49 protein-coding genes (1 of these 49 only partly in view) are annotated in these 57,191 nt (G+C 69.2%); 20 read left to right on the plus strand and 29 right to left on the minus strand.

Translation table 11 applies throughout. The features are described 5' to 3' along the window. Positions 1-360: 360 nt before the first annotated feature. Together ACIRRA_RS27215 and ACIRRA_RS27220 are read right to left on the minus strand one after the other, a co-directional pair. Positions 361-1,455, minus strand: coding sequence for an aromatic acid exporter family protein (locus ACIRRA_RS27215; protein WP_402773694.1), 1,095 nt, complete (start codon positions 1,453-1,455; stop codon positions 361-363). Positions 1,456-1,513: 58 nt separating this feature from the next. Next, the gene (locus ACIRRA_RS27220; protein WP_402773565.1) at positions 1,514-1,957 is read right to left on the minus strand and encodes a DUF3151 domain-containing protein; all 444 of its coding nucleotides are present in this window, start codon (positions 1,955-1,957) and stop codon (positions 1,514-1,516) included. A gap of 83 nt (positions 1,958-2,040) precedes the next feature. Between ACIRRA_RS27220 and ACIRRA_RS27225 the strand changes: the two genes are divergently transcribed. Then, positions 2,041-4,344, plus strand: a complete 2,304-nt coding sequence (locus ACIRRA_RS27225) for a hypothetical protein (RefSeq protein ID WP_402773568.1) — start codon at positions 2,041-2,043, stop codon at positions 4,342-4,344. 238 nt (positions 4,345-4,582) lie between these two features. Then, on the plus strand, positions 4,583-5,632 hold the full coding sequence (locus ACIRRA_RS27230; protein ID WP_402773571.1) for a fused (3R)-hydroxyacyl-ACP dehydratase subunits HadA/HadB: 1,050 nt from the start codon (positions 4,583-4,585) through the stop codon (positions 5,630-5,632). Between the two features lie 181 nt (positions 5,633-5,813). Here ACIRRA_RS27230 and ACIRRA_RS27235 read toward each other — a convergent pair whose 3' ends face one another. The 3 genes from ACIRRA_RS27235 to fbaA all read right to left on the minus strand — a co-directional run bounded on the left by ACIRRA_RS27235 (position 5,814) and on the right by fbaA (position 9,703). Further along, positions 5,814-7,280, minus strand: coding sequence for a DUF4185 domain-containing protein (locus ACIRRA_RS27235; protein ID WP_402773574.1), 1,467 nt, complete (start codon positions 7,278-7,280; stop codon positions 5,814-5,816). A 176-nt stretch (positions 7,281-7,456) separates the two neighbouring features. Further along, positions 7,457-8,575, minus strand: a complete 1,119-nt coding sequence (locus ACIRRA_RS27240) for a BTAD domain-containing putative transcriptional regulator (RefSeq protein WP_402773576.1) — start codon at positions 8,573-8,575, stop codon at positions 7,457-7,459. Between the two features lie 90 nt (positions 8,576-8,665). Then, positions 8,666-9,703 (minus strand): class II fructose-bisphosphate aldolase, encoded by a 1,038-nt coding sequence (gene fbaA, locus ACIRRA_RS27245; RefSeq protein WP_354843373.1) that lies wholly within the window; start codon positions 9,701-9,703, stop codon positions 8,666-8,668. A gap of 227 nt (positions 9,704-9,930) precedes the next feature. Between fbaA and ACIRRA_RS27250 the strand changes: the two genes are divergently transcribed. Together ACIRRA_RS27250 and ACIRRA_RS27255 are read left to right on the plus strand one after the other, a co-directional pair. After that, complete coding sequence (locus tag ACIRRA_RS27250; protein ID WP_402773696.1) at positions 9,931-10,584, plus strand: DedA family protein; 654 nt, start codon at positions 9,931-9,933, stop codon at positions 10,582-10,584. A 71-nt stretch (positions 10,585-10,655) separates the two neighbouring features. Then, on the plus strand, positions 10,656-11,300 hold the full coding sequence (locus tag ACIRRA_RS27255; RefSeq protein ID WP_402773579.1) for a DedA family protein: 645 nt from the start codon (positions 10,656-10,658) through the stop codon (positions 11,298-11,300). Positions 11,301-11,304: 4 nt separating this feature from the next. On the opposite strand, the gene ACIRRA_RS27260 is transcribed toward ACIRRA_RS27255, so the two are convergent. From ACIRRA_RS27260 to ACIRRA_RS27270, 3 genes are all read right to left on the minus strand, one after another. Next, a complete protein-coding gene (locus tag ACIRRA_RS27260) occupies positions 11,305-12,447 on the minus strand; it encodes a glycoside hydrolase family 76 protein (RefSeq protein ID WP_402773582.1) in 1,143 nt (380 codons plus the stop codon). 63 nt (positions 12,448-12,510) lie between these two features. Next, positions 12,511-13,194 (minus strand): TrmH family RNA methyltransferase, encoded by a 684-nt coding sequence (locus ACIRRA_RS27265; RefSeq protein ID WP_402773584.1) that lies wholly within the window; start codon positions 13,192-13,194, stop codon positions 12,511-12,513. A gap of 18 nt (positions 13,195-13,212) precedes the next feature. Further along, positions 13,213-13,620 carry a DUF4190 domain-containing protein gene (locus tag ACIRRA_RS27270; RefSeq protein ID WP_402773586.1) on the minus strand — a complete coding sequence of 136 codons (408 nt, stop codon included), beginning with the start codon at positions 13,618-13,620 and terminating at the stop codon, positions 13,213-13,215. A gap of 92 nt (positions 13,621-13,712) precedes the next feature. Here ACIRRA_RS27270 and ACIRRA_RS27275 point away from each other — a divergent pair, with 92 nt between their 5' ends. The 7 genes from ACIRRA_RS27275 (at position 13,713) to ACIRRA_RS27305 (ending at position 20,108) form a co-directional block, all read left to right on the plus strand. Further along, positions 13,713-15,050, plus strand: coding sequence for a sensor histidine kinase (locus ACIRRA_RS27275; protein ID WP_402773589.1), 1,338 nt, complete (start codon positions 13,713-13,715; stop codon positions 15,048-15,050). A 53-nt stretch (positions 15,051-15,103) separates the two neighbouring features. Further along, positions 15,104-15,745 (plus strand): LuxR C-terminal-related transcriptional regulator, encoded by a 642-nt coding sequence (locus tag ACIRRA_RS27280; protein WP_402773699.1) that lies wholly within the window; start codon positions 15,104-15,106, stop codon positions 15,743-15,745. 40 nt (positions 15,746-15,785) lie between these two features. Next, entirely contained in the window at positions 15,786-16,397 is a 612-nt protein-coding gene (locus tag ACIRRA_RS27285; RefSeq protein WP_402773592.1) for a Uma2 family endonuclease, read from the plus strand. A 92-nt stretch (positions 16,398-16,489) separates the two neighbouring features. Beyond that, positions 16,490-16,936 (plus strand): hypothetical protein, encoded by a 447-nt coding sequence (locus ACIRRA_RS27290; protein ID WP_402773594.1) that lies wholly within the window; start codon positions 16,490-16,492, stop codon positions 16,934-16,936. A 54-nt stretch (positions 16,937-16,990) separates the two neighbouring features. Then, positions 16,991-18,316 carry a purine-cytosine permease family protein gene (locus tag ACIRRA_RS27295; RefSeq protein ID WP_402773597.1) on the plus strand — a complete coding sequence of 442 codons (1,326 nt, stop codon included), beginning with the start codon at positions 16,991-16,993 and terminating at the stop codon, positions 18,314-18,316. Then, positions 18,313-19,425 carry a phosphotransferase enzyme family protein gene (locus tag ACIRRA_RS27300; RefSeq protein ID WP_402773598.1) on the plus strand — a complete coding sequence of 371 codons (1,113 nt, stop codon included), beginning with the start codon at positions 18,313-18,315 and terminating at the stop codon, positions 19,423-19,425. Before ACIRRA_RS27295 ends, ACIRRA_RS27300 begins: the two co-directional genes overlap by 4 nt. Before the next feature lie 161 nt (positions 19,426-19,586). Beyond that, a complete protein-coding gene (locus tag ACIRRA_RS27305; RefSeq protein ID WP_402773601.1) occupies positions 19,587-20,108 on the plus strand; it encodes a hypothetical protein in 522 nt (173 codons plus the stop codon). A gap of 127 nt (positions 20,109-20,235) precedes the next feature. Here the strand turns inward: ACIRRA_RS27305 and ACIRRA_RS27310 are convergent, their stop codons facing one another. The 7 genes from ACIRRA_RS27310 to clpB form a co-directional block, all read right to left on the minus strand. Next, positions 20,236-20,922: a lysoplasmalogenase gene (locus ACIRRA_RS27310; RefSeq protein WP_402773603.1), complete on the minus strand. Its 687-nt coding sequence runs from the start codon at positions 20,920-20,922 to the stop codon at positions 20,236-20,238. Continuing rightward, the gene (locus ACIRRA_RS27315) at positions 20,922-21,980 is read right to left on the minus strand and encodes a beta-ketoacyl-ACP synthase 3 (protein ID WP_402773606.1); all 1,059 of its coding nucleotides are present in this window, start codon (positions 21,978-21,980) and stop codon (positions 20,922-20,924) included. Before ACIRRA_RS27315 ends, ACIRRA_RS27310 begins: the two co-directional genes overlap by 1 nt. A 122-nt stretch (positions 21,981-22,102) precedes the next feature. Continuing rightward, positions 22,103-22,648, minus strand: coding sequence for an orotate phosphoribosyltransferase (pyrE, locus tag ACIRRA_RS27320; RefSeq protein ID WP_354843337.1), 546 nt, complete (start codon positions 22,646-22,648; stop codon positions 22,103-22,105). 8 nt (positions 22,649-22,656) lie between these two features. Then, on the minus strand, positions 22,657-23,484 hold the full coding sequence (locus ACIRRA_RS27325; RefSeq protein WP_402773608.1) for an SDR family NAD(P)-dependent oxidoreductase: 828 nt from the start codon (positions 23,482-23,484) through the stop codon (positions 22,657-22,659). Positions 23,485-23,632: 148 nt separating this feature from the next. Continuing rightward, positions 23,633-24,739: a hypothetical protein gene (locus tag ACIRRA_RS27330; RefSeq protein ID WP_402773611.1), complete on the minus strand. Its 1,107-nt coding sequence runs from the start codon at positions 24,737-24,739 to the stop codon at positions 23,633-23,635. Positions 24,740-24,899: 160 nt separating this feature from the next. Continuing rightward, entirely contained in the window at positions 24,900-25,775 is an 876-nt protein-coding gene (locus ACIRRA_RS27335; RefSeq protein WP_402773613.1) for a DUF5666 domain-containing protein, read from the minus strand. 240 nt (positions 25,776-26,015) lie between these two features. Then, positions 26,016-28,571 (minus strand): ATP-dependent chaperone ClpB, encoded by a 2,556-nt coding sequence (gene clpB / locus ACIRRA_RS27340; RefSeq protein WP_402773615.1) that lies wholly within the window; start codon positions 28,569-28,571, stop codon positions 26,016-26,018. 190 nt (positions 28,572-28,761) lie between these two features. Between clpB and ACIRRA_RS27345 the strand changes: the two genes are divergently transcribed. From ACIRRA_RS27345 to ACIRRA_RS27355, 3 genes are all read left to right on the plus strand, one after another. After that, entirely contained in the window at positions 28,762-29,739 is a 978-nt protein-coding gene (locus ACIRRA_RS27345; protein WP_402773618.1) for an NADP-dependent oxidoreductase, read from the plus strand. Positions 29,740-29,873: 134 nt separating this feature from the next. After that, positions 29,874-31,034: an FAD-binding oxidoreductase gene (locus ACIRRA_RS27350; RefSeq protein WP_402773621.1), complete on the plus strand. Its 1,161-nt coding sequence runs from the start codon at positions 29,874-29,876 to the stop codon at positions 31,032-31,034. Between the two features lie 31 nt (positions 31,035-31,065). Further along, entirely contained in the window at positions 31,066-31,851 is a 786-nt protein-coding gene (locus tag ACIRRA_RS27355; protein WP_402773623.1) for an FAD-binding oxidoreductase, read from the plus strand. A 152-nt stretch (positions 31,852-32,003) separates the two neighbouring features. On the opposite strand, the gene ACIRRA_RS27360 is transcribed toward ACIRRA_RS27355, so the two are convergent. The 7 genes from ACIRRA_RS27360 to ACIRRA_RS27390 all read right to left on the minus strand — a co-directional run bounded on the left by ACIRRA_RS27360 (position 32,004) and on the right by ACIRRA_RS27390 (position 39,956). Further along, the gene (locus ACIRRA_RS27360; RefSeq protein WP_402773625.1) at positions 32,004-33,173 is read right to left on the minus strand and encodes a globin domain-containing protein; all 1,170 of its coding nucleotides are present in this window, start codon (positions 33,171-33,173) and stop codon (positions 32,004-32,006) included. Positions 33,174-33,715: 542 nt separating this feature from the next. Next, the gene (locus ACIRRA_RS27365; protein WP_402773627.1) at positions 33,716-34,111 is read right to left on the minus strand and encodes a heat shock protein transcriptional repressor HspR; all 396 of its coding nucleotides are present in this window, start codon (positions 34,109-34,111) and stop codon (positions 33,716-33,718) included. Then, positions 34,111-35,289 carry a molecular chaperone DnaJ gene (gene dnaJ / locus ACIRRA_RS27370; RefSeq protein WP_402773629.1) on the minus strand — a complete coding sequence of 393 codons (1,179 nt, stop codon included), beginning with the start codon at positions 35,287-35,289 and terminating at the stop codon, positions 34,111-34,113. Before dnaJ ends, ACIRRA_RS27365 begins: the two co-directional genes overlap by 1 nt. A gap of 54 nt (positions 35,290-35,343) precedes the next feature. Continuing rightward, positions 35,344-35,976 carry a nucleotide exchange factor GrpE gene (gene grpE / locus ACIRRA_RS27375; protein ID WP_402773630.1) on the minus strand — a complete coding sequence of 211 codons (633 nt, stop codon included), beginning with the start codon at positions 35,974-35,976 and terminating at the stop codon, positions 35,344-35,346. Continuing rightward, entirely contained in the window at positions 35,973-37,811 is a 1,839-nt protein-coding gene (gene dnaK / locus ACIRRA_RS27380) for a molecular chaperone DnaK (protein WP_402773633.1), read from the minus strand. Before dnaK ends, grpE begins: the two co-directional genes overlap by 4 nt. Positions 37,812-38,105: 294 nt before the next feature. Beyond that, positions 38,106-38,876 (minus strand): DUF1707 domain-containing protein, encoded by a 771-nt coding sequence (locus ACIRRA_RS27385; protein ID WP_402773636.1) that lies wholly within the window; start codon positions 38,874-38,876, stop codon positions 38,106-38,108. A 9-nt stretch (positions 38,877-38,885) separates the two neighbouring features. Next, positions 38,886-39,956 (minus strand): DUF1707 domain-containing protein, encoded by a 1,071-nt coding sequence (locus ACIRRA_RS27390; protein ID WP_402773638.1) that lies wholly within the window; start codon positions 39,954-39,956, stop codon positions 38,886-38,888. 164 nt (positions 39,957-40,120) lie between these two features. Here ACIRRA_RS27390 and ACIRRA_RS27395 point away from each other — a divergent pair, with 164 nt between their 5' ends. Continuing rightward, the gene (locus ACIRRA_RS27395) at positions 40,121-41,014 is read left to right on the plus strand and encodes an LLM class flavin-dependent oxidoreductase (protein WP_402773640.1); all 894 of its coding nucleotides are present in this window, start codon (positions 40,121-40,123) and stop codon (positions 41,012-41,014) included. A gap of 23 nt (positions 41,015-41,037) precedes the next feature. Here the strand turns inward: ACIRRA_RS27395 and ACIRRA_RS27400 are convergent, their stop codons facing one another. After that, on the minus strand, positions 41,038-41,520 hold the full coding sequence (locus ACIRRA_RS27400) for an SRPBCC domain-containing protein (RefSeq protein WP_402773643.1): 483 nt from the start codon (positions 41,518-41,520) through the stop codon (positions 41,038-41,040). A 122-nt stretch (positions 41,521-41,642) separates the two neighbouring features. Here ACIRRA_RS27400 and ACIRRA_RS27405 point away from each other — a divergent pair, with 122 nt between their 5' ends. Then, positions 41,643-42,125: a winged helix-turn-helix transcriptional regulator gene (locus ACIRRA_RS27405; RefSeq protein WP_402773644.1), complete on the plus strand. Its 483-nt coding sequence runs from the start codon at positions 41,643-41,645 to the stop codon at positions 42,123-42,125. Here the strand turns inward: ACIRRA_RS27405 and ACIRRA_RS27410 are convergent. The 3 genes from ACIRRA_RS27410 to ACIRRA_RS27420 all read right to left on the minus strand — a co-directional run bounded on the left by ACIRRA_RS27410 (position 42,114) and on the right by ACIRRA_RS27420 (position 44,541). Further along, positions 42,114-42,959, minus strand: a complete 846-nt coding sequence (locus tag ACIRRA_RS27410; protein WP_402773647.1) for an RNA polymerase sigma factor — start codon at positions 42,957-42,959, stop codon at positions 42,114-42,116. The two genes, ACIRRA_RS27405 and ACIRRA_RS27410, sit on opposite strands and share 12 nt — an antisense overlap. A 109-nt stretch (positions 42,960-43,068) precedes the next feature. Continuing rightward, positions 43,069-43,956, minus strand: coding sequence for a haloalkane dehalogenase (locus ACIRRA_RS27415; protein WP_402773649.1), 888 nt, complete (start codon positions 43,954-43,956; stop codon positions 43,069-43,071). A gap of 69 nt (positions 43,957-44,025) precedes the next feature. Beyond that, on the minus strand, positions 44,026-44,541 hold the full coding sequence (locus tag ACIRRA_RS27420; protein ID WP_402773651.1) for a MarR family winged helix-turn-helix transcriptional regulator: 516 nt from the start codon (positions 44,539-44,541) through the stop codon (positions 44,026-44,028). 112 nt (positions 44,542-44,653) lie between these two features. On the opposite strand from ACIRRA_RS27420, the gene ACIRRA_RS27425 reads away from it, so the two are divergent. After that, positions 44,654-46,336: an MFS transporter gene (locus ACIRRA_RS27425; RefSeq protein WP_402773653.1), complete on the plus strand. Its 1,683-nt coding sequence runs from the start codon at positions 44,654-44,656 to the stop codon at positions 46,334-46,336. A gap of 123 nt (positions 46,337-46,459) precedes the next feature. Next, complete coding sequence (locus ACIRRA_RS27430) at positions 46,460-47,620, plus strand: zinc-binding dehydrogenase (RefSeq protein ID WP_402773656.1); 1,161 nt, start codon at positions 46,460-46,462, stop codon at positions 47,618-47,620. Positions 47,621-47,630: 10 nt separating this feature from the next. Here ACIRRA_RS27430 and ACIRRA_RS27435 read toward each other — a convergent pair whose 3' ends face one another. The 3 genes from ACIRRA_RS27435 to ACIRRA_RS27445 all read right to left on the minus strand — a co-directional run bounded on the left by ACIRRA_RS27435 (position 47,631) and on the right by ACIRRA_RS27445 (position 53,788). Further along, positions 47,631-49,232 carry a dynamin family protein gene (locus ACIRRA_RS27435; RefSeq protein WP_402773659.1) on the minus strand — a complete coding sequence of 534 codons (1,602 nt, stop codon included), beginning with the start codon at positions 49,230-49,232 and terminating at the stop codon, positions 47,631-47,633. 392 nt (positions 49,233-49,624) lie between these two features. Next, a complete protein-coding gene (locus ACIRRA_RS27440; RefSeq protein WP_402773702.1) occupies positions 49,625-51,481 on the minus strand; it encodes a dynamin family protein in 1,857 nt (618 codons plus the stop codon). A 96-nt stretch (positions 51,482-51,577) separates the two neighbouring features. Further along, positions 51,578-53,788 carry an IniB N-terminal domain-containing protein gene (locus tag ACIRRA_RS27445; protein ID WP_402773662.1) on the minus strand — a complete coding sequence of 737 codons (2,211 nt, stop codon included), beginning with the start codon at positions 53,786-53,788 and terminating at the stop codon, positions 51,578-51,580. A 412-nt stretch (positions 53,789-54,200) separates the two neighbouring features. On the opposite strand from ACIRRA_RS27445, the gene ACIRRA_RS27450 reads away from it, so the two are divergent. Together ACIRRA_RS27450 and ACIRRA_RS27455 are read left to right on the plus strand one after the other, a co-directional pair. Beyond that, a complete protein-coding gene (locus ACIRRA_RS27450) occupies positions 54,201-55,886 on the plus strand; it encodes an Hsp70 family protein (RefSeq protein ID WP_402773665.1) in 1,686 nt (561 codons plus the stop codon). 22 nt (positions 55,887-55,908) lie between these two features. Continuing rightward, positions 55,909-57,191 carry the 5' end (the start) of a LuxR C-terminal-related transcriptional regulator gene (locus ACIRRA_RS27455; RefSeq protein WP_402773668.1) on the plus strand. It continues 1,594 nt past the right edge of the window, so 1,283 of the gene's 2,877 nt are visible here — the first part of the coding sequence; the start codon lies at positions 55,909-55,911; its stop codon lies off the right edge, out of view.

Below are 57,191 nucleotides of genomic sequence, written 5' to 3' on the forward strand. Positions count from 1 at the left end.
CGGGCGCCGGGGTGGCGGGTGGCCGGGGGGCCCCGCACTCCCGCCATTCGGGCTCTGCCCCGCCGGGGTTCCCTGTTCGGCGCCGCCCGCGCGGCGGGGGGGGCGGGGGGGGCCGGGGGGGGCCCCCCCGCACGACCCGGTCACCGGGCGGCCCATCGCAACGACAGCGGTCCGGAGGAACCGTTGCCACCCGTCGTTGCGAGTCCGGAACCGGACTACCCCTCGTAAATCCGGCCTGATACGAACGGTAGAGGGGCACAAGCGGTTCGACGCGAGTAGCGGACTACTCGAAGATCAAGAGCGGGGACCCGCAATTCCGGTCTCGGACCTACCCGCGACTCGGGCGGGCGCACGCTCGGATCAGTCGATCGGCGTGACGTAGGGATGCGGGACGGTCGGCGGCAGCAACGCCATGGCGGACAGTCTTCGTAACCCGCACACCTGCATGAGATCCACGACGATGGAACGCAATTGAGCGAAGACCACGTGGGCGGACAGACCCGCCCCGGCCACCAGATCCTTGGTCGCGCCCTTGCCGACCGAGCGCAGCACGCGGGTCGCCTCGGCGGGATCGGGTTTCTCGTCCGGGTCGGCCAGCATCATGCGACGCACCACATCCACGGCCTGACCGAGCTTCTCGACCTCCGCGACGAGGCCCGGATTCAGCACCTCGTCGTCGCGCACCGAGGTGAGCGCGCGGCGGAGCAGCACGCGGGTATTGCGGACCGCGTTGTCGAGCGGGTCGGCGGCCTCCCGCAGGCGTTGCAGCCGGGAGCGAGAGTTCCAGTACAGCGGGGAGATTCGAATGATCTCCCTGCTGCCCTCGAGGGTGTTGCGCAGCGCGTCGATCGCGCCCTGGGTACCGCGCGCGGTCTCGAGCGCTGTCTTGATCTTGCCGGCATCTTGCTCGAGCAGGCCGTCCGCGCACTCGGTGAGGGCATTGCCCATCACCTCGAGAATCCCGGCGGCCTGCTCCCGGGCGCGGCGCACCGGATGCAACGGGATCGCCGCCACCACCACGACGCCGACCAGACCACCCACCAGTGCGTCGATCATGCGCAGGGACGCACCACCCTGGCCGGGCGGATAGAGCGTGGCCACCAGCACCGCGGAACTGGCCGCCTGCATGGTGATGACGGGGCCGCCGTCCAGGAAGACGGCGGTGCACATGGCGATCACCACCAGCAGCACGATCTGCCAGCCACCGGTGCCCACCCGGGTGACGAACAGGTCGCCGATGCCGATGCCGACTGCCACGCCGACGATCAGCTCGACCGACCGGCGCAGCCGCGCACCGAACGACACACCGATCGAGATCATCGCGGCCATGGGCGCGAAGAACGGGCGCTCGTGCCCGATCACATTGTGGGCGATGAACCAGGCCACGCCCGCGCCGATCGCGCACTGCACGATCGGCAGCAGCGACGACCGGACGCGGCCCGCAGCCTTGCGCATGCGGGTGACGCTGCTCTCCCGGGCAGCGTCGATGGTTTCGCCCAGGCCGCCGCTCAATTCAGTCGAGGCCGAGCTCGGCGGCCGCGCGCGGGTCGCAGTCCTCGAGCAGGTCCAGGCAGCGCGCGTACTCGTCGGTCTCTCCGATGGCGCGGGCGGCCTTCGCCAGCGCGCCGACGCTGCGCAGGAAGCCCTGATTGGGCTCGTGGCTCCACGGCACCGGGCCGAAGCCCTTCCAGCCGTTGCGACGCAACAGGTCCAGGCCGCGGTGGTAGCCGGTGCGCGCGAAGGCGTAGGCGGCGACGATGTCGTAGTTGATCTCGCCCTCGGCGGCTTCACCCCGCTCCAGCGCGGCCTCGGCCAGGCAGGCCCAGGCGATGGAGGCGGTCGGATGCGCCGCGGCGACCTGCGCCGGGTCCTGTTTCTGGTGCAGCGCGTCCTCCGCGTCGATGTTTTCCGGGAGGAGGACCGGCTGCGGTCCGAGCAGATCGCCGAAGGAGGTCATGCCGATCATTCTGCACCGCCGTCCGGAATGCTCAGTAGGCTGACCGTCGAATCACAGTTCCGCAGAAGCGAGGGGTGTAGCGCGTGTCCGACCCGAAAGACGACCAGCAGCCGCAGGGTCCTGCCAACCCGGCATCCGGCGCCGAGGACACCGCCGCCCCCAAAACTCCGACCGACCAGTCCCCATCCCGGCCCGGGGACCCCGCCCCGAGCAACCCCGCGAAGGGCCCCGGCGCACCGAGCGACGCCGCCGGAGACGACGCTCCCCCGACCGCGGCCACGGAAGTGATTCCCACCGCCGACTCCCGCACCGAGGAGATCCGCACCGGCGCAGCCAAACCCGCGCCGACCGCCTCGAACCCGGCCCTCGGCCAAGGCAAGCCGGCCAAGTCCGGCTCGGCCGGTTTCGCCACCATCCACTATGAAACCCCCAAGTCCACGGGACGCGTCCAGTCCCCCGCGCCGCAGCGCACCCCGGGCGGCCGGCCCCCGGCCGCCGCTCGCCAGGGCTCGGGCGAATTCGTCCCCCAGAACACCCCGAGCGGCCAGCCCGCAGCCCCCGGCGCGGCCGGTAAGCAGAACACGCCCGGCACCCCACCCGCTGCCGCCGGGCAGTCCACCCCCGGCGGACAGGCTCCCGCCGCGGGCGCCGTACCGCGACCGGGCACCCCACCGGCCACCGAACCTGCCGGAGGACAGACCACCCGCCAGGACTCGAACGCGCCGACGCCATCGAACACGGCCACTGAGAAGCCCACTGGCGCTGGGCAATCCGTACCTGGCGCAAAGCCTCAGGCCGCAGGCGATGTACAACGCCCGGACGCGGCCTCGGCCTCCGCAGCGAAGGAGAGGCAGACCGTCCCGGCCGACCCCAAGGGTTCGAACGCACCCGCGCGACAGAACGCCGGTGGACAGCCGACCGGCGCCGAGCAGTCCGGCCCGGGCCGGCAGGCGGCGACGGATGATGCTCCTACGCAGTTCATCCCGATTCAGCGGCCGGGCGGGGAGAAGCCTGCCTCGGGCGGGCAGGCCGCGAGCGAGGCCGCGGCGGACGCAACCACACAGTTGATTCGGATTCAGCGACCCGGGCAGGGTACGAAAGGCGGGGCCGCGAGGGCCGGTTCCGCGGCTGCCGGGAAGCCGGGCGGAGCCGCGAGCGATGCGGCGCGGGGGAAGCCCGCGCCGGAGAATGTTCCCACCGAGGGGATGCCGCAGGCGGATTCACGGCCGGAGGATGGCAAGGCCGCCGCGGACGGCGTTGGGGCGAAGGATGCCGGTAAGGCGAAGGACGGTGACGCGGCGGCCGAGAAGGCCGGCGGGGCACCCGATTCCGCGGCGAAGTCGGACCGCGATTCCGGTGACGCCGCAGGCGGGGACGCGAAAACCGTTGTGATCAGGAAGGTTCCGAATCCGGCGGAGGACGCCACGACGGCGTTGCCGATCGTGTCCGGCGGGCAGGGGACCGAGAAGATCCGGGTGTCGGGGCCGCAGGGGCGGGCGGTCAGCAAGCCGCCGCAGACGCCACGGGTGAACGCGGGGCCGCGGAATGTGGGGCCGAAGGGCAATGCGCCGGTGCCGGATGCGCCGGTCGAGGAGACCCGGCCGTCGCCGCCGCGGCCGTCGATGGGGCCGCGCCGGCCCGCGACCGCGCCGTCGCCGGCGGACATGCAGCCGACCACGCCGGGCCAGCCGATCGGCGGGCCACGCATCGCCGTGCCGCAGCGGGTCGGGGCGGGTGCGCCGCCGCAGGGTCCGCGCGGCCCGCAGGGACCGGGCCCCAATGCTCCACAGGGACCGAACGCACCGCAGGGTGTGCAGCAGGGTCCGGTGCCGGGTGGTCCGGGACTGGTTGGGCCGCAGGATGTTCAGGGAGATGGATCGCGAATTCTGGCGCAGCCGCAGCGGGTTCCGGCCGGGGCAGCCGACGGGGCCGCGGCGGCCTCGGGCGGTGTGTCGAAGAAGCTGTGGATCATCGTGGCGGCGGCCGTGATCGCGGTGATCGCCATCGCCGGTGTGGTGTTCGGGGTGGTGAAGCACAAGAACGACAACTCGCCGGAAGCCTTGGTGCAGAAGACGATCACCACGTACACCGACGCGCTGAAGTCCGGGAATCTGGACGCTTTGCGGGCGGTGACCTGCGGTGCGCAGCACGACTTCTACCAGAAGATCCCGGCCGACCAGTTCACGAGCGTGTACAAGACCTCGCAGGACCAGAAGAGCATTCCGCAGGTGAAGAGCATCGACGCCATTCAGATCAACGGCGACGCCGCGCTGGCGCAGGCGACCGTGTACACCGCGGCGGACCCGTCGAAGACGTCCGCACGCACCTTCGATCTGCGCAATGAGGGTGGTTCGTGGAAGGTGTGCGACCCGCAGAACGGGCACTGAGAGACTCCCGGAAAATTCACTGACGCATTTGTGGCCCCGGTCGCGATGAACATCACAAAGACCTGGTCAACAGTCCGGCACGTGGGTAGAGTGTGCCGGATTGTCTGGGTCAGCCGTTTCGGCATTCCGGCACTTCAGCGGTTGTACACCGTCCAGGACATTGCCTGTTTCGTATAGAGCAGTGTCCGACAGAAGTGGGCGGACCCACCGGGTTTCGAATTGCAGGGAGCTGAACACCATGCCGGAAACGGCAGAGGCTACTAAGGCCACCGCGGCCGAACTGGTCGGACGGCACTTCCGTGTCCGTGATCACTACGACGTCGGCCGCGAGAAGATCCGCGAGTTCGCGCGTGCCGTGCGCAATGAACACCCCGGTCACCATCGCGAGGACGCCGCCGCGGCGCTCGGCTACGGGGGCCTGCTCGCCTCGCCGACCTTCGCCTCGGTGATCGGCGCGGCCACCACCCGCTCGCTGATCGGGTCCGTGCTCACCGAGTACGACGTCTCGCAGATCCTGCAGACCGATCAGGTCTTCGAGTACTACCGCCCGATCCTGGCCGAGGACCGCCTCGGGGTGGACGTGGTCATCGAGAACATCCGCAGCTTCGGCGACAACGACTTCATCACCGTCAAGGTCACCCTCACCGACGCCGAGGCGCTGCCGGTGCTGGTCTCCACCACCACCATCGTGGCCCGCAAGGGCGTCGAGATCGATCCGGCCATGGTCGAGACGGTCTCGGGCGTGGTCATGCACGGCCACGTCGCCGAGCCCGGCGAATTCGACGCCGACCCGACCGGCCTGGTGCTGATGGCCCCCGAGGAGGTCGCCGAGCCGGCCGCGCCCGCCGCGCCGCAGCCGGTCCACACCATCCCGACCGCCGCCACCCTGACCGCCGGCACCGAGTTGCCCGCCACCAAGGTGCCGGTCACCCGCGGCGACCTGGTCAACTACGCGGGCGTCTCCGGCGACCCGAATCCCATCCACTTCAGCGACACCGCCGCCACCCTGGTCGGACTGCCCACCGTGGTGGCGCACGGCATGCTCACCATGGGTCTGACCGCCGGCTATCTGGTGGACTGGCTGGGCGATCCGTCGGCGCTGGGCAGATTCAGCGTCCGCTTCTCCGGCTTCGTGCCGGTCGAGCCGACCGCCCCGACCATCGTCGAGTTCACCGGCAAGGTGAAGTCGGTGGACGCCGCCAAGGGCGCGGCCACCGTCGTGCTGGGCGCGACCTCCGAGGGCAAGAAGCTGTTCGGCCGCGCGATCGCCGAGATCCGGCTGTCCTGAGCCGCCTCGCTGACCCGCCTCTCCGAGACTTCAGCGGGCGGCCGAGTGCCGTCGCCGGCCCTGCATCCGTGCCTGCGGATGGGTGCCGAACCGATTCTGGTCGTACCCCCGGAGTTACCCCAATCGCAGCGAAATCAGTTGTCGCGGTTGGGGAACGAACCGGGGGTTTTCGTTTCCGGCCTCAGTTCAACGTGGCATGCATCAAGTAGACGTTGTAGTCGCTCCAGGTCGACATGGTGAAGTACATGTCCGAACCGGTCGACCAGGGGTGGATGAAGCCGCCGTACAGCTCGGGGTACTGCTGCGCGCTCACCGTGACCGCGCTGTCGGACCATGCACCCTGCGGCGTATCCGATTCCCGCACAACGAGTGCCGCCTTGGCGGTGTCCAGGTAACTCATCTGCCACACGTTGCGGCTCTCGTCGTAGCGCACCGACAGCTCACCGGCGGGCGCGTCGACAATCGGTGTGGCCGTGACCGATCCGTTCGTCTCGGGTATCCAGGAGCCGCTGTTCCAGTACTGATAGGCGGTCGGGTTGAGCACCTGGTCCTTGGGCACCCGGGCCAGCCCCACCCCGCCGAGCCGCGAATTGGGGATACCGAACATGTAGACCCAGTCCCCCTGCGGCACCATGGCCGTCACCTGGAAGTTGGAGACGCCGAAGATGTTCTCCCACTTGGCGTACGGGTCCTTGGTCCAGTGCTCGCCGTGGTCGTCGGAGTAGGCGATGCCGCCGTAGTTGGTGTACCAGGTCCCCGGCACGCTGTTCCAGGTGCGGATCGACATGTAGCTCAGGTACTGCCGGTCCCCGATGGCGAAGCCCGAGGTCGGAATGGTGGTGATCTCGATATTGTCCAGCTTGCGGCTGCTCAGCAGTTCGGCGGCGTGGCAGCGGTCGTCGGTGACCATGCGGTCGAACACGACACCGTTCTCCAGGTCCCGGTTCTTGCTGAAGGCCAGCAGGTTCGAGCGCCAGTCCTCACCCATGCCGCCCGGCGGATGGAACTCGCGGCCCACGGTGTCGCCGAAGGCGATGGCGATCTCGTCCGGCGCGCTCTGCCACATGATGCCCAGGTCGGTGCCCTGTACCTGCCAGCGCTTGTCGGTGCGGTTGACCGAGTCGGCGCCGGTCAGCTTGGACACCTCGCGCACGTCGGAGATCCGCGGCGTCGGCCGGGCGGGCGCCTGGGCGGCGGCTTCGACCGGCGGGTGCGCCGGATCGGGACCGGGCGGCAGCGTCGGCGGATTCGGGTTGGGCAACGCGAAATTGAACGGCTGCGGTCGCACGATCAGCTTGGGGAGGCCGAGCTGTTCGGCGAGTCCCGGTGGCGGAGCAGGGGTGTCGGTGAGGTCCGGGCACGGGTTCACGCACGGATCCGGCGGCAGCTCCATCGCCACGCGCTTGATGTTCTCCGGCGGCGGCCCGGTGTCGACCGTGACCACCGGATAGGGCAGGGGTACCTCGACGGTCTTCGGGATCAGCGACACGTGTCCCGGCTTGGCGTCGGTGCTGCAGGGCCCGATACCCGGAACGGCCGGTGCCGCACCCGGATCCGGATCCGCCGCCGCGACCGGCTCGCCCATTCCGGCGAGTACACCCGCCCCGACGATCACCGCTCCCGCAGCTGCCACCAGCCGCTTGGCCATGCACTCAACCTTCCGACGAACGGGCCCTCCGGACATATCCGGGCAGACACCCTACCCCCGGAACCGTGCGAACCGCCGGTACTCGACCGATCTCGACCGAATCGAGACCCGCAGAGCCTACCGGCGCCGCACCGCGAACCGAAACCGACAGTGCAGCAACGTAATACAGCGACAGCTCAGCGCAAGGCCTGGAAGGTGAGCACGGTGGTGCCGATCCGGATGGCGTCCCCGTCGGCCAGCACCGCGGCCGATTCGATGGACTCCTCGTTGATGTAGATGCCGTTGGCGGAGTGCAGGTCCTTGATGAGCAGCCCGGCCCGGCTCGGGGTGATCTGCGCGTGGTACCGGCTGGCCTTGGGGTCGTCGAGCACCAGATCGTTGTCCGTCATGCGGCCGATCTTCATGCCGTTCGGACCGATCGGCACCACCCGGCCGTCGGACAGCCGCAACTGCCCGGCGCGCACCGCGCGCGGCATCTCGGTGACGGTCTCGGTCATGGCCTTGGCCATGCGCTCGACCTCGTGAATCTGCCCGGTGCTCAACGGTTCCTGACGAAGCACCTTCTGCTCCAGCGCGATGAGCGCGGGACCGGGATCGATGCCGAGCTCATCGGCCAGCACGGTGCGCACCCGGCGGCAGGCGTCCAGCGCGTCGGCCTGTCGGCCCGACAGATAGAGGGCGGTGATGAGCTGCGCCCACAGCGGCTCCCGGAGCGGATGCGCGCTGGTCATCGACACCAGCTCGCCGACCACGGAAGAGGCTCGGCCCAAAGTGATTTCGGAATCGACGCGGGCGGAGGCGACCAGCAGCCGCTCCTCGTCCATGGCGGTGGCGAAGCTCTCCGCGAAGCCGAGGCCGGACAGATCGTCCAGGGCGCGGCCGCTCCATTCCGCCAGCGCCTCACCGAAGAGCCGGGACGCGGCGGCGGGATCACCGATCGAGGCGGCCTCCGAACCCTCGCGGCGCAGCGTCTCGAAGCGCCCGAGATCGCACTCGTCGTCCTCGATCTCCAGCCGGTAGCCGGAGGATTCGGTGCGCAGCAGCGCCACCGGGTCGACCCCGGCGGTGCGCAGGGTCTTGCGAATGTTCGAGACGAACACCTGCAGACTCGCCTGATAGGAGTCCGGTGGATCGTCGTTCCAGACAATGTCGGCCAGCGCCTGCGAGGACACCGCGCGCCGCCGGTTGACGGTCAGAGCCGCCAGCAGCGCACGCGGCTTGGGGCCGCCGACCGGCACGGACCGACCGGCGACCAACAGCTGCACGGGGCCCAGGACCCGCACATCGACAGTCATGCCACCTGCCTCGATAGAGACCGCGGCGCGCCCGCCGCTCGAAAATTGCCCGGGATTCCGCTCGCCTCAGCGGAATCCCGACCATTGAGCTTACTTGGCGCTGATCGAGCGTCCCGCCGAGTTCAGGTCGTTGCAGGCCTCGACGACGCGCGCCGCCATCGAGGTCTCGGCCTTCTTGAGGTAGCTGCGCGGGTCGTAGACCTTCTTGTTGCCGACCTCGCCGTCGATCTTCAGGACGCCGTCGTAGTTGCCGAACATGTGGCCGGCGACCGGGCGGGTGAAGGCGTACTGGGTGTCGGTGTCGACGTTCATCTTCACCACGCCGAAGCGCAGCGAGTCCTCGATCTCCGACTTCAGCGAGCCCGAACCACCGTGGAAGACGAAGTCGAACGGCTGCGCGTCCGCGCCCAGGCCCAGCTTGGCGGCGGCCACCCGCTGGCCCTCGGCCAGCACCTCCGGCTTGAGCACCACGTTGCCTGGCTTGTACACGCCGTGCACATTGCCGAAGGTGGCGGCGAGCAGGTACTGGCCGTTCTCCCCGGAGCCCAGCGCGTCGATGGTCTTCTCGAAGTCCTCGGGCGAGGTGTAGAGCTTCTCGTTGATCTCGGCCTCGACGCCGTCCTCTTCACCGCCGACGACGCCGATCTCGACCTCGAGGATGATGTTCGCCGCGTGTGCCTGCTTCAGCAGTTCCTTGGCGATCTCCAGGTTCTCGTCGATCGGGATCGCGGAACCGTCCCACATGTGCGACTGGAACAGCGGGTTCAGGCCGTTCTTCACGCGCTCGGCCGAGATGGCCAGCAGCGGGCGCACGAAGGTGTCGAGCTTGTCCTTCGGGCAGTGGTCGGTGTGCAGCGCGATGGTCACGTCGTACTTCGCGGCGACCACGTTCGCGAACTCGGCCAGCGCGACCGCACCGGTCACCATGTCCTTCACGCCCAGGCCCGAGCCGAATTCCGCACCGCCGGTGGAGAACTGGATGATGCCGTCACTGCCGGCGTCCGCGAAACCCTTGATGGCCGCGTTGATGGTCTCCGACGAGGTGCAGTTGATGGCGGGAAACGCGAAGGAGTTCTGCTTGGCCCGAGCAATCATCTCGGCGTAGATCTCCGGAGTCGCGATAGGCACAGTGACCTCCGTGTTGTGTGTGGTGCGTACTACAAAATTCTGTCAGCTGACACGATAGGACAGCCTCTTTTCTCCGGGGCAATGGCCTCGCACACCCCACAAGTTTGTGAGGTTGCTTCGACGTTCGGTGTGATGTCCGGGCTACCGGTACTGTGGTGGCCGTGACCTTGCTGGCCGTATCCGATGCCGTGACGACCAATGCCGCGCTGCCCGCGATCTTGGATCCAATGCACCTCCTGACGGAGACGTGGCTGCAGCACGCGGTGCTCCCGGCGATCTTGGCCATCGTCTTCATCGAGACCGGTCTGCTGTTCCCGATCCTGCCCGGCGACTCGCTGCTGTTCACCGGCGGTCTGCTGGCGGCCTCTGCGCACCCGCCGGCCGGCATGAACATCTGGTGGCTGATCCCGGCCACCGCGTTCGTGGCCTGGCTCGGAGACCAGAGCGGCTACTGGATCGGCCGAAGCATCGGCCCGGCGCTGTTCAAGAAGGAAGACACGCGCTTCTTCAAGCAGCACTACATCACCGAGACCCACGCCTTCTTCGAGAAGCACGGCCCCAAGACCATCGTGCTGGCCCGCTTCGTGCCCATCGTGCGCACCTTCATGCCGGTGCTGGCCGGTGTCTCGAAGATGGACTACCGCAAGTTCGCCACCGTCGACATCATCGGCGCGGTGGCGTGGGGCGGCGGCGTGACCGTGCTCGGCTACTTCCTGGGCAATGTCGAATTCATCCGTAAGAACGTCGAGGCGATCTTCCTGCTGATCGTGTTCGTGTCCATCCTGCCGGGCATCATCACGGTCGCGAAGAACCTGCTGCACCGCGGCCAGGCCCCGGAACAGGCCGAGTACGCCACCTCGACGAACGAGCCGACCCACTGAGCCCTTCGGTGTCGACCACCCCGCTAACCCTCGCATCAGGCGGATTCGGCCCGCTCGAGACAGCCGGACCAGTGCTCGTCTGGACCGTCGTTCTCACCTTCGTCTTCCTGGAGTGCGCGCTCATCATCGGGCTGTTCCTGCCGGGTGACTCCATGCTCATCACCGCCGGTGTCGTGCTGGCCTCGCAGGTCGGCGAGGGGCAGGTCTGGGCGTTGTCGATCGGCACCATGATCGCGGCCATCGCCGGCAATCAGGTGGGGTACGTCTTCGGCCAGCGCGCCGGACACCATCTGGTGGCGCGCAAGAACGGTAAGTACATCAATACCCGCAATCTCGAGCGGGTTTCGGACATGCTGCACAAACACGGGTTCCTGGCGGTGCTGGTGGCCCGCTGGATTCCATGGGTGCGCACGCTGTGCCCGCTGGTCGCGGGCGCGGCCGGGATGGACCACCGCAAATACACCATCGCCTCGTCCGTCGGCGCGGTCATCTGGGCGCCGGTGATCCTGCTGGCCAGCTACTACGCGGGCAGCTTCCTGGAGAACATGTCCTGGCTCATGCCCGCGGTCATCGGAACCCTGGTGGTCGGGTTGGTGCTCGGCACGGTCCTGGGCGTGCGGCAGTACCGCGTCGAAATGGCACGTCCCGCCGAGGATTTCGACCTCGACGTGGCAGAGGCCGCGACGGTGCCGCTGCCGCGGCTGCCGCGCGCCTGAGCGATTACAGCCCGGCGGCCGTCACCGTGTGCGCGGCCTCCATCAGCTTCCAGCCCGAAAGCTGCACCGACAGATCGCGTTCCGGGCTGCGCGAGGCCGTCACCGAACCGCCCTCGAAGCCGCCCGCGCCCGCGATGCCCGGAAGTCGCGCGGGCTGCCGCCAATCCGCGCCGAACAGTGGCTCACCCTCCACATCCAGGCGGTGCTCCCAGGCCGCGTTCGCGGACGCGCGCACGATCGCGGCGGCCTTGCGGCGTGCGGTGACCCGGGCGGGTTCGTCGCCGGGCAGCATGAGGGCGGTCAGCGCCAGGTAGCGGATGAGAATGCCGTTGAACAGGCCGCCGTCACCGCCGCCGTCACCGACCACCACGCCGTCCACGGTCAGATGCTCCTCGACCGCATCCACCAGCCGGACCGCGCGCTCGGCGTGCCGGGGTTCGCCGGTGTGCACCGCGAGTTCGGTTTCCAGGCCGAGCGTCACGCCCTGGCAGTAGCTGTAGACCGGCTTCTCGACCTCGCCCGAGGGTAGGTGGATGCCGTCGAAGATCAGGCCGGTCTCCTTGTCGCGCAGGTTGGCGTCGAGGAAGTCGGCCAGTTCCTGCGCCAGGTGGTAGCGGCCCAGCCGCGCCATGGCGATGCCGGCCGGGCCATTGGCCGGGGCGTTGTAGAAGTCGGAGCCCTTCCGCCAGGGGACCGCTCCGAACTCCGGATCGAACCCGTTGACCAGCGCCTTCTCCAGAGCAAGCAGCGCGCCCCGCACCTCGGCGACGCCCTGGGTGCGTTCGGCCCGCTCCAAAGCGATTGTCAGCCAGGCCATGTCGTCGTAGTAGTTGTTGGTCCAGCCGGTGATATTGCGCAGGCGCGTGGCGTGGGCGATGGACCAGAGGCGGCGTTGCCGAGCGGGGGTCGGCGCGCGATTGGCGGCGTCGACCGCGCAGTCGATCAGGTGGGCCTGCCACCAGTAGTGCCAGAAGGCGAAAACCCGCTCACCTTTGGTGGCGGGCCAGCCCACCACACCGAGCTGGGTGCCGGGACAGCCCCACAACTTGCGTAGGTGACGCGAGAGGATCGCGGACTCCGCCAGGTCGGCTCGCTCCGACCAGAGGGCAGCGGTCGGCTCGATATTGCGTCCGGTCCGCGAAGTCATAGGACTTATCGTGCCAGTCGGGCACTGCGCTCGTGGCTGATTTGTTACCGAGAGTCGTGCAGCTCACCAGGCGGTGGTGAGGTCGGCGTGCTGGCGGATCCAGGCGTGCATGGCGATACCCGCGGCGACACCGGCATTGATGCTGCGGGTCGACCCGAACTGTGCGATCGAAACGGTCAGCAACGCGCCCGCTTTCGCCGCCTCGGTCACGCCCGGGCCCTCCTGGCCGAAGAGCAGCAGGCATTCACGCGGCAGCGCCGCGGTTTCCAACGGCACCGCGCCGGGGACGTTGTCCACCGCCACCACCGTCAGTCCCGCGTCGGCCGCGAAACGCAGCAGCTCATCGGTGTCGGCGTGATGGTGAATGTGCTGGTAGCGGTCCGTGACCATGGCGCCACGGCGATTCCACCGCCTGCGCCCGACAATGTGCACGGCCGCCGCCGCGAAGGCATTGGCCGTGCGCACCACCGTGCCGATATTGGCATCGTGCCCGAAGTTCTCGATGGCCACATGAAACGGGTGCCGGCGGCTGTCGATGTCGGCGACGATGGCCTCGCGCCGCCAATACCGGTAGGCATCCACCACATTGCGGCGGTCGCCGTGTTCGAGCAGGTCCGGGTCCAGGCGCGGATCGTCCGGCGGCTCGGCGCCGAACTCCTCGCGCCACGGTCCGACGCCGTGCGGATGCTCACCCCATTCGGTCGGTCCGGGGGTCGGCGGTTCGTGGGCGGTCGGGGCGGAACTCACCCCGGCGATGGTAGTTGCCTAGTGTGAGGAGCCGACCGCGCCCACGATGATGGCGACCACGATGAACAGGATGACCAGGATCATCAGCGCGGTGGAGACGATGCCGCAGATCCAGCCGGCCGTCACCATGCCGCTGCCGCCGATCATGCCGTTCGACTCATTGATCTCACGGCGGGCCTTGCCGCCCATGATCCAGGCCACCGGCCCGAGCAGCTGGCAGAACACCAGGCTCATGATTCCGAGGACCAATACGATCACGGCCTGCGGATGATCCGGTGCGGGCGCGCCGTAGTAGCCGGGCGGGTAGTAGCCGGGCGCCTGCGGCGGGTAGCCCGGGGGATAGCCGGGCTGCTGGTTGTAACCCGGCTGCTGCTGATAGCCCTGGGACTGCGGATCCCAGCCCGGCGGGGGCGCGTCGTAGGTCATGGGCTGAATGCTAGGCGGTCGTGCTGGCTACACCGAACATTTTCTGGGCTGCTCCCTCGCCACCGCACCCGGCCGCCCGCGACGATGAAGCCATGAGCGATACGGCCGGCCTACCCAGCACTGTGCTGCGGACCTTCCTGACGACGCCGTTCCGGGCGCGCACCTGGAAGGAATTCGCGTATCTGATCGTCGTTTTCGGACTGGACTGCGTCGCGGCGGTCTATCTGTTCGCGGGAATCGTTGGCGGCCTGTACCTTTCGCTGTTCGTGGTGGGTATTCCGGTGCTGGCGGCCATGATTCTGGGCGGCCGGGTGTGGGGCCGCATCCATCGGGTACTGGTCGCGGTGCTGCTGGACGCGGCTCTGCCCGAGCCGCCGGCGTTCACGTTCACGCCCGGGCCGATCGGCTGGCTGCGCAGCGCCTTCACCGACCGGACCTCGTATCGGGCCCTGCTGTTCCTGATCGTCGAGGGCCTGCTGGGTGTGGTGATCGGCTATGGCGTGCTGATGACCGTGGCCGTGACCGGGTGCGTTGCGCTGTCACCCATCCTGTGGGCGCTGCTGAATCCCACAAGTGTGGACGAAAACGGCGTGGAGCACCATTCGATGATCCAGTTCGGCGACGCCTTCTACGTCGACACCTGGCCGCGCGTACTGGGTTTCGCGGCGCTCGGGGTGCTCGGCTGCTTCCTGCTGCCGTGGCTGATCCGCGGCGTCTGCTTCCTGCACCGCGCGCTCGCGCTATGGCTGCTTACCCCGACCGCCCGCGATCTCGAGCTGGCCGGCCTGCGCGAGAGCCGCCGCGCCGCGGTCGACGACTCCGCCGCCACCCTGCGCCGGCTGGAACGCGACCTGCACGACGGCACCCAGGCGCGGCTGGTCAGCATCGCCATGATGCTGGGCCGCGCCGAGGAGCGGATCGCGGCGGGCGGCGACGTGGCCGAGCTGATCGCCCAGGCCCGCACCGGATCCAAGGAGGCGCTGACCGAACTGCGGGAACTGGTGCGCGGCATCCATCCGCCCGCCCTCGAACTCGGGCTGGAACCCGCGCTGGAGACCCTGGCCGCCCGCTGCGCGCTGCCGGTGGAGCTGCGGGTGCTGCTGCCGCTGCGGCCCAGCCCGGCCATCGAGGCCATCGCCTATTTCTCGGTCGCGGAACTGCTCACCAATGTGGTGAAACACGCTGCCGCGAACCGGATCTGGGTGGCGGTGCTGCCGGCGGGTACGGGTGCGCTGGCGGTGAGCGTGCGCGACAACGGTCAGGGCGGCGCGCTGCAACCGGTGAGCGGACCCGGCGAAGGTGTTGTGGTGGGCGGGCTTTCGGGGCTGGCGCAGCGGGCGCGCGCGGTGGATGGCACGCTCACGGTGGACAGCCCGATCGGCGGCCCGACCGTGGTCACGCTGGCGCTGCCGCTGGCGGGGCCGCAATGATCGAGGCTGTGAACAATCCGAACAGCGAGCACGCGGACACTGCGAACCGGCCGCTGCGGGTGGTCATCGCCGAGGACAATGCCATCCTGCGCGACGGCCTCACCGCGCTGCTGGCGGAACGCGGGTTCGCGGTGGTGGCCGCGGTGAGCGACGCGACCGGTCTGCACGCTGCAGTCGCCGACCAGCTGCCGGATGTCGCCGTGGTGGACGTCCGCATGCCGCCCAGCTTCACCGACGAGGGCCTGCTGGCCGCGCTCGCGCTGCGCCGCAGTTATCCCGGCACCGGGGTGCTGGTGTTCTCGCAGTGGATCGAAACCCGTTATGCCACCGAGTTACTGGCCGCCGGTGCGGGCGGCGTCGGTTACCTGCTCAAGGATCGGGTTGCCGACGTCGGCGATTTCACCGAGGCCCTGCGCCGCGTCGCCACCGGCGGCACCGCACTGGATCCGGAGGTGGTCGGCCAGCTCATGGGCGCCGCCCGGCAACAGGATTCGCTGGCCCGGCTCACCCCGCGGGAGCGTGAAGTGCTGGAATCCATGGCCCAGGGACTGTCGAACGCGGCCATCGCCCGGGCGCTGTCGGTGACCGAACGGGGGGTGGAGAAACACATCGGCAACATCTTCACCAAGCTGGAATTGCCGCCCTCGGATCTGCATCATCGACGGGTACTAGCCGTTCTGCGGTTGAAGGGTTGAAACATCGCTGCACGGTTGCCGGGCATGGAAGACTGGCCCCATGACTCGGTCGAGTTCCGCGGAATTGCTGAAATCGGTTGAATACTGGCCGAATCATCTCCTGACCATCGCGGAGTGGTCGCTGCTGCCAGAGAACAACCGGCACTGCCGCGAACTGGTCGACGGCGTGCTGGTGGTGGCGCCACAACCGCCGCGGCATCAGCTCGCGGTATGGCGCTTGGCCGCTCAGCTGGAACGGGCGCTGCCCCGGCGGGTGGCCGCCATGGCGTGCATCGAATTGATCATCGACGACGGCACGCCGCCGACCGTGCGGGTGCCGGATGTGCTGATCGTGTGCGGTGCTGCCGGGGCCGAGCACGCCACCCGGGTGCGGCCGGGGGATGTGCTGGCGGCCATCGAGATCGTGTCGCCGGGTTCGCGTCGGGTGGATCGGGTCATGAAGTTCGCCGAGTACGCGGCGGCGGGGATCGGGCACTACTGGCTGCTGGAGACCGAGGAGTCGCTGCGGCTGCTGACCCATCGGCTGCAGGACGGCCGATACGTACCGACCGGTGAGTACTCAGGACAGGTGACCCTGGAACTCGACGGCGTCAGCCTACCGCTCGATCTGGACGCTCTCACCGCGCTGCGCACAGCCGGTGTGCCCGTTTGACGCGCCAGCCCTCTGACCTCGCCTGATCGGCCCACGCGGAACAAACTTCGGGACTATCCTGGAACTCTGCAAGGCCGTGGTTGGAGGGTGTCATGGACCACGCGCGCATAGCCCGTACGGTGCTCGGAGTGACGGCGGCATATCTCGTCGCACTCGGGTTGTGGCTGGGGTGGCTGGTCCCACTCACCCCGCCGGGAACCGTGCCGGTCCAGATCGTCACACTGGTCGGTCTCTTCGGAATGTTCCTGGGCCTCGGCATGCTGTTCGCCCAGCGCCCCACCCGCTCCGACCGCAGACTACGCCGGCACGGGCTCGAGGGCTGGGCGAACATCGAAGCGGTACACCCCCTGCAGCGCACCGACCACTGCACCGAGATCACCGAACTCGATCTCGAACTCGTGGTGCCGGGCTCGGAGACCTACTACGGCAGCATCGTCTTCGACGTCGAGCCGGTGGTGAAGCCGAGAATCGCTGTGGGCGGCACGATTTCGATCCGCGTCGACCCGCACAACCGGGACCGGATCATCCTCTGCCTCTGATATATATCCAGCTCAGTGCCGGATTCGCACGATTCGGGCCGTAGGCTCCTGTCCATGACGATCGCCGAAAAACCCGACCGCAGGGAAGCGCCGCTGGTGCTCGACACCGAGCCGCCGCGCACGCTGGGGTTCACGGATCAGGCGGCGTTCTGGCTCAATCTCGGTGTCAGTCTCATCGGCTTCAGCGGCGCCGCGTACGTGCTCTTCCCTACCGGGAACCCCCCGCTCCCGCTGGCCGGGGCGCTGCTGGCGACCGTCCTGGGCACCGTGGTCGGCGCGGCCATGGTGGCCGGACCGGGCGCGGTCGGGGCCCGCACCGGCGCGCCGGCCATGGCGGTGCTGCGCGGCCTGTTCGGGACGCGGCTGTCGTATCTGCCGACGGTCGCCAATATCGTGCAGTGCATCGGGTGGGGTGTGTACGAGCTGACCGTCATCGCGCTCGGCGTCTCGGCGCTCACCCACGACCGGGTGCCGCACTGGGTGGTCATCATCGCGGCGGGCACGCTGTCCACCACCATGTCCATCTGGCCGCTGGCCGCAGTGCGGGCGCTCCGCAAGTACGTCTCGGTGGCGGTGGCCATCGCCATGCTCTACTTCACGATTCAGCTGCTGCGGCAACCTGTTCCGGCGCAGCACGACACCAGCTGGAGCGGGTTCTGGCCCGCCGTCGACACCACCCTGGCCGTATCCATCTCGTTCGTGCCGCTGGCCGCCGACTACACCCGGCACTCCCGCTCGGCGAAGACCGCCGCCGGGGCCACCGTGGCCGGCTACTCGATCGCCCAGGTGTGGTGCTACCTGCTGGGCATCATCGCCATCCTGCAGGCGGGCGGCAATGCCGACCACGTTTTCGACTCCTTCCTGGGTGTGACCGCGGGCTGGGTCTTCTTCGCGGTACTGGTGCTGCGCGAATCGGACCAGTCCTTCGCCAATGTGTATTCGACGGCCATGTCCATCCAGAACCTGCTGCCACGGGTGGATCGGCGGCTGCTGGCCGGACTCGTCGGTATGGCGGTGACCCTGCTGGCGCTGCCGGTCCGCGACTTCAGCAGCTACGCGAATTTCCTCTACCTGATCGGCTCGGTCTTCGTGCCGCTGTGCGCGGTCCTCATCGTCGACTACTTCCTCGGCCAGGGCCGGAGCGACTGGAATCTGGCGCAGAACGCACCCGCCCGGCCGCTCATGCTGCTGCCGTGGGCCGTCGGCTTCGTGGTGTACCAGCTGTTCAATCCCGGCTCCATCAGCTGGTGGGCGACATTCTGGGCCCGGGCGCAGGACGCGCTCGGCGTCCATCCGGGTTGGTGGTCCTCGGCCTCGCTCTACTCGTTTCTGGCGGCCGCGGCGGTGACCGCGCTCCTGGTGCGGGTCCGGCGGGGATGACCGACGGCCGCGTCTACGGCATGGGTTTCGACCCGCTGGTCGAACCCGATTGGCCCGCACTGACTTCCGTCGAGGTGGACGCGGTACTGGGCACGGACGCGGCGATCGTGTGGCGCAGCCCGAGACCACTGTCGGCGACCGCCCGGGTACGCCCGCCGGACGGGCGCGACCTCATCGTCAAACGCCTCCCCCGGGCGCTGCGCGACGCCGCCGCGCTCGGCGAGGAGCACCGCTTCATGGATCACCTGCGCTCGCAAGGAATTCCGGTGCCCCGCGTACTGCACACGGTCGACCTGGGCGATTTCGCCTACGAGGTCCAGGAATCGGGTGACGGGCGAGACGAGTACGAGGGCGTCTTCTCCTGGACGCCGTACCGCTCCCTCGACGGGGCGGCCGCGGCCGGGCGCCTGCTGGCCCGCCTGCACGTGGCCGCCGCGGGATACGAGGCGCCACGCCGCCCGCCAAGGCCGCTCCTGGCAAGCTTCACCATCTTCGCCTCCGCCGATCCCCTTGCGGCCGTGGCGCATCGGGCCGCTGAACGTCCGGCCATCGGCATATTCCTCGCCGAACGCGACTGGCGGGCCGACCTGGAACGCGTCCACCTCCCGGCCCACGAACGTCTCGGGCCCCTGCTCGCGGACCTGGAACCGCTGTGGACACACAATGATTGGCACGGCACTAACCTGCTCTGGCGCGACCGCGACATCACCTCCGTCATCGACTTCGGCCTGTGCGACCGCACCACCGCCGTCCACGATCTCGCCACCGCCATCGAACGCGGTGCCGTGGACTGGATTTCGATCCGCGACGGCGGACCGGCGAAGGTGCGATTCGACCAGGTACGCGCCCTGCTCCAGGGCTACGAATCGGTGCGGCCGCTGACCGCCGCCGAACGGCTCGCCCTCCCGGCGCTGCTCCCCCTCGTACATTGCGAGTACGAACTGTCCGAGATCGACTACTTCCTCGGCGTCGTCCCCGGCGGCAATGCGAAGAACGCCGAAATCGCCTACGCCGAGTACTTTCTCGGCCACACCGCATGGTGGACGGAATCCGGCGCGGGCCGCGAACTGCTATCCGCGATCCCCGGAATGTCACGCGTCACCGAATAGTGGCGGCGAACACAATTCCACGGATCTCGAATGGCGGCAACGGGACTTGATTCCGCGACCGCGATCGGATAAAACTTGTTCCGTTGCCATCGGCAACGCGAATCGTTCTGCACGCCATCTGAGTTCAGCGTGCCGCGGGGGTCGGGAGGACAGGAAAAATCATGCGTCGCACCATTCGTAATTTCGGTCGTAAGGCAATCGTCGCGGCACTGCCGCTGGCCGTCGCCGCTACTTTCGCAAGCGCGGGAACGGCTTCCGCCACCGCCCCGGCCGACGCCGTGCAGTCGGCCCCGGTCGTGCAGGCGGTCCCGGCTCCGGTCACGGCCGCCATTGCCCAGACCATCGCGCCGGAGGCGGTCTCCGTCGCTCCGGAGGCCGCGCAGCCGGTCACCCCGGATGTCGAGCAGCCCGCTGCGCCCGAGGTCGCGCAGGCGGCGGCCGAGATCTCGCAGCCGCGGGACATCGCCACCGATCCGAATGCCAAGAACCACGATCCGATGGCCAATGCCGCGGTGGTGGGCGCGGGTGTCGGGGCCGTGATCGGCGCCGCCATCTGCGCCGTCACCGTGATCGGCATTCCGCTCATCCCGCTGTGCGCGCTCGGCCCGGCCCTTCAGGGCGCCCTGATCGGGCTGCTCGTGGGCGCGGTCGACCCGGATGCCATTCCGCAGGTCCTGCCCTGATCCTTCGAGGATAAATACACCGGAACCCCATCCCGAAACTCGGGATGGGGTTCTTGCCGCATCGAATTCGATGATCGGCAGCGGTTATCGATGACAGATACGGTGACCTATTCGGTTGCCGATATGGCTACCGATGCGCGCGCGGATCCGCGAGCAGGTATTGCGCGGCGGCGTATGTGCCGAGAATGACGCCCTCACTGATCCGGCGCGACTTCTCACCTCGCGCGAAAATACGCCGGAGCACGATCAATCCGTCGGACAGCGTGAACAACAGCGCACCCACACCCAATCGGCTACGCGGGTCCGCATTCGGAATGTTGACGCCCGCAATATTCTTCGCGTCCCGGGCCAGTCCCGGATCGGACGCCAGCGTGGCCGCCGTGCCGAGGGTCGCGCCATAGGCGGTGAGCGGCACCGCGATCGCCGGGGCCTTGAACCGCATCAGCGTCGCCGCGCCCAGCCACGCCGCCAGGCGCGGAGCCACGATCTGCGCGCGCGGCCGGCCGCCGCGCCGGAACCACAACCACGAGTACCCGGTCTGCATGACCGCGAAAGACGAAGCGCCGGCTATCAATCGGCGATCGTCGTCGGGGTCGATGAGCAGCACGTCGCCGACCGTGGCCGCGGCCAGTGACCCGAGCAGCACCGTGCGATCGGTGCGATGCAGGGATGCGCCGTTCACCGCCACATCGGCCGCCAGCAGCGGCATCAGCAAAGGCTTTGCGGCCGACTGCAATTTCTCGCGGCCGGTGACGGCGCCGAACACCGTCACGGCCGCCGCGCCGACGAACGCCGCGCGGAGCGGGCGGGCCATCAGAAGCTCGGTTCGGCCGGCGCGGGCGGCAGCACCGCAACCTGACCGGCGTAGGACAGACCCGCGCCGAAGCCGAGCAGCAGCGCCAGCTGACCGCCCTTGGCCTTGCCGGTCACCAGCATCTCCTCCATGGCCAGCGGAATCGAGGCCGCGGAGGTGTTGCCGGTGTTCTCGATGTCATTGGCCATCGGGATGTCGTCGGCGAGCCCGAGGTTCTTCTTCATGAGCTCGTTGATGCGGGCATTGGCCTGGTGCGGGATGAACACCTCGATGTCCTCCTTGTGCACGCCGGACTGCTCGATGGCACTCGACAGCGCGCGCGGCAGGGTGACCGCGGCCCAGCGGAAGACCTTGGGGCCCTCCATGTGCAGCGACATACGGCCCACCGGCTCGACGGCCGGGTCGGTGCCCTGCAGGCGCTGCGCCTTGTTCATGAACTCCAGGAAGTCGACGTCCTGCGCGATGGCCTCGGCGTTCTCGCCGTCGGAGCCCCACACGGTCGGCGAGATGCCGTTCTCCTCGCTGGGCCCGACCACGACCGCGCCCGCGCCGTCGCCGAAGATCATGGCGGTGCCGCGATCCTTCGGGTCCAGGCCAACGGTCATCGTCTCCGCGCCGATCACCAGGATGTATTCGGCCGAGCCGGAGCGGATCATGTCCGTGGCGACACCCAGGCCGTAACCGAACCCGCCGCAGCCGGAGGTCAGGTCGAAGGCCGGGATGCCGTTCATGCCGAGGTCGGCGGCGACGCTCGGTGCACCGTGCGGGGTCAGCTTGAGCCAGCTGGAGGTGCAGAAGAGGAGAGCGCCGATCTTGGACCGGTCGATGCCGGTGTTGTTCAGCGCCCGGTTGCCCGCTGCCACCGCCATGGTGCGCAGCGTCTCGTCACCGGAGATCCAGCGCCGGTTGTGGATGCCGGTGCGCTCGAAGATCCACTCGGGGGTGGAGTCCAGGATCTCGCACACTTCGGCATTGCTGACCAAGCGCTGGGGCCGGTAGGCGCCGATGCCGAGCATCGCAACATTTTGATGACCCTTGTTGATTGCAATGCTCACCACTGGTGACTCACACGACCCTTCGCAACACCTTTGTCGGACGTAAGACCAGCACCAGGCTAACCCAGGGCAAGGGTTCAGCCCAGAGCAAAGTCTTGTTAACCCTTAGGTAAGGACCTAAGTCCTCACCCCAGGGCGAGGTCCTTCAGGCCCAGGATCGATCGATACTCCAGACCCTCGGCCGCGATGATGTCGTCGGCGCCGGTCTCGCGGTCCACCACGGTGGCCACACCGACCACGATGGCGCCCGCCTCACGCAGCGCGCGCACCGCGGTGAGCGGGGAGTTTCCGGTCGTGGTGGTGTCCTCGACCACCAGCACCCGCTTGCCCACGATGTCCGGGCCCTCGATCTGACGCTGCATGCCGTGCGTCTTGGCGGCCTTACGGACCACGAAGGCGTCGATGGCCCGGCCGGGAGCATGCATGACCGCGGCCGCCACCGGGTCCGCGCCCATGGTGAGCCCGCCCACCGCGTCGAAGTCCCAGTCCGCCACGAGTTCGCGCAGTAGCTTGCCGATGAGCGGGGCCGCCTCGTGGTGCAGGGTGGCGCGGCGCAGGTCCACGTAGTAGTCGGCTTCCTTGCCCGAGGACAGGGTCACCCGGCCGTGCACCACGGCGAGGTCGCGCACCAGAGCCGCGAGTCTGTCCCGGTCGGTGGTCGTTACCTGCATTGCTTTCTCTATGTCCTTCCGCGTGCGTTGAACAGGCCCCGGTTCAGGCGGGTCACCAGGGATCGTGGGATGAACCCGGCGATCGCGACGATCGCTTTGTACTGCATTCCGGGCACGCTGATCACCCGGTCTCTCTCCAGATCATGCAGCGAACCCGCCACCACCTCGTCCACGCTCAACCACAACGGTCGCGGTAGCGAGGCCATGTCGATTCCGGCCCGCTCATGGAATTCGGTGCGGACGAATCCCGGGCACAAGGCCTGCACCCGGACTCCGGTTCCGGCCAGCCCGCCGGCCAGCCCCTGCGTAAAGGATACGACGTACGCCTTGGAGGCCGAATAGGTCGAACCCCGTCCGGGTATCAGCCCCGCGGTGCTGGCCACATTGACCACCGTGCCCTTCGCCGCGTGCAGCATGGGCGGCAGGGCCGCCCGAGTCAGCTGTACGACGGCGGTGACGTTCACATCCAGTTGCTGCTGCAGGGCGTCCGGTTCCAGCGTCCAGAACTCGCCCGACATGCCGAATCCCGCGTTGTTGACCAGGAATTCGACGCCCTGCGCCAGGCGTTCGGCCACCCGGTCGAGGTCGGCGGAGCGGCTCAGGTCCGCGGGCAGCGTCTCGGCTCGCGCGCCGAAACGTACCTGCACATCGTGTGCCAGCGCGGCCAGCCGATCCTCATCCCGCGCCACCAGCACCAGGTCGTAGCCGAGCGCGGCGAGCCGGGTGGCGTACGCCTTGCCGATGCCGGAGGTCGGCCCCGTGATCAACGCCACCGGGCGGTGCGCACCCGGCAGGCGCGGGGCGCCCGCCGGACGATCAGGGGAACTCTCGGTCATCGGCGGCCCATCACTCGCACGACTGGGGAGCGGTCGGCAATGACCGGAACTGCGCCCCCATTCTGATCCCTTGCCGACCCACACGCGGCGAATTCGCGCAGACACCACGTGGCTGCGGCGTGCCGCGCGCGGACACGGCCGGGGTGGGTCACCTCGGTGCGGGTCCCTGGTAGGGGCGGAACCCCGGATGGAACGGGCCGCCGGGCGGGGCACTGCGGCCCTGGTCCTTGCGCCAGCCCTCCTCGGGCTCGCGGTCGGACTCGGGTTCGTCGCGCCAATCCTCGGATTCCGGTTCCGCCCAACGGTCTTCGTCCCCGTCGTACCGATCCGGCTCCTCCCCCTCGGGGGCGGGCGGCCAGTTGCGGCGCGGGCGGTTGCGCGGGTCCGGCACGACTTTCAGTGCGGGACGCCAGTTTTCGGGCTCGTCGTCCGGTTCGCTCGCGCCGGCGATATCGCTCACCAGCGGGGACTCGTAGTCGTCGGCCTCCTCGGCGCGCGGACGGGCCGGGCGGTCCTGGCCGCGGGGGCGATCGCGGTCGTCGTCGCCGAAGTCACCGAATTCATCGTGACCGTCGTAGTCGTCGTCCTCGGGAACCGGGTGCGAGCGACCGGGTTCGGGGAGTTCGTCGCGGCCGCGCTCGGTATTGATGACCGGCGGCAGCACGTGCAGCAGGCCCGACAGCCGCAGCACCGCGTCGATGGCCATCTCCCAGTCCTTGGCCACGGCCCCGACCGGCACCATGCCCAGGGTCCAGTTGCCCTCGGACCACAGCTGCTGCACGATGTCGGGCAGCGACTCGATGAACGCCACCATGCGCTGATCCACCGCGTGCCGGGCGATGTCCGGGTTGGTGGCGAAGACCACCCGGTCGCCGATGGCGCCGAGCAGCTCCAGATCGTGATCCTTCGGCGGCGCCGCGGTTTTCAGCCGCAGGTCGATATCGATGTCCGAGCCGATCTGCCGGCGCACCGCGACCAGGGTGGCGGCGTCCTCCAGATCGAAGAGCACGAACTTCTCACCCTTGCGGTTGCCCGACACCACGTCCACCGCGGACAGATAGCCGAGCTTGGCCAGGGCGCCGCGCCGCCAGGTGGAGGCGAGCGTGGGCTCCACCGAAACATAGGTGTAGCCCTGGGATTTCGCCCAGACCTGTCGCACGTGCCCGGTGCGGCGCCGCTGCAGCCGATCGAAATAGAGCAGCACGATCGCACCCACGAGCGCGATCGCCGCCAGCCCGAACCATATTGCCGTCATCGCCGCCTACCCTATCCACACTATGTCCAATTTGCCCTCTGCTTCGCTCCGGGCGGGTTCGCGGCGCTGAAGGTCTCGTTCTGCCCTCCTCCGCTTCGCTCCCCGCGCTTGCGCCGCGAACCTTGGGTGTTGGTACCTGCCAATATCTTTCAACATCGGTTCATCGGGTTCCGCTCGGCATCGAGGTGCTGATGATCAGCTTCGCCTGGATGGATCCGTCGGCGTTCTTGTCGCCCTCGACCATGATCACCTCGCCGACCGGCAAGTCCGAAACCTTGGTGCTGCCCAGGGAAATCACCTGCGTCTTGCCGTCGGTCTTCACGGTCGCCGTGCCACCGGACAGGGTGGTGATGGTGAGGGTGGAACCGTCGTTGTTCGAGATGGTGCCCATGTTCGCACCCAGCTGGTCCAGATCACCCAGGCCCGGGATGGTGGGAATGCCGCTGGGAAGGGGTAGGACCGAGGAGTTGCCCGGCGCCGGGTACCCGGAGGTCCTGACGCCGCTGGGCGCGGCGGCGCTGTTCGACGAATCGTTGTTCGACAGCAGGGTTCCCGCCGCGACGGCGACGATGGCGACCACGATGACCGCGGTGATGGCCAGCGCGATCCACAGGGTGGTCCGGCGGGGCGGCGGGGACGGGGGCGGATTCTGCGGGAAGCCCGCGGGCTGATATCCACCGGTCGGCATCCCCGGACCACCCGGGTAACCGGGCCCGCCGACGGCGGGCGGATACCCGGGCGCGCCGTAGCTACTCGTCGGGGTGTACCCCGGCTGACCCGGATAGACGGCGGTCGGCTCGTATCCGCCGCCGTTCTCGTATCCACCCCACTGCGCTTCCGCCGGCGGCAGCACGCGGGTGGCCTCGGGCCCGGGCGGCTGCCCGAAATAATCGAGAGGACCGGCGGGTATGGCCTCGGTGGGTCCGTAGCCCACGGCGCTATCCGAGGGGTAGCCGCCCGGCGCGGCCTGCTCGGCGGGACCCTCCCCCGGGCCCGGTTCCGGCGGCCGCGACCACGGATCGCTCGGATTAGTCATGGCCTCCAGGGTAGGCGGCTCTGTTTATTTTGCCTCCGCTTCGCTCCGGCGGTTCGCAGCCCTTGTGACCCCGGTCTTCCCTCCTCCGCTCCTCCGCTTCGCTCCCCCGCTCCGTCAGTCCAGACCGGGGCGTGCTGCGAACTATGTCCGAATCCTCTGACCGGCGATACTTCCTTCGCTGCGGGCAGATACAGCACGCGGCCCCGAGACTCTTGCCTCGGGGCCGCGCGATCCGCCGGGTCAGCGGCCGACGATGAGGGTGTCGCCATCGGGGGTGACGTTGACCTTCACCGTGTCGCCGTCCTGCACCTCGCCGGCCAGCAGTTCCTTGGCGAGCGAGTCGCCGATGGCCTGCTGGATGAGGCGGCGCAGCGGGCGCGCGCCGTAGGCCGGGTCGTAGCCCCGCACGGCCAGCCAGAAGCGGGCCGAGTCGGACACGTCCAGCTTCAGGCGGCGCTGGGACAGGCGCTTCTGCAGCTGGTTCAGCTGGATGTCGACGATCCGCTCCAGCTGTTCCTCGTCGAGCGCGTGGAACATGACCACGTCGTCGAGCCGGTTCAGGAACTCCGGCTTGAAGGCGCGGCGCACCGCGTTCATGACCGAATCCTTGTCACCGCCCGCACCCAGATTGGAGGTCAGGATGAGGATGGTGTTGCGGAAGTCGACCGTGCGGCCCTGACTGTCGGTCAGCCGGCCCTCGTCGAGCACCTGCAGCAGGATGTCGAAGACGTCCGGGTGGGCCTTCTCGATCTCGTCGAACAGCACCACCGTGTACGGGCGTCGCCGCACGGCCTCGGTGAGCTGGCCGCCCTGGTCGTAGCCGACGTATCCCGGGGGCGCACCGACCAGGCGGGCCACCGAGTGCTTCTCGCTGTACTCGCTCATGTCGATGCGGACCATGGCGCGCTCGTCGTCGAACAGGAAGTCCGCCAACGCCTTCGCGAGTTCGGTCTTACCGACACCGGTCGGGCCCACGAACATGAACGAACCGGTGGGCCGGTTGGGGTCGGCGACCCCGGCCCGGGCGCGGCGCACGGCATCCGAAACCGCTTGCACGGCTTCCGGTTGCCCGACAACCCGGTTGCCCAGTTCGTCCTCCATGCGGAGCAGCTTCTGGGTCTCGCCCTCCATCATCTTGCCCACGGGGACACCGGTCCACGACGACACCACCTCGGCGATATCGTCCGGCCCGACCTCCTCCTTGAGCATGACGTCACCGTCGGCGGCGGTCTTCGCCTTGGACTCGGCCTCGGCGAGCTCCTTCTCCAGCTTGGGGATTCGCCCGTACCTGAGTTCGGCGGCCTTGTTGTAGTCGCCGTCGCGCTCGGCCCGCTCGGATTCGCCCTTGAGCGACTCCAGCTCCTCCTTGAGCACGCTCACCGCGTCGATGGCCTGCTTCTCGTTCTGCCAGCGGGTCATCAGCTGGTTGAGCTTCTCGCGGTCGTCGGCGAGCTCCTGGCGCAGCTTCTCCAGCCGCTGCTTGGACGCCTCGTCGGTCTCCTTGGCCAGCGCCACCTCTTCGATCTCGAGGCGCCGCACGACGCGCTCGATCTCGTCGATTTCCACCGGGCGCGAATCGATTTCCATGCGCAGCCGCGAGGCCGACTCGTCGACCAGGTCGATGGCCTTGTCCGGCAGGAACCGGGAGGTGATGTAGCGGTCGGACAGGGTCGCCGCGGCCACCAGCGCGGAGTCGGTGATCCGCACGTGGTGGTGGTTCTCGTAGCGCTCCTTGAGCCCGCGCAGGATGCCGACGGTGTCCTCCACCGTCGGCTCGCCCACCAGCACCTGCTGGAAGCGGCGTTCCAGGGCGGCGTCCTTCTCGATGTGCTGGCGGTACTCGTCGAGGGTGGTCGCGCCGACCAGCCGCAGCTCACCGCGGGCCAGCATGGGCTTGATCATATTGCCCGCGTCCATGGCGGATTCGCCGGTCGCGCCCGCGCCCACGATGGTGTGCAGCTCGTCTATGAACGTGATGATCTGTCCGGCAGAGGATTTGATCTCCTCCAGCACAGCCTTCAACCGCTCCTCGAACTCACCGCGGTACTTGGCGCCCGCCACCATCGCGCCCAGATCGAGCGAGATGAGCTTCTTGCCGCGCAGCGATTCCGGGACGTCGCCGGCGATGATGCGCTGGGCCAGACCCTCCACGATGGCGGTCTTGCCGACGCCGGGCTCACCGATCAGCACCGGGTTGTTCTTGGTGCGACGGCTCAAAACCTGTACGACACGCCGGATTTCGGTATCGCGGCCGATGACCGGGTCCAGCTTGCCCTCGCGGGCGGCGGCGGTCAGGTCGGTGGAGTACTTCTCCAGCGCCTGGTACGAGCCCTCCGGATCCGGCGAGGTGACACGGGCGTTGCCGCGCACGGCGGTGAAGGCCTCGCGCAGTGCGTCGGCGGTCGCGCCGTACTTCAGCAGCAATTGCTGAACATCGGAGTCGCCGGCGGCCAGGCCGTAGACCAGGTGCTCGGTGGAGACGTATTCGTCGCCCAGCTCGGTGGCCAGCCGCTGCGCGGAGCTGAGCGCCGCGATGGCTTCCCGCCCGAGGTTGGGGGTGGTGGTGGCGCCGGTGGCCCGGGGCAGCCGGTCCACGATCTCCTGGGCCTCACGTCGCACCGTCGCCGAGTCGACCGCGACGGCCTTGAGCAGCGGTGCGGCGATGCCGTCGGTCTGATCCAGCAACGCCACCAGCAAGTGAGCCGGACGGATTTCCGGGTTTCCGGCGACGGCGGCCGCCTGTTGCGCGGCGGTCAGGGCCGCCTGGGTCTTGGTGGTGGGATTGAACGAGTCCACTGTCACCTTCCTACTTGTCGTTGCTCTCTACAACGCGGTAGAAGTTGAGTCTGTTCCGCTCAAGTCTGACCAGTTTTCGACGCCAGGTCCAGCGTCCGAGACCGGTTCCTACGCTACGCGTACGATGACTCCATTCGTTGACGCATCACACCAGCTCATCCATCCCGGTTTCCGAATGAATGGAGCAGCAATGCGCGCGATCGTCGTCCGTGAATTCGGTGGCCGCCCCGAGCCCGCCGACATGCCCACCCCCGAGGCCGGACCGGGCCAGGTCCAGATCCAGCTCGAGGCCGCCGGGGTCAACCCGCTCGACCAGCGGATCATCGACGGCTTCCTGGACGGCCAACTGCCACACGACTTTCCGCTGATCCCGGGTACCGACGGCGCGGGCACGATCACCGCGGTGGGCGCGGGGGTGAACGACTTCGAGATCGGGGAGCGGGTGGTCGGGAAGTTCTTGACCCCGCCGGTCGGGCACGGCACCTTCGCCGAGTACATCGTGGCGCCGCATGACGGCGCCCTCGCCAAGCTGCCGGACGAGGTCACCGCCATTCGCGCCGCCGCCCTGCCGACCGCGGGCATCACGGCACTGGACCTCATGCACGCCGCCGGGGTCACCCGCGACCAGAAGGTGCTGGTCGTGGGCGCCTCGGGCGGTGTCGGGTCCTACCTGGTACAGCTCGCGGCGCTCGTCGGCGCGCATGTCATCGCCACCGCCCGCCCCGACGACACCGATCGCATGATCCGGCTGGGCGCGACCGAGGTGGTGAACTACGGCCGGATCACCGTCACCGACTCCCCCACCCACGCCGAGGGCTCGGAGCTGTCGGTCGCGGATTCGGTGCGGATCACCGATCCCGGCGGTATCGACGTGCTGTTCGATCTGGTCAGCCCGCCGCCGGTTTTCGCCGACAACGCGAGCCTGGTCAAGCCCGGCGGTTCCGCCTATTCGACCATCTGGTCCGCCGACGAGGCGGAGCTGCAGGCCCGTGGCGTGCACGGCGGCAACTTCCAATCCCACGGCGGCGCAGCCGAATTGCGCGAGCTGCTGCGACTGGTCGGCGACGGCGACCTGATGGTCCCGATCAGCGCCATGCCGCCCCTGGCCGAGGCCCCCGAGGTGATCGGCGCACCCGGCGCACGCGGCAAGATCGTCCTGGTGATCTGAACTCCGGGTTACGGAAATCGATCGGGCTCCGGCTATATCCGTGCGACCACCGGGTTTTAAGGGATACTTGACGCGGAGGGCCGCCTGGCAGCAGGCGTTCCGGGGTAGCAGCACAGGAAGGAAAGCTCGACGTCGTGGATGCGCGTTCGGCAGCGCTGGTCCGCGCAAATTTTCGGACAGTCGTCGAGGCCCCTAGCGGGCCGGAACGGCTGATCAGCGCGTTCTACGGTCATCTTTTCGCAGAGATTCCCGCCCTGCGGGAACTGTTCCCCTCCGCCATGGACATGCAGCCGAAACGGTTGGTCACGGCCATCTCGTTCGTGCTCGACAATCTGGAGGACTGGGATCGCGCGCAACGCTTCCTGGAGCAACTCGCGCGCGACCATCGCAAGTACGGGGTGGAGGCGGCGCACTACGACATCGCCGGACGCGCCCTGCTCCACGCCTTCCGCAGCTACAACGGCACCGCGAACTGGAGCCGGCAGCTGGAGGCGGGCTGGCGCGACATCACCATCCTGATCTCGGCGTCCATGGCCATCGGCGCCAATTCTGATAAGTCGCAACCGTATTGGGAGGCGACGGTGGTCGGGCACCGGCGGGTGGTGGACGATCTGGCCATCGTCCGGCTGCAGACCGACACCCCGATCCCCTATCAGGCCGGGCAGTACGTGCCGGTGGCCATTCCGCAGCGGCCCAAGATGTGGCGCTACCTGTCGCCGGCCATCCCCACCAATCCGTACGGCGAGATCGAGTTCCACGTGCGGAAGGTGCGCACCGGCTGGGTGAGCCCGGGCATCGTGAACGAGACCCAGGTCGGCGACCGGTGGATGATCGCCGCTCCGCTGGGCGGTCTGCACGTGGATCTGAGCCGCCGCAAGGACGTGCTCATGATCGGCTCCGGCACCGGCATCGCCCCGCTGCGGGCACAGCTCATCGAGATGGGCCGGCGCGGCATCAATCCGCGCGTGCACCTGTTCATGGGCGGGCGATACCCGTGTGATCTCTACGACGTGGAGAACATGTGGCAGCTCTCGCAATCCAATCCGTGGCTCACGGTGGTCCCGGTGTGTGAGAACGAGACCAACCCGTGGTGGCACCCCTATCCGCCGGCCGAGACGCCGTTCGGCATGCACCGGCGGCTGATCGGCAATCTGGGCGCGGTGGTGGCCAGCTTCGGCGCTTGGGCCGATCGCCAGATCCAGATCGCCGGCTCGGCCCGTATGATCGCCGACACCCGGCGCGCGCTGCTCGCGGTGGGCACGCCGACGTCGGCGATAAGCTCGGATCCGGTGTAGTGCACGGCCTTTCGACAGTCAGGAGTTATCGGTGACGCTCGGCCCTGACGAGACCGGAGAACTCGCGCTCGGCGCGCAGACGGAGTGGAACGCCACGGTGGTGGGTGCGCACCGGCTGCGCGAGGACACCACGGTGGTGCGGCTGATCGGCGAGTTCGTGCCCTTCGCGGCGGGCCAGTCGGTGGAGGTGCGCACGCCGCAGCATCCGAACATGGTGCGCCGCCTGTATCCGGCGCTGCCGCCCTCGCTGGACGGCAAGCTGGAATTCCATGTGCGCACGGTGCCGGGCGGCTGGTGCAGTGGATCCATCGTCGCCGACTCGCATCCGGGCGACGAATGGCGGATCAGCGCGCCCGCGGGCTGGCTGGCGGTGGCGCCGGAGGCCACCGAGGTGGTCATGATCGCCGACGGGGTCGGGCTCGCGCCGATGCGCGCGCTGCTGCTGGATCTGTCGCGCCGGGAGCAGCCGCCGCGCACCCATCTGTTCGTGGGCGGGCGCTACCCGCGCGACCTCTACGCCTCCGACATGCTCTACCTGCTGACCGGTGAATTGCCGTGGCTCACGGTCGTTCCCGTGGTGCAGGACGAGTACGACCCGGATCTCGTCGACACCTGGTACGAGCAGTGCCGGGTCGACATCGGCTTCCGTCCGGAGGAGATGATGCCTGGCACCATCGCCGACATCCCGGAACGCTTCGGCCCCCTGGACCACCACCAGATCCTGGTCTGCGGCGGCGCGGCCATGGTGCGCAATACCATCGACCAGCTGGTCGCCATCGGCGCCCCCGCGGAAGCCATTCGCTACGAGGGTTTTTGACAATCGCCAACGCGACAACTGATTTCGCAAGGATCCGGGTAACTCTCCGGGCACGCCCGAGATGGTCTCGGTTCCCAACCACCGGCACGGGTGCCCAAGTCCGACGGCTCTCGGCCGTCCGCTGAATATCCGGGGAGGCGGGGCAGCCGGTCTCAGAAGAGGGGGTCGTGGCGGATGTTCGGGGTGGGGGTGCCGGCGGCCATGAGGCGGAACTTGGTGGTCTGCACCATGGACGGCGCGCCGACGATCTGCACGTCGCGGTCGTCCCAGGAGCCGTGGCTCGCCACGATCTTGCCGATCTGACCGACCACCCGCGGCTGCAGGCCCGGATACTCGCGGATCCCGTCGGAGTCGTCGAAGTGCCACCACGGGTTCTCGGTGGACTCGGTGACCGGGTGCACGGTGAGCCACTTGTTGGCGCAGGCCAATTGGCTCAGCACCTCGAGGTCGTAGAGATCGCACGGGTAGTGGCCGCCGACGAACAGATCCACCTTGGGATTGGAGCGCCGCGCGGTCATGGCCATGAGCTGGGCACGCAGCGGCGCGATGCCGGTGCCGCAGCCGATCATGAGCAGCTTGCGGCGGATGTTGCGGGGCACGCCGAGCCCGCCCAGCGGCGAGCCGATCAGCCACTGCTCGCCGACCCGGCTGTGCCCGACCATGGCCGGGCTGACCCAGCCGCCGGTGACGCCGCGGATATGGAATTCCAGTTCGCCGCCGGCATTCGCGGGGATGGCCGGGGACAGGTAGCGCCACATGCGCGGGCGGGAGGGGATCTGCACGCTCATGTACTGACCGGCCGCGTACTGCATGGGCTGGTCCAGCCGCAGGCGCACGATGGCCAGGTTGCGCAGCACTTCCCGGTGCTCGATGACGGTGCCGGTCCACACCGGCGGGGTGGTCTCCCGATCGGCCGCATTGATCATGGTGTCGGCGATTACGCCGATGCCCTCGTCCCAGGCGCGCCCGATCTCGTCGGTCCAGATCTCGGTGCCGGCGTAGGTCTCCAGCGCCCTCTTGAGCGATTTCCCCACGGCCTCATAGTGTTCGGCCACCACCCCGTACTTGCGGTGATCACGCCCGAGTTGGGCCAGGAAGGGCAGCAACCGGTCCGGCTCCTCCAGTCGGTCCACCACGTAGCCGATGGCCTTGACCAGCCGGTCGCGCTGGGCATCCAGGGCGGCGGGGAAGAAGTCGCGAACGTGAGGGTACTCCGTGAAGAGGATGGCGTAGAAGGAACGCGCGAGTTTCTCGGGGCCACCGTCTTCCGCAGCAACCGCCTTGAACGTTGTTCTTATCAATGCGACGGTGCGCGAATCCATTTGTGTCACAACCCCATTTCGCAATCGAACGCAGGCGTGACCGGCGAGTGAAGTGCTGCGGGACACTCGACAGCAGCCGTTGCCAAGCAAGTGTAAGCGAGGTTAGCCAGCAACGGAACGGGACGTTTCAATAACACGGCCTTTATTCCTCGAAAACGTGAACGTTGCGGGGTATCCGAGTCGAAAACAGACTGTTCAACCGGAACACGCCGCGAGACACGGGTCTTCGGACAGCAACCCTGTCTGATCCGTTTTGCAAGACTCAGGAAAACAGCGATCCTGCCGCAACTGCGCCAGTCCTCGAACTCCCTTGCAGCATACGGACAAAACTCTGATTGGCGTCAATTTATAACCTACCGGTCTGTTTGCAATTAACCGGCGCCAAGAGCTTCACCAATCCCACGGTCCCCATGGGTAACTCAGCACATTGCCCGCAACAATCGCAACCGGGCGAATACCGACCCTCCTCCGCCGGGCGCGGACCACGCCGAAAACGAAGGCGGCACCCCGTGATCGGGGTGCCGCCTTCCACTTCGCTTGCCCTACTGCGGCTTACGCCGGTTTCGGGGCTGCCACACCACGAGAGCGGTGCTGCGCTGCGGCGGGGTCAGGTCGGGGCGGTACCCCGACCGGAGCCTTTCCACCTCGGCGGTCAACTCGCTCACCCGCTGCTGCAGCTCCTCCACCTGGTTGGTGAGTTCGATGATCCGTTTGATGCCGGCCAGGTTCACGCCCTCGTCCTGGGACAGGCGCTGCACCTCGCGGAGCAGCTCCACATCCCGGTCCGAATAGCGCCTGCCGCCGCCCGAGGTACGTTGCGGCGAAACCAGACCCAGCCGGTCATAGGTGCGCAGCGTCTGGGCGTGCATGCCCGCCAGCTGCGCGGCCACCGAGATCAGGAAGTACTGGACCTCGGTCTTCTTCGGATCGGAACTCATTACGCACCTGCCCATCCCGCACGTGGATCGAACCCGCTGGTCTTCTCCGCCTCCGCATAACGCCGTAGCGCCTCGGCGGCATCGTCGTCCAGCTTCTGCGGTACCGCGACCTTCACCGTGACCAGTAGGTCACCGGCGGCGCCGTCACGCTTGGGCACACCGCGCCCGCGCACCCGCAAGGTCCGGCCGTCGGCGGTGCCCGGCGGCACCTTGACGCCGACACGGCCGTCCAGGGTGGGCACGGAAACCGTGGTACCCAGCACCAGTTCGGCGTACGAGACCGGCAGCACCAGGGTCAGGTCGTCGCCATTGCGGCCGAAGACCTTGTCCTGGCTGACATGCACGGTGACGTACAGGTCGCCCGGAGGCGCGCCGCGCAGGCCCGCCTCGCCCTGACCGGCCAGCCGGATCCGCTGTCCGTCGCGCACACCCGGGGGAATGCGCACGGTGATGGTGCGGGTCCGGTTCTGGATGCCGCTGCCGCGGCAGTCGACACACGGGTCGTCGATGATCGACCCGGTACCCCGGCAGTCCTCGCACGGCTCGCTGAAGCCGAACGCACCCTGGTTCCGGCTGACCACGCCGGTGCCATTGCAGTGCGGGCAGACTCGCGGGCTGGTGCCCGGCTTGGCCCCACTGCCGTGGCAGGTGGTGCAGGCGGCCGGGCTGGTCATGCGCAGCGGGACGGTCACGCCCTGGGCGGCCTCTCGGAAGCCGAGGGTCGTCTCGGTCTCGACATCCGAACCGCGCCGCGGACGCGACGAGGTCCGGGTGCCACCCCGATTGAACAGCCCGCCCAGCAGATCGCCCAGGCCACCGTCGGCACCACCGGCTCCGGCGCCCGCGCCGAAGATGTCGCCGAGGTTGAACTCGCCGGAGAACCCGCCGCCGGGCTGGCCGTAGCCGCCCCCGGGCGAGAACCCGCCGCGGCCGAAACCGCCGCCGGCGAACAGCTTCCGGGCCTCGTCGTACTCCTTGCGCTTCTCCGGATCCGACAGCACGGCATTCGCCTCGCTGACGGCCTTGAACCGCTCCTCGGCCGTGCTGTCCCCGGGATTCTTGTCCGGGTGCAGGTCACGGGCCAGCTTGCGGTAGGCCTTCTTGATCTCGTCCTGGGTGGCGCCGGAGGAAACACCCAGATCCTTGTAGAAGTCCTTCTCGAGCCACTCTCGATTCACCGGGCATCTCCTCCTTTCTGTGTTGTCGGTGACGCCGGGGGCGTCTGTTCGTTGTTAATCAGTGCCAGCGGCATCGGTGCCAGCGTTCGTCGTATCCGGCTGCGCCGCAGCCAGATCCGCCACACCGTCGGTGACGCCGACCAGCGCGTGCCGCAGCACGCGATCGCCGAAGCGGTAGCCCTTGCGCATCACCATGCCGAGGATCGGGTCCGCGCCACTGCCCTCGTGCTGTACGGCCTCGTGCAGGGTCGGGTCGAAAGGCTCACCCTCCGAACCGAATTCCTCGAGACCCTGCTTCTGCAGGGCGGTGACCAGCTTGTCCGCGACCGATTTGAGCGGTCCGTTGTCGAGGTCACCGTGCGCGCGGGCGCGATCCAGATCGTCGAGCACCGGGAGCAGTTCGCCCACGACCGCGGCCTTGGCGGTGTCGATGGCGGCCTTGCGGTCGCGCTCGACGCGGCGGCGGTAGTTGGCGTACTCCGCGGTCAGACGCTGCAGATCGGCGGTGCGCTCGGCCAATTCGGCCGTGATCGCGTCGGCGAGGGCTTCCTCGCTGACCTCGGGAGTCCCCTCGGCCCCGAGGGCCGCGGCGGTGTCCGCCGCGGCCTCGAAGACCTCACCCGCAGGCGCGGAGCGCCCATCAGACGCCGTCGGATCGGCGATGTGGTCCGGGTTCTGGTTCGTCACTTCTTCTCAGGCTCCTCGACGACCTCGGCGTCCACGACGGTGTCATCGGACTGCGGCGCGCCCGCGCCATTGCCCTGGGCGGCCTGGTCCGCGGCCGCGGCCTCGTAAATGGCCTGGCCCAGCGCCTGCGACTCGGTGGCGAGCTTCTCCACCGCGGTCTTGATGACCGAGATGTCGGTGCCCTTGAGCGCCTCGTTCGCCTCCGCGATGGCCGCCTCGACCTTGGTCTTGACGTCCGCCGGGACCTTGTCCTCGTTGTCCTTGATGAACTTCTCGGTCTGGTGCACCAGCGACTCGGCCTGGTTGCGGGTCTCGGCCTCCTCGCGACGCGCCTTGTCCTCGGCCGCGTGCGCCTCGGCGTCCTTCACCATGCGGTCGATCTCCTCCTTGGACAGGCCGGAGCCGTCCTGGATCTTGATCGTGTTCTCCTTGCCGGTGCCCTTGTCCTTGGCGGTGACGTGGACGATGCCGTTGGCGTCGATGTCGAAGGTGACCTCGATCTGCGGCACGCCGCGCGGGGCCGGCGGGATGCCGGTCAGCTCGAACGATCCGAGCAGCTTGTTGTGCGAGGCGATCTCGCGCTCACCCTGGAAGACCTGGATCTGCACGGACGGCTGGTTGTCGTCGGCCGTGGTGAAGGTCTCCGACCGCTTGGTCGGAATGGTGGTGTTGCGCTCGATCAGCTTGGTCATCACGCCGCCCTTGGTCTCGATACCCAGCGACAGCGGGGTGACATCGAGCAGCAGGACGTCCTTGACCTCACCCTTGAGCACACCGGCCTGCAGGGCGGCGCCGACGGCGACGACCTCGTCCGGGTTCACGCCCTTGTTGGGCTCCTTGCCGCCGGTCAGCTCCTTGACCAGGTCGGAGACCGCGGGCATACGGGTCGAACCACCAACGAGCACAACGTGATCGATGTCGCCGACCGAGATGCCGGCGTCCTTGATGACCGACTGGAACGGCTTGCGGGTGCGGTCCAGCAGATCCGAGGTGATCTTCTGGAACTCGGCGCGGGTCAGCTGCTCGTCGAGGAACAGCGGGTTCTTGTCCGCGTCGACCGTGATGTAGGGCAGGTTGATCGAGGTCGACTGCGAGGACGACAGCTCGATCTTGGCCTTCTCGGCGGCCTCGCGCAGGCGCTGCATGGCCATCTTGTCCTTGGTCAGGTCGATGCCCGAGGTGCCCTTGAACTTGTCGACCAGCCATCCCACGATGCGCTCGTCCCAGTCGTCGCCACCGAGGTGGTTGTCACCGGAGGTGGCGCGGACCTCGACGACGCCCTCGCCGATCTCCAGCAGCGAGACGTCGAAGGTGCCGCCACCCAGGTCGAAGACCAGGATGGTCTGTTCCTTGTCGCCCTTGTCGAGGCCGTAGGCCAGCGCGGCGGCCGTGGGCTCGTTGACGATGCGGAGCACGTTCATGCCCGCGATCTGGCCGGCCTCCTTGGTGGCCTGGCGCTGCGCGTCCTCGAAGTAGGCGGGGACGGTGATCACGGCGTCGGTGATCTCTTCACCCAGGTAGGCCTCGGCGTCGCGCTTCAGCTTCATGAGCACGCGCGCGGAGATCTCCTGCGGGGTGTACTTCTTGCCGTCGATGTCGACAGACCAGTCCTCGCCCATGTGGCGCTTGACGGACCGGATGGTGCGGTCGACGTTGGTGACGGCCTGGTTCTTGGCGGGCTGACCGACGAGCACCTCACCGTTCTTGGCGAAAGCGACGACGGACGGCGTGGTGCGCGATCCTTCCGAGTTGGCCACGACGACCGGTTCGCCGCCTTCGAGAACGGCGATGACAGAGTTCGTGGTCCCGAGGTCGATACCGACCGCACGAGCCATGGTTGTTCCTCCTAGTTGACGTACCTGAGCGCCCCGGAATCCCTTCCGAGCGACTCCGGCACACTGCATCCCAGTAACACTGAGCGTGGTCGGCTCAATCTTGCACCCGCCGGCGGCGGGGCGCAACTTGAACTTGAGTCCAACTCGCTCAACCTTGCTGACCTGTCCCAACGGGCACCGCACGTCATCTATTCCACGCAGCACAAAAAAAATTCTTCGCGCAGGCGCGACTCGCCGCCCCTTGCGTCCGCACCGGCCGGTTTGCAACTACCAATGGGCCCGGATCGGGACCTGTCAGCTGGGCGGGTGGATCTCCATGGGCTCGCCGGTGGCGGTGACCTTGAAATAGCCGTGCTGGGAATCGTCGTCGACGTAGACGGTCACCACTGGATTGCCATCGGCGCCACGGGCGATCTCGACATGGCCGATCCGGCCGTTGGGCACGCCCGCCGACTGCGGAGCCCCGGCGAGCAGGGCCGCGATCTTCTTCAGATCCAGGACCGACATGTCGAAGATGTCCAGGCCCGGAGTTCGGGCGATGTCGTCATAGGAGTGGAAGCTGCCGTCGTAACGGATGTGCGCGTCACGTGGTGCCGACGGATCCTTGCGCCGCTCGATGATCACGTAGGTGGGATAGAGGAGAACCTGGTCGGCCTTGGTGTCGTCGAAGTGGTCCCGGTAGGCCGCGACGAAACTGGCCAGGCCCGGGCCCGTGGTCGGGTCCGGCAGAGCGGGTTTCGGTGCGACCGTGCGCGAGACGCAACCCGCGAACGCGCCCAGCAGCGCCGCGGCCATCAGGATCGCGGCGGCGACCCGCATGCGCGTGGACGGGCCGCGCCGATTCGCCCGCACCACAGGCGAATTCACCAGATTGGCGGGGATCTGCAGATCCTCCAGCACCGCGTCCAGTTCACCGAAGGTCTTGGCCGCCATGGCCTTCGCGGTTCGTGCGATGTGCTCGGTCGCGGTGAGCTCGCCGGCGTCCCGGGCGGTGTCGAGCAGGGTGCAAGCGTCCACGCGATCGGTGTCGCGGGCCCGCAATCCCTGGGAGTGTGCATCAGACATGATCTCGATCTATCCCCCGAACGCCAGGGTCCGCACGATCCGGCCGTCCGGAGTCGCCTCGACGTAGCCGCTCTCATTGGCCGTGTTGCCCACATAGATTCGGACGATCGGCCCGCTGCCCGAGCCCTCGATATCGAGGTAGTTGACCTTGCCCTGATCCACCTTGGTGAGCACGGGAGCCTGTGCCACCACGGCCATGACGGCGGACACGTTCACGGCGGCCAGGTCCACGGTCGGAGTCTGTGGCGACCGGGTCCGGGGCTGGTCACCCTGGTCGAAGCCGCCGCGGTAGTAATAGCGAACCTGACGGTTCGGCTGGATGCCACGGGTCGCGACCGCATAGTCGGGGTACAGCAGCAGTGCGTCGACGATGGTGTCGCCGAACTTGGCACGGTAGGCGGCCCGGAAGTAGTCGATGCCATCGGCCTCCGTGAGTTTCGGCCGGGGCAGCACCATGGGCTTGATCGTCCCGAGGTCCACCGCGGGCGGCCCCGCGGGCGGGGAGGCCGGGCGGTCCACCGCCACGAAGGTCCCCGCGGCCACCGCGATGCTGAGCGCGGCGACACCGGCCGCGAACCAGTTCTCGCGCCGCGACTTCGGCGGCATCGGATCCGGCCGGGCGTCGGCGGGCCGCTGCAGATCGTCGGTGATCTGGGACAGTTCGCCCAATGTCTGCGCCTCACCGGCGAGTTCGGTGAGGGTGCGATGGTCGGCGGCGCTCAGCTGCCCGTCCGCGCGGGCGGCGTCGAGCAGGGTGCAGGTGGCCTGGCGGTCGCTGTCGCGGGCCCGGGTGCGCGGCGGATAGCCGCCCGCGGACGGCCGTCGCGGTCGCCGGCCGGCGGGCGTGAGGTCGGCGGTCTTGGTGCTCGGCTGCAGGTCGCCGATGAGTCGTTGCAGTTCGCCGAGCGTCTGTGCGGCCTGCGCCTGCCCGGACCGCTGGTGATATTCCTCGACCGCGAGCTCGCCCTCCTCGAAGGCGGCGTCGAGCAGCGTCCGCGCGTTGACGCGGTCGATATCCCGCGCCCGCATGCGCCCGGCCGCGGGCGAATCCCCGGGCGATCCGGACGATTTCGAGCTCACGCGGGGATCGTAAACGGAACCCGGCCGTACCCGCGCGGTTTCCGGCAGGGCGGTGAACAGGGACAGGACACGCCCGGGATGCGCGGCGACGTCCGAAATGCCGGTGTTGCACGCAACCGCCCACGAAGATCGGGAGCGTCGATTTCCGCTGGTGAGGAGGCTCGATGAAGGCAAGGTTCGGTATTTCGATCCCGCCCGTCGCGGCCGCGCTGCCGGACGTCATCGATATGGCCGTGGCCGCCGACGCCGACGGGCTGGATCTGGTGGCCATCCAGGACCATCCCTACAACGCGCAGTTCGGCGACACCTTCGCGGTAATCGGGGCCTGCCTGGCGGCCACCGGCCGGGTCAGCCTCTATCCGGGCGTCGCGAATCTCCCGCTGCGCACGCCCGCCATGATCGCCAAGCAGGCCGCCACCTTCGACCTGCTCAGCGGCGGACGCTTCGAATTGGGTTTGGGGGCGGGCGCTTTCGAGAGCGGCGTGGTGGCCATGGGCGGGCCCGCCCGCAAGGGCCGGGCGGCGCTCATGGCCATGGCCGAGAGCATCGCCATCATTCGGGCGGAATGGCGGCCCGGACAGCCGGTGTCCGTGGTGGGCACCGAGTACACGGTGCAGGGCATCGAGGGCGGGCCCGCGCCCGCGCACGATATCGGGATCTGGCTGGGCGCCATGGGCTCGCACGCACTGGACCTGATCGGCTCGGCGGCGGACGGATGGGTTGCACCGCTGCCGAATTGGATGCCCTGGGAGCAGTGGGCCGGCGCCAATGCCCGCATCGACGCGGTGGCACGGTCACTCGGACGGGATCCGCGCACCATCACCCGGCTGGCGGCACTGCCCGGCGTGGTGAGCGACCGGTCGCTGCACCCGGATCCCCATGGCTCCGACCCGATTCACGGCTCCCCTGAGGAGTGGGCCGACATCATCGTCCGTCTGGCCCGGGACGCCGGGTTCGACACCTTCATCTACTGGCCGCCGGGTTTCGACGTCGACCAGGTGCAGCGTTTCGCGCGACAGGTGGTGCCCATCGCGCGAAAGCTCCTGGGCGACAATTAGACAACTCTCGCCGCGGGGAACCGCTATCCCCGCGCGGCCTCGGCCGTGGCCTCGACCTCGTCGGGGAATTCGCTCGGCTGGCCGACACCGGTGGTGACCAGGTCACGCAGGCTCTCGGTGATGTAGAAGGTCCAGGCCGGGGAGCAGGCGTCGTAGCACTCGTACGCGGGTACCAGGCCGACGTGGGTGAAGCGGAGTTCGGTGCCGCCGGCGGTCTCGGCGATGTCGAAGTGGATCTCGGTGTTCACCCACTCGGTCCGGTCCTGGATGTAGGACATGTAGTTGTCCTTCACCAGCCAGACCACGCGCCGGTCCGGCACCACCTCGGTCAGTTCGATCTCGCTGCGATGCACCCCCGGAGCCTCGAAGACGAACTGGTCGCCGACCCGCTCGGTGCCGCCCTTGATGCCGGGCGACCACCAGCCGCGGGCGTTCAGGACGGCGGCGAAGACCTCGGCGGGGGTGCGGTCGACGGTGATGCTGGTGGTGAAGTTCTGATCAGTCATGGCAGGTCCCATTTCTTTCCTGAACACAGGGCGGGTCGGAGTGGACTGTCTCGCGAGAACTTACTTGCATAACGATAGTTCGGTTACTTGCATCACACAAGCGGATGAGCCAATCTGGATACATGTTGGGACGCATGTACGACGGGGAGGTGTGCTCGGCCGCGCGCACGCTGGAGATGGTGGGCGAGCGCTGGAGCCTGCTCATCGTGCGCAATGCCATGTTCGCCGGGATGACCCGGTTCACCGAGTTCCAGCGCTCGCTCGGCATCGCACCGAACATCCTCACCAAGCGGCTCGCCGAATTCGTCGAGGCCGGAATCTTCGAGCAGCGCAGCGGCACCGGCAGCGGCCACCCCGAATATCTGCTCACCGCAAAGGGACTCGACCTCGAGCCGGTCATCCTCGCGCTCACCGAGTGGGGAGACCGCTGGGCCGCACCGGACGGGCCACCGATCACCTACCGGCACACCGGCTGCGACGGGAAGGTCCGTGTGCGCCTGGAGTGTTCGGACTGCGACACCACCCCCGACCTGGCGGAGGTGACGGCCGAACTCGCGCCCTGGGCGTACGAGTTGAAGTACGGGACGCCCGCGTCACTCCAGTAGCGGGAACCGCCCCGAACGCAACAGCCCGGCGATGGCCTCCATCTTCGCCTGCGGCGCGGCGTAATCCGGATGCGCGCCGAGCACGGCGGCGGCATCGTGCAGGCGCACCATCTGCCGCTCCGCCTCCTCCACACTGCGCCCGCCCGGCGTGATCGGGTGCGCGGCGAAGGCGGGGCGGCGCGGATCCACCCGGCCCAGCTCGACGGCCTTCTCCACCCGCCGCGAGCACCGGCAGAACGCCTGGGGATTCGCCAGGCCGCAGGTGGATTGCAGGAAGTTCCCGAGCCGTTTCTTGGCCCGCTCCACCCGTTTCCGATACGCGGCGGATGTCGCGCCGACGATCCAGGCGGCCTGCTCCGAGCTCACCTCGAAGACGTCGGAGAGCACGTACGCGACACGTTCGTCGCGGCCCAGGCACTGCAGCATGGCCTGGCTGCAGTTGAGCCGCACCTCGTGGGTGAGCAGCGTGGACTCCGGGCCGCGGTAATCCTCCTCGGCCAGGCCGTCTTTCAGTCCCTCACTGAACTGGTCGAGGCTGAGCTGCTGGGCTTCCTGCGGCGTCTGCCGCTTCAGATTCAGCAGGTAGTTGACGCCGATGCGGTAGGCCCAGGTGGTGAGCCGGGCCTCGCCGCGCCAGGTCGCGAGCTTGCCGACCACCCGCAGCAGGATCTCCTGGGTGGCATCCTCGGCGTCGGCGGGCCGCCACACCATGCGCAATGCGAGCCGGTAGATCGGATCCTGCAGCAGCCGAACGACATCCGAGACGGCGGCACGATCGCCCTCGACGGCCCGTGCGACGAGCGCGCGCTCGTCGATGTCCGATCCGGTGTCCATATCGCCAGCATAGGGATCGCGGGGCACATCATGGTGCGCCCCGCGATCAGCCCTGCCACGGCGAAACCAGGCTTACCGCTCGAACCGCCCGGCCGTGCGACCCGGCGGATCAGGCCACGGCCCGAGTGGCGGTGAGGGCGTGGCGGTGAATCCACTGCGCGACCGCCTGCCCGATGGCATCGGGCTGGTCCTCGGGGCAGTGATGCCCGGCCGGTCCGATATTCGCGAGCTCGGCGGCGGCGAAGGTCTGCCGCGCCCACTCCACCACCTCCGGCGAGCCCAGGCCGACACCGTCCTCGACGTGCATGACCAGCTTCGGCACCTCGGGGCTCGCGGCCATCCACCGGTCGTAGTTCTCGATGATGGCGACCACGTCGGTCGGCTCGCCCTCCAGCGGGAATTCGCGCGGCCATGCCAGCATCGGCCGGCGGGACTCCGGGGTCGGGTAGGGCGCGCGGTAGGCGTCCAGGGCCTCGGGGCTCAGATTCCGGGTGGCGGCCGGCAGGTTGAATTCGATGAACATATTGCGTTCCAGCACCATCTCCTCGCCCTCGGGAGAACGGAAGCGGCGGAACAGTTCCGCGCCCTGCGGCGGCATCTCCGACCAGCGCAGCGGCCGCAGGAAGGTCTCCACCACGGCGATACCGCGCACCCGCTCGGGATGCCGTGCAGCCCAGTCCATTCCGAGTGCACCGCCCCAGTCGTGGCCCACGATCACGACCTGGTCCAGGCCCAGGGCGTCGAACCAGGCGTCCAGGTAGCGGGCGTGATCGACGAAGCGATAGTCGCTGTCCGGCTTGCCGGAGGCGCCCATGCCGATGAGATCCGGTGCCAGGGCGCGGTTCGGTGTATCGGACACAGCGTCGCTCACGTGCGGGATCACATTGCGCCACAGGTAGGAGGAGGTGGGGTTGCCGTGCAGGAACACGACGGGCACCGCACCGCTGCCGGTGTCGGTGTAGTTGATGAACGAGTCCAGAACGTCGATGGTGGCCATCGTCGGTGTCCTTCCGGGTGAGTTGCCTACACCTGGTTGGACACGCGCCGGCCCGGCCTGTGACAGCGCCTAGGTGTGATCTGGGCCATACATGGGCACGGTGCCCGGCTCGACCGTCAGGCCGGGATGGACACCCGGCGTCAGGCCGTTGCCGATCGCCGTCCGCTGCAGCAGCGCGAGCAGCCGCGGCCGGTCCTCGGGGTCGAGCGCGGCGAGCAGCTCCGTATTGAGGCCATCGGCGATCGCGGCCGCGCGGGCGATCGTCTCGCGGCCGGCGGGCAGCAGGTGCACGGCGTGGGCGCGCCGATCGACCGGATGCTTGCGCCGCTCGACCAGACCGCGCTTCTCCAGGTCGTCGATCAGGCTGACCATGACGTTCCGGTGGATCCCCAGGGCATCGCACAGCTGCTGCTGGGTCCGGCCGTCGTTGGCCTCGAGCAGTCGCAGCGTGCCGTATTGCGGCGGCCTGATCCCCAGGGGCGCGAGCAGCGCGTCGAAGCGGTACGCGGAATGAGATCCCAACTGCCCCAGCAGGAATGCGGCGCTCTCGAACAGCGGTGAGTACTGGGGATCGGCGTCGGTCACCCACCCAGGCTACAGCAATGCCCAAATTATGATTGCCCTCTTGATTGATAATCACTTCAGGTGCATAGTTTGGTGAGTCGATCCACTCCCGACAGCGAAGAGAGCTCGCACCATGGATACCGACAACACCCCCACCCTCGATCCACGTCGCTGGATCGCTTTCGCCGTCGTGCTGGCCGCCGGATTCATGGACCTGCTCGACGTCACCATCGTCAATGTGGCCGTGCCGAGCATCCAGAAGGACCTGGGCGCGGCCTACTCGCAGATCGAATGGATCATCGCCGCGTACGTACTCTCCTTCGCGGCCGTACTCATCACCGGCGGGCGGCTCGGCGACATCTACGGCCGCAAACGCCTGTTCCTGCTCGGCATGGCCGGATTCACCGTGGCCTCACTCGCCTGCGGCCTGGCCTCCTCACCCACACTGCTCATCGGCTCGCGCTTCGTCCAGGGCGCGATGGCCGGGCTCATGGTGCCGCAGATCCTCGCCATCATTCGCGTCACCTTCCCGAAGGACGAGCGCGCCAAGGCCATTGCCGTCTACAGCGGCGTCGGCGGATCCGCGTCCGCGGTCGGGCTGTCCCTGGGCGGACTGCTGGTGCAGTGGAATCTCTTCGATCTGGGCTGGCGGCCCATCTTCCTGGTGAACGTGCCGGTCGGCCTGATCGCACTGGCCGCCGCGACCCTGGTGATGCGGGATTCGCGGTCCGCGCACGCGCCGCGCCTGGACATCGTCGGCATGGTGCTCGCCATTTCCGCGGTGCTGCTGCTGGTGTATCCGCTCACCGAGGGCCGTCGATTGGACTGGCCCGCCTGGACTTTCGTCGTGATGGGCGCGTCGGCCGTGGCCTTCGCCGCCTTCGTGGCCTACGAACGGTGGCGCAGCCGCAACGGCGGATCGCCCCTGATCGATCTGGACCTGTTCCGATCGCGGCCGTTCACCGTCGGCCTGGCGAGCTGGCTGCTCTTCTGGATCGGCTTCGGCGGGTTCTTCCTGATCTGGACGCTGTTCATGCAGGCCGGGCTGGGCTGGTCGCCCATGCGGGCCGGCCTCACCTCGGTGTTCTTCGCGGTCGGCGCGGGCATCGGGGCGGGCGTGTCGGTCAGCGTGCTGGCACCGCGGTTCGGCAAGTGGGTGCTGCTCGCGGGCGGACTGGTGACGGCGGGCGGGTTCGCGCTGTACGGCGCGATGGCCGCCCACTACGAATCCGATTTCGCCTCCTGGCAGATGGTGTTGCCGCTCATCGTGACCGGCATCGGATTCGGCATCGTGGTCGCGCCGACCATCGACATGCTGCTCGGGCAGATTCCCGACCGGGAGGCCGGGGCGGCGTCCGGGCTGTTGAACACCGGCCAGCAGCTGGGGATGGCGCTGGGCGTGGCGCTGGTCGGCATTCTGTTCTTCGCGCAGCTGGATCATGATTCGGCGCGCGGCGTGGATTCCGTTGCCGCGCAGACCCGCACCGAGCTGGCGACAGCCGGGGTACCCGGGCCCGCGCAGAAGCAGATCCTCGCGAACTTCCGGGCCTGTGTGCGGGATCGGTCCGCCGAGGTGGATCCCTCCGTCGTCCCGGCGAGCTGCGAATCTCCCGCCGCGAATCCGGCCGTCGGCCAGACCCTCGCGCATGCGGGTGAACAGGCCAATGCGGTCAACTTCGCGCACACCTTCGACTACACGCTGGTGTGGGGCATCGGGCTGATGGCGCTGGTGTGCCTCGGATTCCTGGCGCTGCCCCGCGACACCCGGCTCGAGCCGCACGAGGTGAAGACCGAGGAGGAACTCGTGGGGGTCTGACCCCACCGGCGAGATCCGGACAGGAGTCCGATAAAAACGGCCGCGGGTTCGGTGATTCACCGGACCCGCGGTCCGTTCCGGTGAAGAATCCACACTGTCACCGCCATTCGACAGGAGTCAGGCATGCGCGCGACCGTGGTCAGCAAGGGCGAATTCCGGGTCGAGGACCTGCCCACCCCCGTCCCCGGGCCGGGTCAGGTACTGCTGTCGGTCACTCGCTGCGGCATCTGCGGCTCCGACCTGCACGCCCGCCTGCACTGCGACGAACTCGCCGACCTGGCCGCCGCCACCGGCTACGACCACTTCATGCGCTCCGACCAGCGGATCGTCATGGGGCACGAATTCACCGGCGAGATCGCCGAATACGGTCCAGGCACCCGCCGCCGATGGAAGCCCGGCACCCCGGTGGTGGCGCTGCCCATCCTGCGCACCGGCCGCCGGCCCGAACTCACCGGACTGTCCGCCAACGCGCCCGGCGGCTACGCCGAGCAGGTGCTGGTGCAGGAACCCATGACCTTCCCGGTCCCCAACGGCCTGTCGCCCGACCACGCCGCCCTCACCGAACCGATGGCCGTGGGCTGGCACGCGGTCCGCCGCAGCCGGATCGCCAAGGGGCAGACCGCCTTCGTCGTCGGCTGCGGTCCCATCGGGCTGGCCGTCATCTCCATGCTGAAGGCGGCGGGCGTGCGCACCGTGATCGCCAGCGACTTCTCGCCGCGCCGCCGCGAACTGGCGGGCCGGTGCGGGGCCGATGTGGTGGTCGACCCCACCGTCGAATCACCGTGGGAGGCAACGCCGAAGAAGCCGCGGATCACCGGCGCCTCCGACATCCTCAACCTGGGCTTCGACGCCATGGAACGACTGCGGCGGATCCCGAACTTCCCGTGGTGGTACCTGTTCCGCGTCGCGCACACCCTCGACCGCGGTCCGTCGGGACCCGTCGTCTTCGAATGCGTCGGCGTGCCCGGCATCATCGACCAGATCCTCACCGCCGCACCGCCATTGACCCGCGTGGTGGTCGTGGGGGTGTGCATGCAGCAGGACGCCTTCCATCCCGCCACCGCCATCAACAAGGAGATCGAGCTGCGGTTCGTCCTCGGCTACGACCCGGGCGAATTCCGCGACACCCTGCACATGATCGCCGACGGAAAGGTCGATCCCAGCCCGTTGATCACCGGGACCGTCGGCCTCGACGGGATCGACGCTGCCTTCGCCACCCTCGCCTCCCCCGAGCACCACGCCAAGATCCTGATCGACCCGCGCAGCGACCGCACCGCGCCCTGACGCCGGGAACCTAGCGGCCGGGCCGCCGCAGCGCCGGGAAAGGCGTGGTCGGGGGCTCGTGCAGGATGTCCAGCAGACCCTCCGCGCTGCGGGCCGCGGTCAGGCAGGCGTTCGCGGTGAACTGATCGGCCAGCGGGTGGCGGGCCCGGGCACGCCATTTCTGGACCGCGGCCAGGGCCGCGTCGCGCTGGGTGGCGAGATCGGTGTGGGCGGACAGGCCCAGGCGCAGCGTCGGGGCCACGCCGGTGCCGCCGATGAGGCGGTTCAGTTCGGCCAGATCGTCCGGGGGCAGGGGCAATTCGTCCGAGCGCAGGTGCGCCAGTAGGCGGAGTTCGGCGAAGCCGTGCACATCGGCGAGCAGGGTGCGCACCCGAGGGAGCAGGACATCGGCTGCCGAACCGGGATTGGCGGTGAGGATGCGAGCCAGGGCGGTGAGGGCCGAGTGGGCCTTCAATTCATCGGCGCGCTGGGCGAATTGGACATCCAGGACGGTACGGAGTTCGTCGAGGCCACTGCGGTCGGACAATTCGGCCGCCAGGGCCTGCGAGCCGCGGACACCGAGCCGAATCAGGGTGACGGCCAGGCGGATTCCGAACAAGCCGAAGCGGGCCGTCAGGTGGGCGCGCAACTCGGCCGGGACCGGCAGAGCCAGATCGGGGTGGGCGAAGCGGTCGGCCGACAGCAGGGCCGCGGTCAGCTCGTCCACCGGGATGGCGGCCAGCTGCTCGAAGGCATCATATTCACGTTGGCGCAGCGTGGCGGCGGCGAAGGCGAGCAGGCCCGCCACCGGAATCACGGACTGGCACAGGCCGGTTCGCTCCAACTCGGTCGCGAAGCGGGCGGCCACATCGCGGGCGGAATGCAGTGCGTCGATGCGCCCGGCGCCGATCTCGTCGGCCCGCGACACCACGCCCACCACGCCCAGCGGGCCCGAGAAGGACTGCGGCGCACCGGTACTCGCGCTCGGTCCGGCGCCGATACGCTCCAGGAAGTCCACATCGGCGGCGTCGAGACGGCGCAGCAGATAGAGCACGGCATCGGCGGGCGGCAGCGCCGGGCCCGGGCCGCCCGGCGTGAGCAGCCGCGACGTGCGCGCCGACACCTCCCGCGACAGCGAGGAGATGCCGGGCGTATCGATGATGGTGGTCTGCGCCAGCTCGGCCGACGGCCACTCCACCGCCAGGTGGTCCACCTCCCTCGGCGCGGGGGCGTTCCAGCGCAGCGCCGACAGATCGAAGGTGAGCCCCTGCGCGCCCGGCAGCCCCTCGGCCCCGCGGCCACGCCGCACCACCACATCGGCCCGCGCCCCGTCCAGGCTGAACGCGGTCACCCGCGGCGCTGTCCCATTGCGGTACCAGGTGACCAGCCGCGTGCACTCGGTCGCGTCGGTCGGCGCGATGTCCTGCCCGACCAGCGCGTTCAACAGTGTCGACTTACCGGCCTTGAGCTGGCCCGCCAACGCCACCCGCAGCGGCTCGTCCAACCGCCGCGCGCACTCTTCCAGCTGGCCGCGCACCCGCGGCCGCTCGCCCAGCGCCCGCCGCGCCGCCGCCACCAGCCCGCGCGTCTCCGGCACCAGCCCATACCCGACAGCGCTCGCGTCGTCCCTCATAGGCTCCCGATTCCGAAGCACACCGCACCTCCACGCATCGCAAGGCATTCGCCCGGCCACGCCGAATCGTTATCAGAACCGCCCAGCTCTCACAGCCGATTCCCAGTTCCGAGAGGCAGCTCACGGCATCCGAGCCCAGCCGCCCGACCCTTGATCTTGCCCGGCCCGAACCTGAACGCCGCGACTACACCCCGGTGCGCCGCGCCCGTCCTTCGGCCCCCGCGCCGAACTCGCCGGCGCCATCGCCATGACCACGCACGAACGCCTGCCTCGCGCCTGTGGGATCGGCCGGCGGCCGGGCCCCGCTGACCCGCCTCGGGTGCGGACCGACGGGCCCGGTCTCGAGCACTGGAACCGCAGCGACACCCGGCCGCCGGCGGGAGTCGTCGGCTCTAGTGCCCGGCGGGCGGGAGTTGTGACTGCGCGGGGGGCGGAAGGTGCGGCTGGGCAGCGGAGGGTTCCGGGCCGAGGAGGGTGCCGGCGTGGCGGCGGAGTTCGGCCACGACGCGCAGGCGGCGTTCGAGTTCGGTGGCACGTTCTGTGCGACGGGCGGCCTCCAGGTTGGCGGCCTCCTGGGCGGCGCGCAGGGATTCGTCGATGGAGCGCAGGGTGCGGTCGGCGATGGCGGTGAAATGGTCACGCAGCAGACGGTGGATGCGGTGCAGGCGGTCCTTGGTCTCCTTGCCGGTGTGGAAGGCGATGTCGTCGAGGTAGCGGCGCACCGCCATCTTGGCGTCGGCGCGGCGCTTGGCCAGGCGGGCCTTCTTGTCGTCGCTGAAGGCCTTGCCGCCCAGCAGGACTCCCGCACCCAGCGAGAGCGGATTGATCAGGGCCAGCCCGGCCATGGTGCCCACCATGCCCGCCATCACCACGCCGCCGTAGGAGCCGCGCACACCCACCAGCAGCTTGTGGCCCAGCCCCAGATCGGGTTCCAGATCGGCGAGGGTGCAGGACTCGGCACGGGAGTCGTCGTCGAGGGTGTCGCGCACCTCGGGCAGATCCACCGCGCCGAGATCGTCGAAGTGGGTGGCGACCCGCTCGGCCAGCTTCATCGCTCGGGTGCCCGTCCACACCAGGTTGTCGCCGACCGCGGAACCCACGGTGGCCGTGAGCCATTCGTCGATGCGGTCCCAGTGCCTGCCGGGATCGTGCTGGTCGATCCAGTCCTCGGCGGTGCGGGCGATATCGCGCAGGCGGCTACGCAGATCGTGGTCGATATCCCCTGCCAGATCGGTGATGCCATCACCCAGCGTCTGCTGCCAGGCGGCCGTGTGGCGGTGCAGTTTCTCCGCCTCGGCCTTGGCGGCCTGCAGTTCCCGGATGGCCGCCGCGCCACGCTCGGGATCACGCAGCGCGACCAGCTCACTGCCCAGCGCCAGCGCCAGATGCTCGGCGGCGGAGGAGATGTCGAGGGCGACCGCGCGCTGCATCGCCGCCTGATCGCGGGCCACCACCTGCTCGCGCAGGAACTGGAACACCAGCCCGAATCCGGACTCGCGGCCCAGGCCCTCGTCCTGCAGGCGCATGGCGTGCGCGCGCAGCACCGCCGACACCGGCAGCATGGGCATCTCGATCCCATTGGCGCGCAGGTGCTTCCGGTTCGCCTCGAACACCTGCCGCCAATGCGGATACAGGTCGATCTTGGTGACCAGCACCGCGACCGCCGGGCACAGCTCCCGCACCTGCCGCAGGAAATCCACCTCGGTCTCGGTGAGCTCGGTGGAGGCGTCGGTGAGCACCAGCACCGCGTCCGCGGCCGGGGCCTGCGCGAGAATGCCTGCCGCGCCGGTGGTTCCGTGCGCGCCCAGTCCCGGCGTATCCACCACCACGATGCCGTCGGCCAGCAGCCGGCTCGGGGCCTCGAGCTCGAGCCGCAGCACGGCCCGGCCCTGCGGACTACGCGCGGTGAGGGCGGGGACCGTCTCGAACGGCACCGGCTCCCGGGTGTTCTCGCCGCCGTCGGCGCCCGTCGCGACCACGGTCGCCCGGGGTTGCTCACCGTAGGACAGCACCGTGCTCACGACCGTGGTCGTATCGTCGGCCACCGGGCACACGTCCATATTGATCAGCGCGTTGACGAACCGGCTCTTGCCCTGATTCCCCAGACCGGCCACCAGGATCCGCCGCCGCGGATCGCGCACCTTGCCCGCGACCGTCTCCAGCCGCGCGACCAGATCCCCGCGTTCCGCGGCCTTCGCCACCGCGATGGTCTCCGACACCATCGTCAACAGCGGATTCGCCGCCACCATGCCCGTCACAGCCTGCTCACCGAACCTATTCCAGCCGTTGTGTCCCCGACAGGTCGTCGCCCGCCGCGGCGAACCCGCGGCGAGCGACCCTTCAATCTACGAGTGCAGCACGTCGCCGACGATGTCCCCGCCCAGATGCGTCCCGAGATCCACCCCTGTGTGCGCCCCACCATCCCCGAACAGCGACGCGTCCGCACCCGGGGCATGCACCCCGCTGCCGAACGCCTGCGAAACATCCACGCCCGCCCAAGGATTCGTACCGGCACCGTGCAACCCGGCATCCACCGCGGTCCCACCGTGCACCCCCGCATCGAGCCCACTCCCCACCTGCACGCCCCCACCGGCCTGCGTCCCCACCCCGGCATCCAACCCGCCGCCGACCCCGGCGACCGAATTCCCCACCCCGGTCAGACCGGTATGCATGCCCCCGCCCAGCTGCGTCCCCGCATCCAGCGCCGAATGCACACCCGCATCCAGCCCGGTCCCCACATTCGCGGCCCCGCCGAGCCCCGTCTCCAGGCCCGCGCCGACCTGAGTCCCGGCACCGAGCGCCGAGTGCACCCCGGCATCGAGGCCACTCCCGACCTGAGTCCCAAGCCCCGCACCAACATTCGCAGCCCCGCCGAGCCCGGTCTCCAAACCGGTCCCGATCTGAGTCCCGGCGCCCACGGTGGAATTGAGCCCCGCATCGAGCCCACTACCCACCTGAGCACCCAGGTCCGCTCCGGTATGCACCCCCGCGTCGAGCCCCGCGCCCAGCTGGTTGCCCACACCGACCGCAGTGTCGATCCCGGTCCCGAGGCCACCCTGCACGCCCGCACCGATCCCGGCCGCCGCATTACCCACACCGGAAATGCCCGTTTCCAAACCACTTCCGATCTGCGTACCCAGATCTGCACCGGTGTGCAGGCCGCCGTCGAGGCCTGCGCCCAGCTGCGTCCCGGCACCGGCCAGAGTGTCGGCCGCACCGGAGAGCCCCGTCTCCAGGCCAGCTCCGACCTGCGTGCCCAGGCCCACGCCGGCGTTCGCGGCGCCGCCGATGCCGGTCTGCAGTCCTGTTCCCGCCTGGGTACCCGCGCCCAGCAGTGTGTTGATTCCGGCGTCGAGACCCGCGCCCACCTGGGCACCGGTGTTCAGACCGCCCGAGAGTCCACTGTTCAGGTCGCCGCCGAGCTGGCTGCCGACCCCGACCACGGTGTCGGCCGCCCCGGAAAGCCCGGTCTCCAGGCCACTTCCGAGCTGCGCGCCCACGTTCGCCGCGCCATCGATGCCGGTCTGTACGCCCAGGCCGGCGCTCAGCGCGCTGTCGATTCCGGTGGAAAGCCCAGCGCCGAGGCCGGTTCCGAGGTCACCCGCCGCGTTCACCGCGCCATCGAGACCCGTCTGTACCCCGGCACCCGCGCCGAGAGCGGAGTCGAGGGCACCGGTCAGACCCGTCTGCACGCCCGCGCCCACTCCGGCGGCGGTGTTCAGTGCGCCGGTGAGGCCCCCGCCGACGCCGGCAGCAGAGTCGAGGGCGCCGGTCAGGCCGGTCTGAAGGCCCGCACCCACATCGGTGGCGGCGTTGACGGCGGCGGAAAGGTTCGCACCGAGACCGGTTTCGAGGTCACCGGCGGTGGAGAGAGCGCCGCTCAGGCCGGTGGTGAGGTCCGCGCCGGCCTGGGTGACGGTGTCGAGGGCGCCCTGGAGGCCGGTCTGGAGGCCGGCGCCGGCGGTGAGGGCGCCGGTGAGGGAGGAGGTCAGGTCGGCGGCGGCCTGCGCGCCGAGCACGCCACCGAGGTCGGTCTCCACGCCGGTGCCGACGTCACCGGCCGCGCCGAGCGCGCCGCCGAGTCCGGCGGACAGGCCCGCGCCGAGGTCGGCGGCCGCACCGACGACCGCGCCGATGCCATTGGACAGGCCCAGCTCGAGGCCGGTGCCGGTATCGCCGGTCAGGCACACCTGGGTGGCGGTGGCGGCGGTGGTGCCCAAGTTCACACCCGCGGAGTCGCCGATCGCGGCCGAGCCGCCCACGCCGCCGTTGACCCCGAGGCCGGTGTCGGCTCCCAGCCCGGCGGAGCCGCCCAGCCCGGCGTCGGTGCCCAGGCCGGTCGCCCCGCCCGCGGCAATGATGTCGGACAGCTGCGAACCTCCCGCAACCAGTGCGGACTCGGCCACCATGGGTGCCACGGCGGCGATGTCCTCGGGCGTCACGTTCTCCAGCCCGGCGGCGGCCAGCGCCCCGCCCGGATTGTTGCAATAGCTGACCGCGGCCTCGTGGTCACGCAGCAGATTGAGGATGAACTCGAGAATTGCGTTGGGGCTCATGGCGAATCGTCTCCCTGGATGGGCGGGCCCCGCTGACCCGCGCTGCTCGAATTTCCTTTCACGTTAGGAAGGCAACTCGTTACGCGTAACGGGGTGAACTCCCCCAAGTTCCCCGGCGGTCGCCTACGGGGGCAGGCGAACATTAGGGGAATTCCCCCAAACCTGCGGGGGAATCGGTAACGGGATCCCCTCAGTTCCCGACAGGCGGGGTGGGCCACCCGGCCTAACCCGAGATTTTTCGTACAAATCGGACCGAAGAGCTTTCGGCACGCGATCCACCGGTCGCGCGTTGGGTAATGACAGGGGAACTCGAATGAGTCAGGGGCTGGCGCTCGGCATCACCGTCGGGTCGTCGAATACGGTTGCCGTGACGACTTCGGGGGGACAACACACAGTACATACACGGCCCAGCATGCTGGGCGCCGAGCCGGAGGTTCCGGACAGTTTCCTGGCCCGGGTCGGGGATCCCGTGGACATTCGCACCCGGGACGGATCCGCCGTCCGCGCCGCCGACCTGGTGGCGGCGGCCATCGGCCGCGCGGTGGACGGCATGGGCCCGGCCGCGGCCACGGTCGCCTGCTACCCGGCATGGTGGTCGCAGCACACCGTGGAGGTGCAGCGGACCGCCCTGGACGCGGCCGGCCTGGACGCGGTAGCCCTGGTCCCGGAGCCGACGGCGGCCATGCGCTGGCTGCAGGACGTACACGAGTCCGGCCACGACGGCGCGATGGTGGTGTACGACCTGGGGGCGACCGGCCTGACGGTTTCGGTGGCGCGCACAGGGGCCATGTCGGGCCTGCTGAGCGAACCGGTACGGACCACCGAGGTGGCCGGATCGGAATTCGATCTGCTGACGATGCGTTTCGTACTCGCCCATGCGGTCGGCGAAAAGGATTTCGATCCTTTCGACCCTTTGGTGGAACAAGAATTAGCGGCACTCCGTGTTCGCTGCAAAATTGCGAAAGAAACCCTATCCACAAATACCGCCACCATGGTGCCCGTGCGTTTGCCCGCCATGAGCGAAGTGGACGTGCGACTGGTTCGCGACGATATCGAGGAACTGATGCGGGGTCCGCTCCTCGGTTCGACCGATCTGGTCCGTGAGGCCCTGCGCCGGGCGGGGCTCACCGCGGCCGATCTGGACGGCTTCCTGGTCACCGGCGGCGGCGCGAGCATCCCGCTGGTAACCGAACTGCTGTCCACCGAATTCGGCATCCCGGTCGCGGCCGCCGCCGACCCGGCCCACCTGAGCGCGCACGGCGCCGCGCTGCTGGCCGCCGACCTGCTCGCCGACACCACCGATACCGAGGCGCATCCGGCGATCGCGGTCGGCGGCCTGGGCCTCGCCGAGGCCGACGGCGGCCCGGCCCTCGCTCCCGGTCGCACCGCGGCCGTGCTCCCCCAGCGGCCCCGGGGCGACTCCCCGGCCGGGCCCCCGGACCCCGAACCAGCGGGCCCGGCCGGCGATTCCGGCCGAAGGGCGGCGGACGATGCCGCGGGGAAGGCGGAATCGCCTGCGGCCCCGCGTATTCCGCTGCTGCCCGACCTCCCGGTCGAGGAACCCGCCGGCTTCCGGCACTGGAAGCGCCTGGCAGTGTTCGGTGCGGCCGCGGTCGCGGTGGCCGCCATCGCCACCGGCACCCTGGCCATGGGCACCGGCGGACAGTCCACGCCCGCGAATCCCGCCGGTACGCAGTCCCCCTCGACCTCCGCCGTGGCGCTCGATTCCCCGGCGCCGACGGGCGGGGCCACCACCTCCGGCGCCCCGGCTCCGGCGGCCGGGAGCCCGGTCTCCGCGACCAAACCCGCGTCGCAGCCGGGCGCGGCCAAGCCCGGCAGCCCGGCCACCACCGGCGCCGCGGCTCCCGCACCGGCCGCCGCCGACCCGACCACCTCGGCGGATACCCCGGCGCCGCAACAGAATCCGGCGAGCCCCCAGCCGCCGCAACAGCAGCAACAACCGGTCCAGATGCCGACGATGCCGCAGATCCTGCCGCCGACGGTACCCAGCGTGACGCTCCCCACGGGCGCACTGAACAATGCAGTTGATCAGCTCGGCAACGCCGTTCCACCGGTCGTTCCGCACACCGGCCGCTGAGAGTTGGTTCCTCGTGACAGGCATGACCCCCGTCGCACTGGATTCCATCCCGTGCGCCCGTGAGATTTTCCGGGACCTGGATTCCGACGATTCCGCCTCGGTGCTCTATCTCGTCCGGGGCCGTTCCGGCACCGGAAAGTCCACCCTGCTGGGAGCCCTCCGGGCGCGGTTGCGCGCCCGGGGCGTCCCGCACACCGACAATCCGGCGCACGCGCTGCGCGCGTCGGCCCCGGCCCGCGCGGACGGCAACAACAGCCGCGCCCGCGGCGCCCTCATCGTCGACGACGCCCACGCGCTGAGCCAGGCCGAATTCGACCTGCTGTGCGCCGCAGCCGAATCCGGGGAGTACCCGGTGGTGATCGCGCTGCGCCCGCGCCCGCACGATCCCCGGTTGCGGGGCCTGACCGATATGGTGGCCCGCCGCGGCCGGGTGGTCGATCTGCGCGCCCTGGGCGCCACCGAGATCGCCCCGTTCGCCCGCGAACTGGGCATGATGGTGCCGCGCGGGCTGGCCCAGCACATCCACCGCCAGACCGGCGGCATCCACGGCGGTGTGGTGGCCGCGCTGACCGCCGCCTGCGCCACCCGCCTCGACGCGGGCGTGACCGCGGTGGACCAGGCGGTGACGGCCTGGGCGCGGGCGCGCCTCGACGACGCCGATCCGGACCTGCTGGACGCCCTGGTGGTGGCGGCCATCGGCGCGGGCCTGGACACCGGCGAGCTCACCGAGGTGCTCGACATCGCCCCGCCGGCCGCCCAGGATCTGGTGGACCGGGCCCGGGGCAGCGCCCTGGTCACCGACGCCGATCTACTGCTGGCCCCGGCCGTCCCGCCACTGCGCACCCTGGTCGGCGACCGCCGCTTCCTGACGGTCGCCCGCCGCCTGCTGCACGCACGCCTGGACGCCGGACTGCTGCGCGGCCACACCGCGCTGCTGCTCGCCGAATCGGGCGTTCGCGACGAGCGTCTGGCCGAATTCCTCTGTGCCGCAGCGGAACGCGCCGGCGACGAGGCCGTCCGGCACTACGCGGCCGCGGCCGCCGCCGGCGCGGATCCGGAGGCCCTGGCCGTGCGCTGGGCCGATGCCGCCGCCCGGGCCGGGGACGGCGACACCGCTCTGCGCCTGGCCGAACCCACCCTGGCCAATCCGGCGATCCCGCTCGCGGATCTGGCTGCCGCCGTACGCATCTGCGCCGGTGTGTGGACCCGGCGCGGCCTGGCCACCCGGGCCGCCCAGCTCTACACCTGGCTCGGCCCCACCCGGGTCGGTCCGGACTGGGCGGTCGCCGCCACGGTGCTGTCGCT

This window comes from Nocardia sp. NPDC101769 (assembly GCF_044766925.1).
GTDB lineage: Bacteria > Actinomycetota > Actinomycetes > Mycobacteriales > Mycobacteriaceae > Nocardia.

What these genes read in the sequence shown, in the direction of transcription:
- ACIRRA_RS27290 (WP_402773594.1), top strand. Translation starts at nt 16,490, where the DNA reads ATGGACCACGCGCGCATAGCCCGTACGGTGCTCGGAGTGACGGCGGCA.
- ACIRRA_RS27230 (WP_402773571.1), top strand. Translation starts at nt 4,583, where the DNA reads ATGCCGGAAACGGCAGAGGCTACTAAGGCCACCGCGGCCGAACTGGTC.
- ACIRRA_RS27305 (WP_402773601.1), top strand. Translation starts at nt 19,587, where the DNA reads ATGCGTCGCACCATTCGTAATTTCGGTCGTAAGGCAATCGTCGCGGCA.
- ACIRRA_RS27220 (WP_402773565.1), bottom strand. Translation starts at nt 1,957, where the DNA reads ATGACCTCCTTCGGCGATCTGCTCGGACCGCAGCCGGTCCTCCTCCCG.
- ACIRRA_RS27450 (WP_402773665.1), top strand. Translation starts at nt 54,201, where the DNA reads ATGCTGGGCGCCGAGCCGGAGGTTCCGGACAGTTTCCTGGCCCGGGTC.
- ACIRRA_RS27400 (WP_402773643.1), bottom strand. Translation starts at nt 41,520, where the DNA reads ATGACTGATCAGAACTTCACCACCAGCATCACCGTCGACCGCACCCCC.
- dnaK (WP_402773633.1), bottom strand. Translation starts at nt 37,811, where the DNA reads ATGGCTCGTGCGGTCGGTATCGACCTCGGGACCACGAACTCTGTCATC.
- ACIRRA_RS27325 (WP_402773608.1), bottom strand. Translation starts at nt 23,484, where the DNA reads ATGACCGAGAGTTCCCCTGATCGTCCGGCGGGCGCCCCGCGCCTGCCG.
- ACIRRA_RS27295 (WP_402773597.1), top strand. Translation starts at nt 16,991, where the DNA reads ATGACGATCGCCGAAAAACCCGACCGCAGGGAAGCGCCGCTGGTGCTC.
- ACIRRA_RS27310 (WP_402773603.1), bottom strand. Translation starts at nt 20,922, where the DNA reads ATGGCCCGCCCGCTCCGCGCGGCGTTCGTCGGCGCGGCGGCCGTGACG.
- ACIRRA_RS27215 (WP_402773694.1), bottom strand. Translation starts at nt 1,455, where the DNA reads ATGCGCAAGGCTGCGGGCCGCGTCCGGTCGTCGCTGCTGCCGATCGTG.
- ACIRRA_RS27395 (WP_402773640.1), top strand. Translation starts at nt 40,121, where the DNA reads ATGAAGGCAAGGTTCGGTATTTCGATCCCGCCCGTCGCGGCCGCGCTG.
- ACIRRA_RS27285 (WP_402773592.1), top strand. Translation starts at nt 15,786, where the DNA reads ATGACTCGGTCGAGTTCCGCGGAATTGCTGAAATCGGTTGAATACTGG.
- ACIRRA_RS27335 (WP_402773613.1), bottom strand. Translation starts at nt 25,775, where the DNA reads ATGACTAATCCGAGCGATCCGTGGTCGCGGCCGCCGGAACCGGGCCCG.
- ACIRRA_RS27425 (WP_402773653.1), top strand. Translation starts at nt 44,654, where the DNA reads ATGGATACCGACAACACCCCCACCCTCGATCCACGTCGCTGGATCGCT.
- ACIRRA_RS27445 (WP_402773662.1), bottom strand. Translation starts at nt 53,788, where the DNA reads ATGAGCCCCAACGCAATTCTCGAGTTCATCCTCAATCTGCTGCGTGAC.
- ACIRRA_RS27260 (WP_402773582.1), bottom strand. Translation starts at nt 12,447, where the DNA reads ATGACTTCGCGGACCGGACGCAATATCGAGCCGACCGCTGCCCTCTGG.
- ACIRRA_RS27300 (WP_402773598.1), top strand. Translation starts at nt 18,313, where the DNA reads ATGACCGACGGCCGCGTCTACGGCATGGGTTTCGACCCGCTGGTCGAA.
- ACIRRA_RS27430 (WP_402773656.1), top strand. Translation starts at nt 46,460, where the DNA reads ATGCGCGCGACCGTGGTCAGCAAGGGCGAATTCCGGGTCGAGGACCTG.
- ACIRRA_RS27365 (WP_402773627.1), bottom strand. Translation starts at nt 34,111, where the DNA reads ATGAGTTCCGATCCGAAGAAGACCGAGGTCCAGTACTTCCTGATCTCG.
- ACIRRA_RS27345 (WP_402773618.1), top strand. Translation starts at nt 28,762, where the DNA reads ATGCGCGCGATCGTCGTCCGTGAATTCGGTGGCCGCCCCGAGCCCGCC.
- ACIRRA_RS27440 (WP_402773702.1), bottom strand. Translation starts at nt 51,481, where the DNA reads ATGGTGGCGGCGAATCCGCTGTTGACGATGGTGTCGGAGACCATCGCG.
- pyrE (WP_354843337.1), bottom strand. Translation starts at nt 22,648, where the DNA reads ATGCAGGTAACGACCACCGACCGGGACAGACTCGCGGCTCTGGTGCGC.
- ACIRRA_RS27385 (WP_402773636.1), bottom strand. Translation starts at nt 38,876, where the DNA reads ATGTCTGATGCACACTCCCAGGGATTGCGGGCCCGCGACACCGATCGC.
- ACIRRA_RS27405 (WP_402773644.1), top strand. Translation starts at nt 41,643, where the DNA reads ATGTTGGGACGCATGTACGACGGGGAGGTGTGCTCGGCCGCGCGCACG.
- ACIRRA_RS27275 (WP_402773589.1), top strand. Translation starts at nt 13,713, where the DNA reads ATGAGCGATACGGCCGGCCTACCCAGCACTGTGCTGCGGACCTTCCTG.
- ACIRRA_RS27270 (WP_402773586.1), bottom strand. Translation starts at nt 13,620, where the DNA reads ATGACCTACGACGCGCCCCCGCCGGGCTGGGATCCGCAGTCCCAGGGC.
- ACIRRA_RS27410 (WP_402773647.1), bottom strand. Translation starts at nt 42,959, where the DNA reads ATGGACACCGGATCGGACATCGACGAGCGCGCGCTCGTCGCACGGGCC.
- ACIRRA_RS27435 (WP_402773659.1), bottom strand. Translation starts at nt 49,232, where the DNA reads ATGAGGGACGACGCGAGCGCTGTCGGGTATGGGCTGGTGCCGGAGACG.
- ACIRRA_RS27235 (WP_402773574.1), bottom strand. Translation starts at nt 7,280, where the DNA reads ATGGCCAAGCGGCTGGTGGCAGCTGCGGGAGCGGTGATCGTCGGGGCG.
- ACIRRA_RS27250 (WP_402773696.1), top strand. Translation starts at nt 9,931, where the DNA reads ATGCACCTCCTGACGGAGACGTGGCTGCAGCACGCGGTGCTCCCGGCG.
- ACIRRA_RS27330 (WP_402773611.1), bottom strand. Translation starts at nt 24,739, where the DNA reads ATGACGGCAATATGGTTCGGGCTGGCGGCGATCGCGCTCGTGGGTGCG.
- ACIRRA_RS27360 (WP_402773625.1), bottom strand. Translation starts at nt 33,173, where the DNA reads ATGGATTCGCGCACCGTCGCATTGATAAGAACAACGTTCAAGGCGGTT.
- ACIRRA_RS27240 (WP_402773576.1), bottom strand. Translation starts at nt 8,575, where the DNA reads ATGACTGTCGATGTGCGGGTCCTGGGCCCCGTGCAGCTGTTGGTCGCC.
- ACIRRA_RS27415 (WP_402773649.1), bottom strand. Translation starts at nt 43,956, where the DNA reads ATGGCCACCATCGACGTTCTGGACTCGTTCATCAACTACACCGACACC.